This window comes from Bacillus sp. C28GYM-DRY-1 (genome assembly GCF_030519405.1).
Lineage (GTDB): Bacteria > Bacillota > Bacilli > Bacillales > Bacillaceae > Bacillus > Bacillus spizizenii_A.
Map to the genome: position 1 here is coordinate 114,531 of NZ_JAUMKF010000005.1, position 57,671 is coordinate 172,201.

The 57,671-nt window shown below is 44.7% G+C and carries 51 protein-coding genes and 5 pseudogenes (2 of these 56 cut by a window edge); 42 read left to right on the plus strand and 14 right to left on the minus strand.

Features of this window, described 5'->3' with window-relative positions; genetic code table 11:
* From Q3W56_RS07205 to Q3W56_RS07225, 5 genes and pseudogenes are all read left to right on the plus strand, one after another.
* Nucleotides 1-633, plus strand: the 3' portion of a protein-coding gene (locus tag Q3W56_RS07205) for a NupC/NupG family nucleoside CNT transporter (RefSeq protein WP_268398347.1). 582 nt of this gene lie to the left of the window's left edge; the window shows 633 of its 1,215 coding nt (coding positions 583-1,215); the start codon falls outside the window, past its left edge; it ends in the stop codon at nt 631-633.
* A gap of 122 nt (nt 634-755) precedes the next feature.
* On the plus strand, nt 756-1,610 hold the full coding sequence (gene dapF / locus Q3W56_RS07210; RefSeq protein ID WP_302894999.1) for a diaminopimelate epimerase: 855 nt from the start codon (nt 756-758) through the stop codon (nt 1,608-1,610).
* A 78-nt stretch (nt 1,611-1,688) separates the two neighbouring features.
* A complete protein-coding gene (locus Q3W56_RS07215) occupies nt 1,689-2,051 on the plus strand; it encodes a HesB/IscA family protein (protein ID WP_019715595.1) in 363 nt (120 codons plus the stop codon).
* A 497-nt stretch (nt 2,052-2,548) separates the two neighbouring features.
* A pseudogene (paiA, locus tag Q3W56_RS07220) lies at nt 2,549-3,067 on the plus strand (spermidine/spermine N(1)-acetyltransferase).
* Nucleotides 3,068-3,087: 20 nt separating this feature from the next.
* Nucleotides 3,088-3,710 (plus strand): annotated as a pseudogene (locus tag Q3W56_RS07225) (FMN-binding negative transcriptional regulator).
* Between the two features lie 99 nt (nt 3,711-3,809).
* On the opposite strand, the gene guaC reads toward Q3W56_RS07225, so the two are convergent.
* Nucleotides 3,810-4,790, minus strand: coding sequence for a GMP reductase (gene guaC / locus Q3W56_RS07230; protein WP_302895000.1), 981 nt, complete (start codon nt 4,788-4,790; stop codon nt 3,810-3,812).
* A gap of 278 nt (nt 4,791-5,068) precedes the next feature.
* Between guaC and Q3W56_RS07235 the strand changes: the two genes are divergently transcribed.
* The gene (locus tag Q3W56_RS07235; RefSeq protein ID WP_302895001.1) at nt 5,069-5,209 is read left to right on the plus strand and encodes a hypothetical protein; all 141 of its coding nucleotides are present in this window, start codon (nt 5,069-5,071) and stop codon (nt 5,207-5,209) included.
* Nucleotides 5,210-5,246: 37 nt separating this feature from the next.
* Here the strand turns inward: Q3W56_RS07235 and yumC are convergent, their stop codons facing one another.
* A complete protein-coding gene (gene yumC, locus Q3W56_RS07240) occupies nt 5,247-6,245 on the minus strand; it encodes a ferredoxin--NADP reductase 2 (protein WP_010329948.1) in 999 nt (332 codons plus the stop codon).
* 331 nt (nt 6,246-6,576) lie between these two features.
* On the opposite strand from yumC, the gene Q3W56_RS07245 reads away from it, so the two are divergent.
* The 4 genes from Q3W56_RS07245 (at nt 6,577) to spsC (ending at nt 9,219) form a co-directional block, all read left to right on the plus strand.
* Nucleotides 6,577-7,797: an NAD(P)/FAD-dependent oxidoreductase gene (locus Q3W56_RS07245; protein ID WP_302895002.1), complete on the plus strand. Its 1,221-nt coding sequence runs from the start codon at nt 6,577-6,579 to the stop codon at nt 7,795-7,797.
* 173 nt (nt 7,798-7,970) lie between these two features.
* Nucleotides 7,971-8,114: a YuiA family protein gene (locus Q3W56_RS07250; RefSeq protein WP_302895003.1), complete on the plus strand. Its 144-nt coding sequence runs from the start codon at nt 7,971-7,973 to the stop codon at nt 8,112-8,114.
* Nucleotides 8,115-8,166: 52 nt separating this feature from the next.
* Nucleotides 8,167-8,487 carry a YuiB family protein gene (locus tag Q3W56_RS07255; RefSeq protein WP_003220624.1) on the plus strand — a complete coding sequence of 107 codons (321 nt, stop codon included), beginning with the start codon at nt 8,167-8,169 and terminating at the stop codon, nt 8,485-8,487.
* Between the two features lie 75 nt (nt 8,488-8,562).
* Nucleotides 8,563-9,219: a stationary phase survival protein SpsC gene (gene spsC / locus Q3W56_RS07260; protein WP_302895004.1), complete on the plus strand. Its 657-nt coding sequence runs from the start codon at nt 8,563-8,565 to the stop codon at nt 9,217-9,219.
* A 28-nt stretch (nt 9,220-9,247) separates the two neighbouring features.
* On the opposite strand, the gene Q3W56_RS07265 is transcribed toward spsC, so the two are convergent.
* Nucleotides 9,248-9,724: a divergent PAP2 family protein gene (locus Q3W56_RS07265; RefSeq protein WP_268398296.1), complete on the minus strand. Its 477-nt coding sequence runs from the start codon at nt 9,722-9,724 to the stop codon at nt 9,248-9,250.
* Nucleotides 9,725-9,882: 158 nt separating this feature from the next.
* On the opposite strand from Q3W56_RS07265, the gene Q3W56_RS07270 reads away from it, so the two are divergent.
* Both Q3W56_RS07270 and Q3W56_RS07275 read left to right on the plus strand, forming a co-directional pair.
* Nucleotides 9,883-11,385, plus strand: coding sequence for a leucyl aminopeptidase (locus tag Q3W56_RS07270; protein WP_302895005.1), 1,503 nt, complete (start codon nt 9,883-9,885; stop codon nt 11,383-11,385).
* 144 nt (nt 11,386-11,529) lie between these two features.
* Nucleotides 11,530-12,858 carry a Na+/H+ antiporter family protein gene (locus Q3W56_RS07275; RefSeq protein ID WP_302895006.1) on the plus strand — a complete coding sequence of 443 codons (1,329 nt, stop codon included), beginning with the start codon at nt 11,530-11,532 and terminating at the stop codon, nt 12,856-12,858.
* A gap of 69 nt (nt 12,859-12,927) precedes the next feature.
* Here the strand turns inward: Q3W56_RS07275 and Q3W56_RS07280 are convergent, their stop codons facing one another.
* Complete coding sequence (locus tag Q3W56_RS07280; protein WP_302895007.1) at nt 12,928-13,530, minus strand: biotin transporter BioY; 603 nt, start codon at nt 13,528-13,530, stop codon at nt 12,928-12,930.
* Between the two features lie 102 nt (nt 13,531-13,632).
* Between Q3W56_RS07280 and Q3W56_RS07285 the strand changes: the two genes are divergently transcribed.
* From Q3W56_RS07285 to Q3W56_RS07320, 8 genes are all read left to right on the plus strand, one after another.
* Nucleotides 13,633-14,229, plus strand: a complete 597-nt coding sequence (locus Q3W56_RS07285) for a sulfite oxidase-like oxidoreductase (RefSeq protein ID WP_302895008.1) — start codon at nt 13,633-13,635, stop codon at nt 14,227-14,229.
* 212 nt (nt 14,230-14,441) lie between these two features.
* Entirely contained in the window at nt 14,442-15,305 is an 864-nt protein-coding gene (gene besA / locus Q3W56_RS07290; protein WP_302895009.1) for a ferri-bacillibactin esterase BesA, read from the plus strand.
* A gap of 201 nt (nt 15,306-15,506) precedes the next feature.
* Complete coding sequence (locus tag Q3W56_RS07295) at nt 15,507-16,292, plus strand: 2,3-dihydro-2,3-dihydroxybenzoate dehydrogenase (RefSeq protein WP_302895010.1); 786 nt, start codon at nt 15,507-15,509, stop codon at nt 16,290-16,292.
* Between the two features lie 23 nt (nt 16,293-16,315).
* Nucleotides 16,316-17,515, plus strand: coding sequence for an isochorismate synthase DhbC (gene dhbC / locus Q3W56_RS07300; RefSeq protein ID WP_302895011.1), 1,200 nt, complete (start codon nt 16,316-16,318; stop codon nt 17,513-17,515).
* 28 nt (nt 17,516-17,543) lie between these two features.
* Nucleotides 17,544-19,163: a (2,3-dihydroxybenzoyl)adenylate synthase gene (locus Q3W56_RS07305; protein ID WP_302895012.1), complete on the plus strand. Its 1,620-nt coding sequence runs from the start codon at nt 17,544-17,546 to the stop codon at nt 19,161-19,163.
* Between the two features lie 30 nt (nt 19,164-19,193).
* On the plus strand, nt 19,194-20,129 hold the full coding sequence (locus Q3W56_RS07310) for an isochorismatase (RefSeq protein ID WP_302895013.1): 936 nt from the start codon (nt 19,194-19,196) through the stop codon (nt 20,127-20,129).
* 19 nt (nt 20,130-20,148) lie between these two features.
* Nucleotides 20,149-27,288, plus strand: coding sequence for an amino acid adenylation domain-containing protein (locus tag Q3W56_RS07315; protein ID WP_302895014.1), 7,140 nt, complete (start codon nt 20,149-20,151; stop codon nt 27,286-27,288).
* Between the two features lie 12 nt (nt 27,289-27,300).
* A complete protein-coding gene (locus Q3W56_RS07320; protein ID WP_019715576.1) occupies nt 27,301-27,510 on the plus strand; it encodes an MbtH family protein in 210 nt (69 codons plus the stop codon).
* 42 nt (nt 27,511-27,552) lie between these two features.
* Here Q3W56_RS07320 and Q3W56_RS07325 read toward each other — a convergent pair whose 3' ends face one another.
* From Q3W56_RS07325 to adeR, 3 genes and pseudogenes are all read right to left on the minus strand, one after another.
* Nucleotides 27,553-28,230: a YukJ family protein gene (locus Q3W56_RS07325; protein ID WP_302895015.1), complete on the minus strand. Its 678-nt coding sequence runs from the start codon at nt 28,228-28,230 to the stop codon at nt 27,553-27,555.
* Nucleotides 28,231-28,342: 112 nt separating this feature from the next.
* On the minus strand, nt 28,343-29,479 hold the full coding sequence (gene ald, locus Q3W56_RS07330) for an alanine dehydrogenase (protein ID WP_302895016.1): 1,137 nt from the start codon (nt 29,477-29,479) through the stop codon (nt 28,343-28,345).
* 101 nt (nt 29,480-29,580) lie between these two features.
* A pseudogene (gene adeR / locus Q3W56_RS07335) lies at nt 29,581-30,847 on the minus strand (sporulation transcriptional activator AdeR).
* A 443-nt stretch (nt 30,848-31,290) separates the two neighbouring features.
* Between adeR and Q3W56_RS07340 the strand changes: the two are divergent.
* From Q3W56_RS07340 to Q3W56_RS07380, 9 genes are all read left to right on the plus strand, one after another.
* The gene (locus Q3W56_RS07340) at nt 31,291-31,584 is read left to right on the plus strand and encodes a WXG100 family type VII secretion target (protein WP_003220661.1); all 294 of its coding nucleotides are present in this window, start codon (nt 31,291-31,293) and stop codon (nt 31,582-31,584) included.
* A 70-nt stretch (nt 31,585-31,654) separates the two neighbouring features.
* Nucleotides 31,655-31,894: an ESX secretion system protein YukD gene (yukD, locus tag Q3W56_RS07345; protein ID WP_019715572.1), complete on the plus strand. Its 240-nt coding sequence runs from the start codon at nt 31,655-31,657 to the stop codon at nt 31,892-31,894.
* Nucleotides 31,895-31,908: 14 nt separating this feature from the next.
* Nucleotides 31,909-33,249 (plus strand): type VII secretion protein EssB, encoded by a 1,341-nt coding sequence (gene essB / locus Q3W56_RS07350; protein WP_302895018.1) that lies wholly within the window; start codon nt 31,909-31,911, stop codon nt 33,247-33,249.
* 60 nt (nt 33,250-33,309) lie between these two features.
* On the plus strand, nt 33,310-37,797 hold the full coding sequence (gene essC, locus Q3W56_RS07355; protein ID WP_302895019.1) for a type VII secretion protein EssC: 4,488 nt from the start codon (nt 33,310-33,312) through the stop codon (nt 37,795-37,797).
* Complete coding sequence (gene esaA, locus Q3W56_RS07360; RefSeq protein WP_302895020.1) at nt 37,794-41,027, plus strand: type VII secretion protein EsaA; 3,234 nt, start codon at nt 37,794-37,796, stop codon at nt 41,025-41,027. The genes essC and esaA overlap by 4 nt, the downstream gene beginning before the upstream one ends.
* Nucleotides 41,028-41,058: 31 nt before the next feature.
* Nucleotides 41,059-41,514, plus strand: coding sequence for a type VII secretion protein EssA (gene essA / locus Q3W56_RS07365; protein WP_302895048.1), 456 nt, complete (start codon nt 41,059-41,061; stop codon nt 41,512-41,514).
* A 66-nt stretch (nt 41,515-41,580) separates the two neighbouring features.
* Nucleotides 41,581-42,312, plus strand: a complete 732-nt coding sequence (locus Q3W56_RS07370; RefSeq protein ID WP_268398272.1) for a (S)-benzoin forming benzil reductase — start codon at nt 41,581-41,583, stop codon at nt 42,310-42,312.
* Nucleotides 42,313-42,508: 196 nt separating this feature from the next.
* Entirely contained in the window at nt 42,509-43,039 is a 531-nt protein-coding gene (locus Q3W56_RS07375; RefSeq protein WP_302895021.1) for an HD domain-containing protein, read from the plus strand.
* Between the two features lie 187 nt (nt 43,040-43,226).
* Nucleotides 43,227-43,463, plus strand: coding sequence for a YuzF family protein (locus Q3W56_RS07380; protein WP_302895022.1), 237 nt, complete (start codon nt 43,227-43,229; stop codon nt 43,461-43,463).
* A gap of 40 nt (nt 43,464-43,503) precedes the next feature.
* Here Q3W56_RS07380 and Q3W56_RS07385 read toward each other — a convergent pair.
* Nucleotides 43,504-43,892, minus strand: a pseudogene (locus Q3W56_RS07385) (DUF2283 domain-containing protein).
* A 114-nt stretch (nt 43,893-44,006) separates the two neighbouring features.
* On the opposite strand from Q3W56_RS07385, the gene Q3W56_RS07390 reads away from it, so the two are divergent.
* The 7 genes from Q3W56_RS07390 (at nt 44,007) to pdeH (ending at nt 49,688) form a co-directional block, all read left to right on the plus strand.
* Nucleotides 44,007-45,116: an AI-2E family transporter gene (locus Q3W56_RS07390; RefSeq protein ID WP_302895023.1), complete on the plus strand. Its 1,110-nt coding sequence runs from the start codon at nt 44,007-44,009 to the stop codon at nt 45,114-45,116.
* Between the two features lie 59 nt (nt 45,117-45,175).
* Entirely contained in the window at nt 45,176-45,397 is a 222-nt protein-coding gene (locus tag Q3W56_RS07395) for a spore germination protein (protein ID WP_268398269.1), read from the plus strand.
* Nucleotides 45,398-45,469: 72 nt separating this feature from the next.
* Nucleotides 45,470-45,718, plus strand: coding sequence for a YueH family protein (locus Q3W56_RS07400; protein WP_014114991.1), 249 nt, complete (start codon nt 45,470-45,472; stop codon nt 45,716-45,718).
* Between the two features lie 71 nt (nt 45,719-45,789).
* Nucleotides 45,790-46,188 (plus strand): YueI family protein, encoded by a 399-nt coding sequence (locus Q3W56_RS07405; protein ID WP_019715561.1) that lies wholly within the window; start codon nt 45,790-45,792, stop codon nt 46,186-46,188.
* A 96-nt stretch (nt 46,189-46,284) separates the two neighbouring features.
* On the plus strand, nt 46,285-46,836 hold the full coding sequence (locus Q3W56_RS07410; protein WP_019715560.1) for a cysteine hydrolase family protein: 552 nt from the start codon (nt 46,285-46,287) through the stop codon (nt 46,834-46,836).
* Between the two features lie 16 nt (nt 46,837-46,852).
* Nucleotides 46,853-48,325 carry a nicotinate phosphoribosyltransferase gene (locus Q3W56_RS07415; protein ID WP_019715559.1) on the plus strand — a complete coding sequence of 491 codons (1,473 nt, stop codon included), beginning with the start codon at nt 46,853-46,855 and terminating at the stop codon, nt 48,323-48,325.
* Nucleotides 48,326-48,458: 133 nt separating this feature from the next.
* Nucleotides 48,459-49,688, plus strand: coding sequence for a cyclic di-GMP phosphodiesterase (gene pdeH / locus Q3W56_RS07420; RefSeq protein ID WP_302895024.1), 1,230 nt, complete (start codon nt 48,459-48,461; stop codon nt 49,686-49,688).
* On the opposite strand, the gene Q3W56_RS07425 is transcribed toward pdeH, so the two are convergent.
* Both Q3W56_RS07425 and Q3W56_RS21170 read right to left on the minus strand, forming a co-directional pair.
* Nucleotides 49,664-50,029, minus strand: a complete 366-nt coding sequence (locus tag Q3W56_RS07425) for a YuzC family spore coat inner layer protein (RefSeq protein ID WP_019715557.1) — start codon at nt 50,027-50,029, stop codon at nt 49,664-49,666. The two genes, pdeH and Q3W56_RS07425, sit on opposite strands and share 25 nt — an antisense overlap.
* Before the next feature lie 114 nt (nt 50,030-50,143).
* Nucleotides 50,144-50,260: pseudogene (locus Q3W56_RS21170) on the minus strand (hypothetical protein).
* Between the two features lie 230 nt (nt 50,261-50,490).
* Between Q3W56_RS21170 and degQ the strand changes: the two are divergent.
* From degQ to Q3W56_RS07455, 6 genes are all read left to right on the plus strand, one after another.
* Nucleotides 50,491-50,631 carry a degradation enzyme regulation protein DegQ gene (gene degQ, locus Q3W56_RS07430; protein WP_003220708.1) on the plus strand — a complete coding sequence of 47 codons (141 nt, stop codon included), beginning with the start codon at nt 50,491-50,493 and terminating at the stop codon, nt 50,629-50,631.
* A gap of 184 nt (nt 50,632-50,815) precedes the next feature.
* Nucleotides 50,816-51,688, plus strand: a complete 873-nt coding sequence (locus tag Q3W56_RS07435; RefSeq protein ID WP_302895025.1) for a polyprenyl synthetase family protein — start codon at nt 50,816-50,818, stop codon at nt 51,686-51,688.
* A complete protein-coding gene (gene comX / locus Q3W56_RS07440) occupies nt 51,685-51,906 on the plus strand; it encodes a competence pheromone ComX (RefSeq protein ID WP_302895026.1) in 222 nt (73 codons plus the stop codon). The genes Q3W56_RS07435 and comX overlap by 4 nt, the downstream gene beginning before the upstream one ends.
* 15 nt (nt 51,907-51,921) lie before the next feature.
* Nucleotides 51,922-54,234, plus strand: a complete 2,313-nt coding sequence (locus tag Q3W56_RS07445; protein WP_302895027.1) for a histidine kinase — start codon at nt 51,922-51,924, stop codon at nt 54,232-54,234.
* 80 nt (nt 54,235-54,314) lie between these two features.
* Entirely contained in the window at nt 54,315-54,959 is a 645-nt protein-coding gene (gene comA / locus Q3W56_RS07450) for a two-component system response regulator ComA (RefSeq protein WP_019715553.1), read from the plus strand.
* Nucleotides 54,960-54,974: 15 nt separating this feature from the next.
* Nucleotides 54,975-55,355, plus strand: a complete 381-nt coding sequence (locus tag Q3W56_RS07455; RefSeq protein ID WP_302895028.1) for a hotdog fold thioesterase — start codon at nt 54,975-54,977, stop codon at nt 55,353-55,355.
* 38 nt (nt 55,356-55,393) lie between these two features.
* Here Q3W56_RS07455 and mnhG read toward each other — a convergent pair whose 3' ends face one another.
* The 4 genes in view from mnhG to Q3W56_RS07475 are tightly spaced (at most 5 nt apart) and all read right to left on the minus strand, a layout consistent with a single transcriptional unit that may run on beyond the window.
* A complete protein-coding gene (gene mnhG, locus Q3W56_RS07460) occupies nt 55,394-55,768 on the minus strand; it encodes a monovalent cation/H(+) antiporter subunit G (protein ID WP_302895029.1) in 375 nt (124 codons plus the stop codon).
* Nucleotides 55,752-56,036 carry a Na(+)/H(+) antiporter subunit F1 gene (locus Q3W56_RS07465; protein ID WP_014114980.1) on the minus strand — a complete coding sequence of 95 codons (285 nt, stop codon included), beginning with the start codon at nt 56,034-56,036 and terminating at the stop codon, nt 55,752-55,754. The genes mnhG and Q3W56_RS07465 overlap by 17 nt, the downstream gene beginning before the upstream one ends.
* Nucleotides 56,036-56,512 carry a Na+/H+ antiporter subunit E gene (locus tag Q3W56_RS07470; RefSeq protein WP_302895030.1) on the minus strand — a complete coding sequence of 159 codons (477 nt, stop codon included), beginning with the start codon at nt 56,510-56,512 and terminating at the stop codon, nt 56,036-56,038. Before Q3W56_RS07470 ends, Q3W56_RS07465 begins: the two co-directional genes overlap by 1 nt.
* Before the next feature lie 5 nt (nt 56,513-56,517).
* Nucleotides 56,518-57,671 carry the 3' portion of a Na+/H+ antiporter subunit D gene (locus tag Q3W56_RS07475; protein WP_302895031.1) on the minus strand. 328 nt of this gene lie beyond the right edge of the window, so the window shows 1,154 of its 1,482 coding nt (coding positions 329-1,482); its start codon lies off the right edge, out of view; its stop codon occupies nt 56,518-56,520.

The window sequence follows — 57,671 nt, forward strand, 5'->3', positions numbered from 1 at the left end:
CTGCTTGCGGCTAGCTTTATGGCTGCTCCGGCGGGTCTTGTCTTTGGTAAATTGATGATTCCCGAAACGGAAAAGCCGCAAACCGTAAAGAGCGATTTTAAAATGGATGAAGGCGAAGGCGCAGCCAATGTCATTGACGCAGCTGCAAAGGGAGCGTCAACAGGTCTGCAAATTGCCTTAAACGTTGGAGCGATGCTGCTTGCGTTCGTTGCATTAATTGCCGTAGTAAACGGTATTCTCGGCGGAGCTTTCGGCTTGTTCGGCTTAAAAGGCGTCACATTAGAATCCATTCTCGGCTATGTATTTTCTCCAATCGCCTTTTTGATTGGCGTGCCATGGCATGAAGCATTGCAGGCGGGAAGCTATATCGGCCAGAAATTGGTGCTGAATGAGTTTGTTGCTTATTCTAACTTCGGTCCGCACATCGGCGAGTTTTCTAAGAAAACCGCTACCATTATCAGCTTTGCGTTATGCGGATTCGCCAATTTTTCATCAATTGCAATTATGCTCGGTACGCTTGGCGGTTTAGCGCCTAGCCGCCGTTCGGATATCGCACGCCTCGGCTTGAAGGCTGTTCTTGCAGGAACATTAGCCAATCTGCTTAGCGCAGCCATTGCTGGCATGTTTATATAAACAATAAAAGCTCCTTGCGAAAGTGCAAGGAGCTTTTATGTATGAAAAACGGGGGATAATTGTATTGTGTCCGTTTATAATAGCTTTTATACTAAGAAAAAGAAAAAAAGTTGGAGGCACCTATGAACTCATTTCGATTTACCAAAATGCACGGCCTGGGAAACAGCTATATCTATGTGAATCAATTTGAAGAACAGCTTCCGGAAGAAAAACTGTCTGAGATTGCGGTTCAGGTTTCTTCTGTTTATACAGGGATTGGTTCCGACGGAATGATCCTGATATGCCCTTCAGATCAAGCGCCTGTCAAAATGCGGATTTTTAATAATGATGGGTCTGAAGGGAAAAACTGCGGCAACGGCCTGCGCTGCGTTGCAAAATATGCGTATGAGCATAAGCTGGTTGAAGAAACATCTTTTCTGATTGAAACTCTCTCCGGGCTTGTGAAAGCGGAGGTTCAAGTTGAAAACGGAAAAGTGAATGTGGTGACTGTCGATATGGGTGAACCGCGCCTGACAAAAGCCGAGCTTCCAATGCTTGGCGGCGGAGAAGAGTACACGATCAATGAAACCATGACATTTGGTGAAGCTGAACTAACAGGCACTGCAGTTTCAATGGGAAATCCCCATATCGTTTTTCCGATCGCTGTCATTGAACAGGCACCCTTGATGACACTGGGGCCGGTGATTGAGAAAGATCCGAGATTTCCGGAAGGCGTCAATGTGGAATTCGTCGAAACCGTGAATGAACATGAACTGCATTTCCGCGTCTGGGAACGGGGATCAGGCATTACTCAGGCATGCGGGACAGGAGCTTGTGCAGCTGCCGTCGCATCTGTGCTAAACGGCGTATCAGAACGAAATCAGGACATCACGGTGCATTTAGCAGGCGGAGATTTGGTGATTAACTGGAAAGACAACGGCCATGTGATGATGACAGGGCCGGCTGAGACCGTTTGCGAGGGTGTCTATTTCTTGTAAAACACCTTGTTTGAGAATTGGACCAATCAGGTTTATAATAAAAGACAACATCCGGTTTTTAAAAGGAGGTTCACAAAGATGAGCAACCCGGTAACTATTACAGAAGCAGCGGCTTTGCATATAAAAGATATGATGAAAGAGCATGAAGAAGAAAACGCGTTTCTGCGTGTCGGCGTCAAAGGCGGCGGCTGCAGCGGCCTTTCTTACGGCATGGGCTTTGAGCATGAAAAGGGCGAATCAGACAGCATGTTTGATCAGCACGGCATTACTGTACTTGTTGACAATGAAAGCCTTGATATCATGAACGGCACCGTGATTGATTATAAGCAATCCATGCTTGGCGGCGGCTTCACCATCGACAACCCAAACGCCATCGCTTCATGCGGCTGCGGTTCTTCTTTTAGAACAGCAACGAATACAGGTACGCCTGAAGAGTGCTAGGCACTACCCGATATTTTTTCGAGATGTGAATTTTCATCATCTCACCTGTCGGACGATTGCGTGATGGCATTCCATGAGTAACCGTAAGATTGTTCATGACGCTTTTCTTAGCGATAAACCATCGTTAAGGGAGGCGTTTTTATTATGACGTAATATCAGAATCTACGAAAAATGAGAAGACAAAATCATTTTATTCGACACCTCCTGCACCTTTAATTATGTTGTAATTGCAACATAATTGCGCTAAATTTAACGTGGAACTATTATTGCATTTACAATAAAATGCGTGTTTGAGGAGTTGAAGGGAGGGAGACTGTAGCAAAGGGAATTATCAAGAAAATTTAGCCAAAATGTATTAGTAGATCGAACAAAATACTTTTCCAACAGAGAAAGGAAAAACGTATTTCTATTTATAAATAGTAAGAGTTTAGAAAAGGACTGGAAATGTAGAAAAACACGAAAAAATTATTGAGGATATAAAGGAGCGACATTTTTAAATGACGATAAATATAAGAAAGTGCAGCCGTGAAGATTTAAAAATACTCCAAGAGCTTAGTATTGTAACATTCAACGATACATTTAAAGATCAGAATTCACCTGAAAATATGAAAGCCTATCTGGAAAGTGCATTTAACGCTAAACAGTTGGAACAGGAATTATCCAATACGTCTTCACAGTTCTTTTTTGTTTATTTTCATCATGAAGTCGCTGGATATTTAAAGGTCAACATCGATGATGCTCAGTCTGAAGAAATGGGTGATGACTCACTTGAAATCGAGAGGATTTATATAAAGAGCAATTTTCAATGACATGGGCTTGGCAAACAACTGCTGTGTAAAGCTATAGAAATTGCGCTTGAATGTAATAAGAAGAAAATTCGGCTAGGCATATGGAAAAAAATGAAAAGGCTATTGCGTTTTATAAGAAAATGGGGGTTTGTTCAGACCGGCGCCCACTCTTTTTATATGGGTGATGAAGAACAAACGGACTTTATCATGGCCAAAACACTCATATAACTTTTTTCGAAGGGTGGATGATGATATTCCAAAATATTTTTAAGGTCAATAATACTGAAGACATTTGGAATTTTGTACAGGAAAACCCTTTGGTACGGTTGTCACAACAGAACAAGGAAAACCAATTGCCACTCATTTGCCGCTAGGATTCATTAAAAAAGGCGAACATTATTATATTACTGGACATTTTGCTTATGGAAATTCTCAGTGGCGAACGTTTGAAGCCTGTGAAGATGTGCTTGTCATGTTTCAGGGGCCGCATGCTTATATTTCTTCTTCCTGGTATTCGCGCGAAAATGTTCCGACGTGGAATTACCAAGCTGTCCACATGTATGGAAAAGCAAGTATTCTAGAGAAAGATGAATTAGTACAAGAATTAACAATCATGCTGGAGAAATACGAAAAACATCGCGAAAATCCAGTTTTATGGGACAAACTGTCTCCAAAACTCTTAGAAAGTGATTTGAAAGGTATCGTTGGATTTAAGATTAAGGTGGAAGACATTCAAGCGGCATATAAATGAAGCCAAAACCGAAATGAAACGGATTATATGAACATCATTGATCAGTTGCAAAATGAAGAAAATGTAAATACAAAACATATGGCAGACTTGATGGGAAATAAATTCAAAAAGGAAATATAGAGAATACTTTAAAGGATTCCTCCTTATGCTGGTACGCCTGAATAAGTAGCAGAAAACGCCAAATCAAGCGGCGAACCGCTGACTTGGCGTTTTTTATTTTTAATGCTTATCCCCATTAAAAATCGAATTCTTCACAATCACATAATCCACATTCCGGATCGCGTCAAGTTTTGTTCCGCCTGCATAAGAAATAGAAGATTGGAGATCCTGTTCCATTTCAATCAGCGTATCCTTGATTGAGCCTTTATGTGCCACGTGCATTTTCTTGCCTTCTACATTTTTCTTTTCGCCTTTTTGGAATTCAGAGGCTGAGCCGAAGTACTCTTTGTAGAGCTTTCCGTCTTTTTCGATCGTTTGGCCTGGTGATTCTTCGTGCCCGGCAAATAATGAACCAATCATGACCATCGTTGCGCCGAATCTGATTGATTTTGCGATGTCACCATGTGTACGGATGCCGCCATCCGCAATAATCGGTTTGCTCGCTGCTTTGGCACACCAGCGCAGCGCCGCTAATTGCCAGCCCCCTGTGCCGAAGCCGGTTTTGATTTTCGTAATGCATACTTTTCCGGGCCCAATGCCGACCTTAGTGGCATCCGCTCCCGCATTTTCAAGTTCTCTGACCGCTTCCGGCGTTCCGACATTGCCGGCAATGACAAAGCTGTCCGGCAAATGTTTTTTGAGGTGCTGGATCATTTCAATGACAGCATTTGAGTGCCCGTGAGCAATGTCAATTGTCACGTATTCAGGAGTCAGGTTTTCTTCTGCCAGCCGGCGGACAAATTCGTACTCCTCATCTTTGACGCCCACGCTGATAGAAGAGAGTAATCCGCGTGCGTTCATGTCTTTAATAAAATCAATTCGTGTTTCAGGTTCAAATCGATGCATGACATAAAAGTAACCATTTTCCGCTAATTGAATGGCTAGCTTTTCATCTATAATCGTCTGCATATTGGCAGGAACGACGGGCAATTTAAATGTACGTCCGCCTAAACGTACGGATGTATCACATTCTGAACGGCTATTTACAATGCATTTTGCAGGAATTAGCTGAATATCTTCGTAATCAAATACATTTTCCATCATTTTCACTCCTAAAAAACGAATATTTAAAAGAATACTATGTGAAACGTTCGCCTTCTATAATGTACTCTGTTTTATTTAGGATGTCAAACGTTTTTATTTTCTTACAGGTATGTGCAAGTGCCGAAGCTTGTCATGCTCGGTGAGTTTGGGTATCATAGTCTTAACGAAAGGTCTTAGAGAGCGGATGAAAACGCGAATGATATACATTCAGCAAAGCTTGGTCGTTTAGCACCAGGCTTTCTTTATGAGATGGACATGTGAAAGGAGCGAATGAGATGACACAAAACGAAGGAAAAACACCGAAGTCCCAAAAGATCCAAGACCGCATTATCATGACAATGATCTGGATCGTCGCAGCCCTTGTGATTGCGCTGGTAATTGGAACTGTGATGAACTATCTAAATATCTTCAAATAAAAAAGGAGCTGTGTCGCTGACACAAACTCCTTTTTTATTACTTATTTTCAAAAAGACTTGTTGAGTGAAGAGGCTGTACGCGGGCTTTCGGATCCATGTAAGCCTTGGCGTTGTTCACTGCTGTCGGAGCCTCGCCGAAGCCGCTTGCGATCAGGTTGACTTTTCCTTCGTATGTGCAAATGTCACCTGCTGCAAAGAAGCCTTCGATATTTGTTTCCATTGTTGATTTGACGACAATAGAATTTTTCTCGATGTCCAGACCCCAGTTTTTGATCGGTCCAAGAGATGAAACGAAACCGTAGTTTACGATTAAGTCATCGATTTCTAAAATCTCTTTGCGGTCGCCTTTGACTTCTTCAAGCACAAGCTGTTCAATTTTGTCTTCTCCGATCAGCTCCGCAGGAACGAATGGTGTTAGGACATTAACCTTCGACGCATGAAGGTTTTCCACACTGTGCTCGTGCGCGCGGAACTTATCGCGGCGGTGAATGATGGATACTTCTTTTGCGATCGGCTCAAGCATAAGCGCCCAGTCAACCGCTGAATCTCCGCCACCAAGAATCGCAACGCGTCTGCCGGCGAATTTTTGCAAATCGTCAACGAAGTAGTGAAGGTTTTTGCCTTCATACTGCTCGGCATTTTCAAGTTCCAGCTTTCTCGGTTTGAAAGCGCCGTTTCCTGCAGTGATGATCACTGTTTTGGAGTAGTGGATTTCTTCATTTGTCACAAGCTTAAACACGCCGTCCGCTTGTTTTTCAACAGATTCAACCGCTTGCTCCAGGCAAATGGTTTGGTCGAATTTCGCCATTTGCTCTTTTAGGTTATTGATTAGCTCTTGTGCGCGGATTTTTGGGAAGCCCGCTACATCGTATATATATTTTTCAGGGTATAGGGCGCTAAGTTGTCCGCCGAGCTGAGGCAGGCTTTCGATAATTTTGACGCTTGCCTGTCTCATGCCTCCGTAAAAAGCGGTGAATAAGCCGACCGGTCCCCCGCCTATAATTGTAATATCATAAACCTTTGTATCCTCTCGCATACGAAAATTGCCTCCTAAATGAAAATTGTTATTAATTATACCATATTGCCGTTCAAATTGACGAGTCAGCAGAAAAAATGTAAGTGTATCGCGTGCGCACCCATTCTTGAAAATATTTCCGCAAGCCGATACGATGATAACCAAATGATTTGATCTTTTTCTGAATGTTTCTTGGGCCAGCCGGATAAATATAATAGTAGTGCTATGCGTGAGGACTTCACAAAAAACTTTTCAATATATTTCATAAAATCCCGCCAATAAGCTGAAGCTAACACAAATGATGATTTTATTATGCGTCTAACAAAAGCAAAAAAAAGAGAAGGTGGATGTGATGGCATTGAATAAGCCCAATATCGTGATTTTAGGTGCTGGATATGGCGGATTGATGACGGTAACTAGGCTGACAAAGTTTGTCGGACCGAATGATGCTGATATTACGCTTGTGAATAAACACAATTATCATTATGAAACGACATGGATGCATGAAGCGAGCGCGGGTACGCTCCATCATGACCGCTGCCGTTATCAGATAAAAGATGTAATCAACCAGTCGCGGGTCAATTTTGTACAGGATACCGTAAAGGCAATCAAAATTGATGAGAAAAAAGTTGTGCTTGCGAATGGTGAGCTGCAGTACGATTATTTAGTCATCGGACTCGGCGCGGTGCCCGAAACGTTCGGTATTAAAGGTTTGAAAGAATATGCGTTTCCTATCGCCAACATCAACACGTCGCGTCTGCTGCGGGAACATATTGAGCTGCAGTTTGCGACTTATCATACGGAAGCGGAAAAACGGCCGGACAGGTTAACGATCGTTGTAGGCGGAGCCGGATTTACGGGAATTGAATTTCTCGGCGAGCTGGCAGCGCGCGTGCCTGAGCTCTGCAAGGAGTATGACGTTGATAGGAGTCTCGTCCGCATTATTTGTGTAGAAGCAGCGCCGACCGTTTTGCCTGGCTTTGACCCTGAGCTTGTTGATTACGCCGTTCATTATCTGGAGGAAAATGGAGTTGAGTTTAAGATCGGTACGGCTGTACAAGAATGTACACCGGAAGGAGTCAGAGTCGGGAAAAAAGATGAAGAACCAGAGCAAATCAAATCGCAAACCGTAGTATGGGCGGCTGGTGTCCGAGGCCATCCGATTGTGGAGGAAGCCGGTTTTGAAAATATGCGCGGCCGGGTCAAAGTCAATCCTGACCTTCGCGCACCCGGACATGACAACGTCTTCATTCTCGGTGACAGCTCGCTATTTATGAATGAAGATACAGAGCGCCCGTATCCGCCGACTGCGCAAATTGCAATGCAGCAGGGAATAACGGTTGCCAAGAACCTTGGCAGGCTCATTAAAGGCGGAGAGCTTGAGCAATTCAAGCCGGACATTAAAGGAACGGTGGCTTCTCTTGGCGAGCATAATGCGGTAGGGGTCGTTTATGGCAGGAAGTTGAAAGGTACACCGGCTTCGTTTATGAAAAAAGTCATCGATAACCGTTCGCTGTTTTTGATCGGCGGACTCGGACTGACGCTGAAGAAAGGCAAGTTCAAGTTTTTCTAAAAACCCGCGAAAGCGGGTTTTCTTTATTAAAAAACGCTAAAATAAAAAGATAACGCGAGGAAAATGATTATGTTTCCGCTTACATCAAAAGATTTGTCACATGATCTGACTTTATTGTTGACAGCTTGATATGATATATTATCAGAAAATTAAGAAAAAGGGATGATGATCTGATGAAAACTGCAACGACAACTGCTTCACGTGCATGCCCATTTTGCTCAGGGAAAGGGTACTTTCAATTGATCCTCGGTGGTTCAGAAACTTGTCCGTCTTGCCAGGGGACAGGAAAAGACAATCATTCTTTTTCCAGCCGTTGACTTTATTTCAGCCCCCGCGTTACACTAAAAACATCGCAGGGGGTGGGATAGGTTGATTAGTCTGCCAGTCGTAATCATCTCAATTGTTTTGTTTTTTGTCTTGTTTTTTGGAATCGGTTTCTTATTAAACATGCTGCTGAGAATGTCTTGGATTATGGCTGTGATTTACCCGATTGTATGCCTTTTCATTATTAGCAAGGAAAAGCTGATCAGCTATATTCAGGCGCCGGGAGAATCCTTTGCCGGCCTGTTTCATCGTGTCGTATCATTAGCGGCTGCCGATGTGCTGATTTTAGCCAGTGGTTTGGCTGGCGCCATCGTGTCCGGTATAGCGATCAACATGCTCAGAAAAAGAGGATATCAAATGTTTTAAATGCCGCTTTCTTCTCATTCGCCATTTTGAATATTGCTCACTCCAATTGGGAACAATGATTCGGAGGAGAGGTGAATGATGTTGAATATGATCAGACGTTTGCTGATGACCTGTTTATTTCTGCTTGCATTTGGCACGACATTTTTATCAGTGTCAGGAATCGAAGCGAAGGACTTGTCAAAATGGGTGCAGGAGCATCAAGAAAAGCACTTGAAGCATGCAGGACTGACATTAAAAGCATTGCAGCAGAAAAAAACACAAACCATGTCAGCGGACAAGGAGATAACAAAACCGTTAGAAGAAGCATTTGACTGGGATGAGTATCCGGTCCAAAGAGTAACAGCAACAGGCTATACAGCAGGAGCTGAGTCGACGGGCAAAAATCCCGGTGATCCATTATACGGGCTTACATATTCAGGTGTGAAAGTGAAACGGGATTTATATTCCACGGTTGCTGCTGATCCATCCGTTTTCCCGATCGGAACAATTTTATTTATTCCGAACTACGGTCTCGGAGTTGTGGCCGATACAGGATCAGCCATTAAGGGAAACCGCCTTGATCTGTACTTTGAAACCGTCAAAGATGTGTACAATGAATGGGGCAAAAAAACCCTTGATGTATATGTGATTAAAAAGGGAACAGGAAAGGTGACCGAGGATGAGCTTGAGAAGCTCAATGAAACAAAAGCTTTGCAGGTGTTCAGAAATCAATATAAAACTGTGAAAGAATAAAACGCTCCAGCCATTGCTGGAGCGTTTTTTACATGAAAAAGTAAGCGAGTATCAATGTCAGTAAGATACCTGTTAAGCCTCCGAAAAAAACCTCGATTGGCTGATGGCCGAGAAGCTCCTTCAGCTTTTTTTGCTTTTCTTTATTTTCGGCTTTTGGGAAGTCCTTTGCTTCATTTACGAGGCGGTTAAAATCAATGACAAGCTTATTGAGGACTGTCGCCTGCTCACCGGCATGGCGTCTGACACCAGTAGCGTCAAACATGGTAATAACGGCGAAAATGGCGGAAACCGCAAAGAGAGAGGAGCCTAATCCATGATCCAACGCTACGGCTGTAGAAAGTGCGGTGACCGCCGCGGAGTGTGAGCTTGGCATGCCGCCTGTGCTTGTGACCAGCGACCAGTCCAGTTTTCTGGACACGATAAACTGTATGGGCACTTTGATGACCTGAGCAAAAATAATTGCGGCCAGGCTTGATAATAAAGGGAAATTCGTTAAAAGTTCCATCGGCGACATCCTTTCTATTTAAAAAAATCCTTCGTGTTTCCAAAGAAAAAAGCAAGTCTTAGACTGTTGTTTGATAAAATAAGTGTATAGGAAAGAATGTTTTTCCTATTATACCATTATTCATTACAAATACCCATTACGTTAGGAGTGTAAGCCTTATGTTTTATGCGGTTCAGCAATTAGAGCATACAGAAACCCTTATAGTCGGGCTTTTTCAAAAAAGCCAGTTGACAGGCAAAGCATTGGAAATTGATGAAATGCTGGAAGGCCAACTGACACAGCTTTTAAAAGATGGTGATGTCTCTTCGAAACCGAATCAAGTATCAAAAGTATTCCCTCCATCTTCTGCGGGTATGAAACGGATTTATTTTGTTGGTCTGGGGAGAGAAGCAAATTATTCGTTTGAACAGGCGAAAGAACGTTTTGCCCATGTTTTTCAAGCCATTCACAAAGACCGAAAACAAGAAGCAGCAGTCCTGCTTGACACGTTTTTGTCGGAAGACGTACCTCCAGCCGATGCCGCTCATGCTCTAGCTGAGAGCTGCATGCTTTCGTCCTATGAGGTGCAGGATTATAAGCACAAATCTAATGAGCCTGACAAACAAATTGAAGCTGTGTACGCCGTCACAGATGAAGATACACAAGAAGTGCAGGCGGGTCTTCGTGTCGGCCAGGCATACGGGCAAGGGGCAAATTCGGCTAGAACGCTTGTAAATATGCCCGGAAACATGCTGACAGCAACTGACCTTGCTTCTTATGCAGAAGAGCTTGCGGCGAAATATGATTTTGAGTGTGAGATTTTGGAGAAAGCAGAGATGGAAGAGCTCGGTATGGGCGGAATACTTGCGGTAAACCAAGGCTCGACTGAACCCCCAAAAATGATTGTTTTGAAGTACCAGGGCAAAAAGGATTGGGAAGACGTCCTCGGACTTGTCGGAAAAGGAATTACCTTTGACACAGGCGGCTATTCCATTAAAACGAAATCTGCAATTGTTGGCATGAAATCTGATATGGGAGGAGCAGCTGCGGTTCTCGGTGCTATGGAAACCATCGGAGAGCTTCGTCCCGAGCAAAACGTCCTGGCTGTTATTCCGTCAACCGATAATATGATCTCCGGCGGGGCGATGAAGCCTGATGACGTCATCGTATCATTAAGCGGAAAAACAATTGAAATCCTCAATACGGATGCTGAAGGAAGGCTTGTGCTAGCAGATGGCATTACATACGCAAAACAGCATGGCGCGTCAGTTCTTGTTGATGTGGCTACGCTTACCGGCGGCGTCGTTGTGGCATTAGGAACTGAAACGACTGGCGCTATGACAAATGATCAAAGCTTTTATCAGCAGGTAGCTGATGCGGCACAAGAGTGCGGTGAGGCGATCTGGCAGCTGCCGATAACAGAGAAGGATAAAAAGCGAGTGAAAAGCAGCCAAATGGCGGATCTCAACAATTCGCCGGGACGTGAAGGACATGCGATTATGGCAGGAACGTTTCTTGGTGAATTTGCTGAAACAACGCCTTGGGTTCATCTTGATATTGCGGGCACAGCTACCTCCAATAAAGCAACCTGCTTCGGGCCGTCAGGGGCTACCGGCGTAATGGCCAGAACACTTGCAACACTTGCGGAACGATTTACATTGGAAGAAGATAAAAGCGAATAATGGTAAATCCCTGCTGCGGAATGCAGCGGGGATTTTTTCTTCTAAAATCTTTAGTTGACTAAAGTACATTGATTATGATACGATACGTTCGTACTTTATTTATCTACTACATTAGCAAACTAAAGGATTCTTTGGAGGGTTATCATGAATGCAGTCGTCATCGCAGTGCTGCTTATGCTTGTTTTAAGCCTGCTGCGTGTCAATATCGTTATCGCATTAATCATAGGGGCGCTGGCCGGCGGGTTAACAGGCGGACTCGGGCTTGGAGAAACGGTTAGAGCTTTTACGGACGGGCTCGGCGGAAATGCCACCGTTGCTGTCAGCTACGCCATGCTTGGCGCGTTTGCTGCGGCTTTAACGAAAACGGGCCTTCCGGACGCAATGGTGGAAGCCTCTGTTAAATTAATCGGAAATAAAGAAGACACCCGCAAAAAAGCACTGTCCAAAGTGCTGATCGTGTTTATTATTTTAATCATATCTTGTTTTTCGCAAAACGTGGTTCCGGTTCACATCGCATTTATCCCGGTGCTGATTCCGCCGCTTTTGAAAATCTTTAATGAACTTGAAATGGACCGCCGTCTGATCGCGTGTGTGATTACATTCGGTTTAACGGCACCTTATATTTTAGTGCCGGTTGGTTTCGGCCAAATCTTCCAGGGGATGCTAAAGGACAATATGGCGGATGCCGGATTAAACGTATCTCTCGGTGATATTCCTTATGCCTTAATGATTCCGGTTGCGGGTATGGTTGTAGGTCTGATTTTATCAATTATCGTATTTCGTAAACCGAAGACATACGAAACAAAAGAAATATCTGGTGCGGCCGCTTCTCCATATACGAAAAAAAGCCTGGCGATCGCGGTGCTTGCCATCGCAGTGTCACTCGGCGTCCAGCTCTACTTATCTCAGACTTTGGGAGTAGAAGGGATGATTATGGGAGCGCTGGCAGGTCTGATTATCCTGTTTGTCAGCGGTGTGATGAAGCGTGATGAAGCGGACTCACTGATTACAGACGGAATGGTTTTAATGGCCTTTATCGGTTTTGTTATGCTCGTTGCAGCCGGGTTTTCAAATGTGTTGACGAAAACCGGAGATGTCGAGTCACTGGTTAAAACAGCAGCTGGCATTATGGGGCACAGCCAGTTAGTGGGCGCATTGCTGATGCTGATTGTCGGTTTGTTCATTACGATGGGAATCGGATCTTCTTTTGCGACGATTCCAGTTATCACAACGATCTTTGTGCCTCTTTGCATGCAGCTCGGATTCAGCCCGATGGCAACGGTTGCGATTATCGGAGCGGCTGCTGCGCTTGGCGATGCCGGTTCACCTGCCAGCGACAGCACACTTGGACCGACTTCAGGTTTAAGCGCGGACGGCCAGCATCACCACATTTGGGATACTTGTGTGCCGACATTTTTATTTTATAATATCCCGCTAATCATCTTTGGCTGGATTGCGGCGCTTGTTTTATAGGAAAAAGGCTCCCCTTTACTGGGGAGCCTTTTCTCGCTATGATAAAAAAACCGTCCAATAGAACGGTTTTTACGTGGACGATATGCGATTTCTGTTAAAGCCGGTTGCTTTTTGAATAGAGCGGTAGACCACAGGTGCGATAAACGCCAGTATCACAGCCATCGCTGTGTCTTTTACTATAAACCAAGTCATAAAGCCCCACACTGTGCCGTAGCTCACTGGCGTATGAATCCACAGCTTCAGTGCAAGATACATATAGGTAGTCCCGATGATATACATGATAGCTGTTCCAATAAGAGAAGCAATCAGAAATCGGATTTTACTCGGCTGAATTTTGCGTTCTAAGAACCATCCAGCTGCAAATGCTGCAGGGATGTATGAGATAATAAACCCGCCGCTTTTTCCCGCAAACGGTGCGAAGCCCGCTGAAAATTGGGCAAACACAGGTGCTCCGGCCAATCCGACAAGTGCATATACAATCATGGCAATACCTGCTCGTTTGCTGCCGAGAAGCATGGCTGCCAAGAGACAGAAAAACGGCTGCATCGACAGCGGAATGCCGGCTACTTGCAAAAAGGGTGCCACTGATGTAATGTTGGCGCCGACAGCCATAAGTGCGGCGAACATGCCGATCAACGCCATATCTCCCGCACGAAGTTTCTGTTGTTTCATTGTTGTTCCCCCTTAGGTTTACATACACACTCATAGAGTAATAAAGAACGGGAATATTGTCAACACGAATTGAAATCAGGTTAACAAAAAGGAGGGTTCTGTATGTATTTCGGAAAAACAAAACAATCCGATCAATCTGGGAGAGTCCCGCCGAACCAAAACGTCACAACCTCATTTCCTGTGCTTCATACGGGAAATGTACCGTATTATGAGGATATGGCAAAATGGAACCTTCAAGTATACGGATTGGTTGACCATCCGATGCTGCTAAGCTTTGAAGATGTCAAAGCCTTTCCTCAGTGCGAATCGAAAAATGACATCCATTGCGTTACTGGCTGGTCAAGGCTTGATAATGTGTGGCAAGGGGTGCGGGCTCGTGATCTAGCGGAAAAAGCGGGTGTCAAAGAAGAAGCGGGCTACGTCATTTTACATGCGGAAGAGGGCTGGACGACCAATCTGCCGCTTGAAGATTTTTTGGCTGAAACTTCACTTTTGGCTTATGCGCATAATGGCGTCCCTTTAACGCCTGAACACGGCTTTCCGCTACGGGGCGTGTTTCCGCATCTATATTTTTGGAAAAGCGCCAAGTGGCTGCGCGGCATCCAATTTACGAAAGAGAATCACCCGGGTTTTTGGGAGCAGAACGGGTATCACATGAGAGGCGATCCTTGGCAAAATCAAAGGTTTACATGGGATTAAGGTTCTGTTTTGAGCGGGATCACTGCGTCTTTTGTAGGTTTCTTTTTCCATATTGATAGTCTTCAGGTACCTTATTTGGTGAAGGTGCCTTTTTTATTTAGGAAAAAGTTGACTTTCTCTGGAAGAAAACCTATTATTTGAGTTGTCTAGTTGATATTGAAAATCATTATCATATATTTTGATTTAGTTTTAGGAGAGGAATGTCGTACTGCATGAATGAGAAAACAGGGGCGAAAGGCGGGATACAAAACGCATTTACCATTCCTGGTACGGAAGTGCGTATGATGTCTTCGCGAAATGAAAACCGTGCCTATCACATTTTTATCTCGAAACCGAGTACGCCGCCGCCGCCCGCTGGTTATCCGGTTATTTATCTGCTGGATGCCAATTCTGTCTTCGGAACGATGGCGGAGGCCGTACGAATACAGGGGCGCCGTCCTGAAAAAACTGGGGTGATCCCTGCTGTGATTGTCGGCATTGGCTATGAGACAGCAGAACCGTTCTCCTCAGCGCGTCACCGAGATTTTACAATGCCGACAGCTCAATCGAAGCTGCCGAAAAGGCCCGACGGAAAAGATTGGCCGGAACATGGCGGAGCAGAGAGCTTTTTTAGATTTATTGAGGAGGATCTAAAACCGCAGATAGAACGAGATTACCAGATTGACAGAAAGAGACAAACGATTTTTGGGCACTCACTTGGCGGGCTGTTCGTGCTGCAGGTGCTGTTAACAAAGCCGGATGCGTTTCAAACCTATATCGCGGGAAGTCCGTCCATTCATTGGAATAAACCGTTTATTCTCGAGAAAGCGGACCATTTCGCCTCCCGCTTCAAGAAAAACAATCAGCCTATCAATCTCCTGATTGCGGCAGGAGAATTGGAGCAGCACCATAAAAGCCGGATGAACGATAATGCGAGGGAGCTTCACGAGCGGCTGGCCGTTTTATCTGAACAAGGCTTACGAGCAGAATTTTGTGAGTTTTCAGGAGAAGGACATATTTCGGTTCTTCCTGTTTTGGTCAGCCGGGGGCTGCGTTTTGCGCTTCACCCTGACGGACCGCATATGTCAATGGGCTGAGACATTCTCAGCCTTGCTTCTAAAAATAATATATTTGTCACTGAAATTATATTTGACTGTCACATGACATTTGGATATGATTATTTTTATAATTGATAATGATAATCATTATCAATTAATTGCGTTATTCTTTTCAAGGCGCAGCAGTCTTTTTCGCTGGGTGTCAGTACGGCATCTGTAGCGAAGAAAGGAATTGATGACATGAATGCAATGGGGATAAAGGGCAAAATTGCTTTTATAACAGGGGCTGCCCAAGGGATAGGTGAATCTGTTGCGCGGAAGCTTGCCGATCAAGGCGCGCACATTGCGGCAGTTGATTATCATCCTGAAAAGCTGGAAAAGGTTGTGAGCAGCCTCAAAGCGGAAGGCTTCCATGCGGAAGCTTTTCCGGCAGATGTGAGAGACAGCGCGGCGATTGACGAGATCACGGCGCGTATCGAACGTGAAATGGGGCCGATCGATATTTTGGTGAATGCAGCGGGTGTTCTTCGCCCTGGACTGATCCATTCACTCAGCGATGAGGAATGGGAGGCCACGTTCTCAGTGAATTCGACTGGTGTATTTAACGCCTCGCGTTCAGTCAGCAAATATATGATGGACCGGAGATCGGGTTCGATTGTAACGGTCGGATCGAATGCTGCCGGTGTGCCAAGGACATCTATGGCGGCATATGCCTCTTCAAAGGCTGCGGCAGTGATGTTTACGAAATGCCTTGGCCTTGAGCTGGCAGAATATCATATTCGCTGCAATATTGTGTCACCCGGATCAACAGAAACAGATATGCAGTGGTCATTATGGGCCGATGAAAACGGAGCGGAGCAAGTCATAAAAGGTTCACTTGAGACATTTAAAACAGGGATCCCGCTCAAAAAACTGGCTCAGCCTTCGGATATTGCGAATGCCGTGCTCTTTTTGGTTTCAGGCCAAGCAGGACATATTACGATGCATAATTTATGCGTAGATGGCGGCGCGACCTTAGGCGTGTAACTCATTTTAAGGGAGGTTATAAGATGTTGGAACAAAACGTTACATCACAAACAAAAGCGGAGCATTTGCTTCATAAGTATCAGCCGGGGGCTTTTTTCTTAGCTTCTCCTCATCGTGTACTGTTAGCGAAAGGCATATGTGAAATCGTAACGGAAGCATACGGACAAAACCAAATAGAAACCCTTTCTGGCCGTATTGCAGAGACGCTGAATCAAGCAAAGCAATCAGGGCAAAGCCGTCCGCTTGTTGTTGGAGCCGTTCCTTTTGATCAAGTAAAAGCAGCTCGGCTCGTTGTTCCTGAAGAAGTGCACTGGTCAGGACCGCTTCAATTTGATCATGCGGAGAAGGAACAGCAGCCTGAGCATACATACCACATACAACCTGTTCCTGCACCAGAGGGATATAAAAGTGGTGTCGAACAAGGACTGGCACGCATTGCCGATGGGACTCTCAGCAAGATCGTCCTGTCCAGATCGCTGCATTTGACTTCGTCTGAACCGATTCAGACGGATGAACTGCTTCGCCATCTGGCGCAGCATAACACATATGGCTACACGTTTGCCGCGGACGTGTCGTCTAGCGAAGCGGAAACGACATCCCGCCGAACATTGCTCGGTGCAAGCCCGGAGCTTCTCATTTCAAGAATGGGAACCCAGGTCGTTTCTAATCCATTAGCCGGCTCAAGGCCCCGCAGTGCCGATCCTTGTGAAGACCAGCGCCGGGCTGATGAATTGCTTACTTCCGCAAAGGATCTCCACGAACACGCAGTTGTAGCTGACGCAGTTTCGGCAGCGCTTAGGCCTTTTTGCCGGACGCTGGATGTTCCGGAAAAGCCTTCGCTGATCAAGACGGAGACGATGTGGCATCTGTCCAGCGTGATTAAGGGAGAGCTTTCTGATCCATCTGTAACCTCACTGGAGTTAGCAGCGGCGCTCCACCCGACGCCGGCCGTCTGCGGAACACCGACTGACCTTGCCAGAGAAGCAATTCTCAGTATTGAACCGTTTGACCGCGGTTTTTTTACCGGTATGGTCGGCTGGTGTGACGATGCGGGTGACGGAGAATGGGTCGTGACGATCCGTTGCGCAGAGGCAGAAGAACGTTCACTCCGCCTGTATGCAGGAGCTGGTGTAGTTGCCGGATCAAAACCCGAGGGCGAGCTTCAGGAGACATCCGCGAAGTTTCGGACAATGCTGCGGGCAATGGGCGTGAGTCACATATGATCAGAATGAATTCCTGGAGGGATACAACATGCTGAATGGATTTACGCCTTGGCCTGATGAGGTAGCTGAGACATATCGGAAGAACGGCTGCTGGGCCGGCGAGACGTTTGGAGATTTGTTAAGGGACCGGGCTGTCAAACATGGCGATCGCATCGCTATTACATGCGGAAACACCCATTGGAGCTATCAAGAGCTGGACACAAGAGCTGATCGTCTGGCTGCCGGATTTCAGAAACTCGGCATCAAACAGATGGATCGTGTCGTGGTGCAGCTGCCGAATATCGCAGAGTTTTTTGAAGTCATTTTCGCGCTTTTCCGTCTGGGGGCGCTCCCGGTCTTCGCACTGCCTTCTCATCGAAGCAGTGAAATTACATATTTTTGCGAGTTTGCTGAAGCGGCTGCTTATATTATTCCCGACTCTTATTCCGGTTTTGACTACCGTTCACTTGCCAGACAGGTGCAAAGCAAACTGCCGACTTTGAAGCACGTCATTGTCGCAGGTGAGGCAGAGGAATTTTTGCGGCTGGAGGATTTGCATACGGAACCTGTAAAACTGCCTGAAGTCAACTCTTCGGATGTGGCGTTCCTTCAGCTTTCTGGAGGAAGCACCGGTTTATCAAAACTGATCCCGCGGACTCACGATGACTACATATACAGTTTGCGGCGGAGTGCAGAAGTTTGCTGGCTCGATCACAGAACGGTGTACTTGGCAGCATTGCCGATGGCGCACAATTACCCGTTGAGCTCTCCCGGGATTCTCGGCGTGTTATACGCCGGAGGAAGAGTGGTATTATCTCCTTCTCCAAGTCCTGATGACGCATTTCCTTTGATTGAACGGGAACAAGTCACGATTACCGCTCTTGTTCCGCCCCTTGCAATGGTATGGATGGATGCGGCATCCTCACGCGATGACGACCTTTCCAGTCTTCAAGTGCTGCAGGTCGGAGGCGCCAAATTCAGTGCTGAAGCTGCGCGCAAGGTAAAAGCTGTTTTCGGCTGCACGCTGCAGCAAGTGTTCGGAATGGCAGAGGGTCTCGTCAATTATACAAGGCTGGATGACCCTGAGGAGGTGATTGTCAACACCCAAGGAAAACCGATGTCCCCATATGATGAAGTACGTGTTTGGGATGACCAGGATCGTGATGTAAAACCTGGTGAAACAGGGCATCTGCTGACACGGGGGCCGTACACGATTCGGGGTTACTATAAAGCAGAAGAGCATAATGCTGCTTCATTTACTGAGGACGGTTTTTACCGCACAGGTGATATCGTCAGGCTGACATCAGACGGCTATATTGTCGTTGAAGGCAGGGCGAAGGACCAAATTAACCGCGGGGGAGAAAAAGTGGCGGCTGAAGAGGTAGAAAATCATCTGCTGGCGCATCCGGAAGTCCATGATGCGGCAATGGTCTCCATGCCTGACCCATTTCTTGGCGAAAGATCTTGTGTGTTCATTATTCCCCGGGATGAAGCCCCGAAAGCCGCAGCGCTCAAAGCGTTTTTGAGAGAGCGCGGACTGGCGGCATACAAGATCCCCGATCGCATTGAGTTTGTTAAGTCCTTTCCGCAGACAGGGGTAGGAAAAGTCAGCAAAAAAGCGCTTCGAGAAGCCATTGCCGAGAAGCTTCTTGCAGGATCAAAAAAATAAAACAAACAATGATTGAGAGGGAGTGTTCAAATGGCTATACCTGCCATTCAGCCGTATCAAATGCCCACAGCGTCTGATATGCCGCAAAACAAAGTGTCATGGGTGCCTGATCCAAATCGGGCAGTCCTGTTAATCCACGATATGCAAAACTATTTTGTAGATGCCTTTACAGCGGGAGCGTCTCCGGTCACAGAGCTTTCAGCGAATATACGGAAGCTGAAGGATCAATGTACCAAGCTTGGGATACCCGTCGTCTATACTGCGCAACCGGGAAGTCAAAATCCGGAAGACCGAGCGTTACTGACAGACTTTTGGGGTCCGGGATTAAACAGCGGCCCTTATGAGGAGAAAATTATAACCGAACTGGCACCGGAAGATGATGATCTCGTGCTGACAAAATGGAGATACAGCGCATTTAAGAGAACGAATTTGCTTGAGATTATGCGCAAAGAGGGGCGCGATCAGCTGATCATTTCCGGGATTTACGCCCATATTGGCTGTCTCGTTACAGCATGTGAAGCATTTATGGAGGATATCGAAGCCTTTTTTGTGGGAGATGCAGTTTCTGATTTTTCATTAGAAAAACATCAAATGGCACTGGATTATGCGGCTGGGCGCTGCGCGTTTACCGTGATGACTGACAGTCTTCTCGATCAGCTGAAGAATGCGCCTGCACCTGTTCAGAAAACGTCAGTGAAGACTGGTAAAGCAGTGTTTACATGCGAGAAGATCCGTAAACAAATTGCTGAGCTTCTTCAAGAAACACCTGAAGATATTACAGATCAAGAGGATTTGCTCGACCGGGGGCTTGATTCGGTAAGGATCATGACATTAGTAGAACAATGGCGCCGTGAAGGAGCCGAGGTGACATTCGTGGAACTGGCTGAACGCCCGACGATCGAAGAATGGCAGAAACTGCTCACAACCCGCAGCCTGCAAGTCCTGCCAAACGCGGATTATTTATAAAAGGAGGATAAACAAACGGATGCCTGATACAAAAGACCTTCAATATTCTTTGACCGGCGCGCAAACCGGCATATGGTTTGCTCAGCAGCTAGATCCGGACAATCCAATCTACAATACAGCGGAATATATAGAAATCAATGGACCAATCAATATTGCTCTTTTTGAAGAAGCTTTGCAGCACGTGGTAAAGGAAGCAGATTCGCTGCATGTCCGCTTCAGTGAAAATATGGACGGGCCTTGGCAGATGGTAAACCCGTCTCCAGAAGTACAGCTGCACGTCATTGACGTCAGCTCTGAACCTGATCCGGAAAAAACAGCATTAAACTGGATGAAAGCAGATTTGGCAAAGCCGGTCGATTTAGGACATGATCCTTTGTTCAATGAAGCTCTGTTTATAGCCGGGCCTGATCGTTTCTTTTGGTATCAGCGCATTCACCATATTGCGATTGACGGCTTCGGCTTCTCCCTGATTGCCCAGCGTGTGGCAAATACGTATGCCGCGCTGATGAAAGGACAATCAGCTACAGATCGTTCCTTTGGGTCGCTCCAGGCCATTTTGGAGGAAGATGCAGATTATCGCGCATCAGAGCAGTATGAGAAGGATCGCCAATTCTGGCTGGATCGTTTTGCAGATGGACCTGAGGTTGTGAGTTTGGCTGATCGGGCGCCAAGAACATCTAACCGTTTTCTTCGCCATACGGCGTACCTGCCTCTATCTGATGTGAACGCATTGAAAGAATCGGCGCGCTTTTTCTCAGGAAGCTGGCATGAAGTCGTGATTGCGGTGTCAGCTGTTTATGTGCATCGGATGACCGGTTCTAGGGATGTTGTGCTCGGTCTGCCCATGATGGGACGGATAGGGTCTGCATCATTGAATGTGCCGGCTATGGTGATGAACCTTCTCCCGCTCCGGCTGTCTGTAAGCTCTTCAATGAGCTTTTCTGAACTTATTCAGCAAATTTCCCAGGAAATCCGCAGTATTCGGCGGCATCATAGGTATCGCCATGAAGAGCTTCGGCGTGATCTGAAATTGATAGGAGAAAACCATAGATTATTTGGCCCGCAAATCAACCTCATGCCGTTTGATTACGGTCTTGACTTTGCCGGGGCCCGAGGAACAACGCATAACCTTTCAGCCGGTCCTGTCGATGATCTATCAATCAATGTATATGACAGAACGGACGGAAGCGGTCTGCGGATTGATGTAGATGCGAATCCTGAGGTATACAGTGAGTCTGATAGTAAACTACATCAGCAGCGGATCTTACAGCTGCTGCAAACGGCTTCTGCCGGGGAGGATATGCTGATTGGGCAAATGGAGCTTCTATTGCCAGAGGAGAAAAAACAAGTCATTCATGAATGGAATGAGACGGCCAAATTTGAAAAACTGTTCAGCCTTCAGGACATGTTTGAGAAGCAGGCAATCCTTACACCTGAACGTATCGCTCTCATATGTGATGACGTTCAAGTAAACTATCAAGAGCTGAATGAAAAGGCAAACCGCCTCGCGCATCTGTTGATCGAAAAGGGGCTTGGTCCGGAGCGATTTGTCGCTTTGGCGCTGCCGCGTTCTCCAGAGATGGTGGCTTCAATGCTTGCTGTACTAAAGACTGGTGCGGCGTATCTTCCGCTTGACCCGGAGTTTCCGGCCGACCGAATTTCTTACATGCTCGAGGACGCGAAACCTTCATACATCATAACGACTGAGGAAATAGCAGCCCGTCTGCCTGATGACCTGTCTATTCCGCAGCTTGTGCTTGATCAGACTGTGACGCAGGAGGCTGTAAAACATTATTCGCCTGACAATCCCAATGTATCGGTTTCTCTTGCCCATCCTGCGTATATCATCTATACCTCAGGGTCAACAGGAAGGCCGAAGGGTGTTGTTGTTACGCTGAAAAGCTTGAGCAATTTTCTGCTGTCCATGCAGGAGGCATTTTCTCTAGGAGAAGAAGACAGGCTGTTGGCTGTGACGACTGTCGCTTTTGATATTTCGGCATTGGAGTTATATCTTCCGCTTATCAGCGGGGCGCAAATCGCGATCGCAAAGAAAGAAACGATCCGTGAGCCGCAGGCATTAGCCCAAATGATTGAATATTTCGATATCAATATTATGCAGGCGACACCGACACTATGGCATGCTCTGGTGACGAATGAACCTGAGACACTTCGGGGGCTCAGAGTGCTAGTTGGAGGCGAGGCGCTGCCGAGCGGCCTTTTGCAGGCGCTTCAAAAGCTTCATTGTTCAGTCACGAATTTATATGGGCCTACTGAAACAACGATTTGGTCTGCAGCAGCTTTTCTGGAAGAAGGGCTGAAGGGCGTTCCGCCAATTGGCAAACCGATTTGGAATACGCAGGTATATGTGCTTGATAACGGTTTGCAGCCGGTGCCGCCGGGAGTTGTCGGAGAGCTTTATATTGCAGGAACCGGCTTGGCTAGAGGTTATTTCCGCCGCCCTGATTTAACGGCTGAGCGTTTTGTTGCAGATCCATACGGACCACCGGGGGCTCGGATGTATCGGACTGGAGATCAGGCTCGCTGGCGCGCTGATGGGAATTTGGAGTATATCGGACGGGCGGATCATCAAATTAAAATTCGAGGCTTCCGAATTGAACTTGGAGAAATTGATGCCGTGCTTGCTAAGCATCCGGACATTGAACAGGCTGCGGTTATTGTTCGGGAAGATCAGCCGGGAGACAAACGATTGGTGGCGTATGTAGTCCTTGCTTCAGCTATTGATACTGTCGAGCTTCGCCGTTATGTGGGTGCCAGTCTGCCTGATTATATGGTGCCGGCAGCATTTGTGGAGATGGATGAACTGCCATTAACACCTAATGGCAAACTCGATCGGAAAGCACTGCCGGCGCCTGATTTTGGCATATCTGTCAGCGGTCGGGGGCCGAGGACTCCGCAGGAAGAGATATTGTGTGACTTGTTTGCTGAGGTTCTCGGTTTGGCACGTGTCGGCATCGATGACAGTTTCTTCGAGCTGGGCGGTCACTCGCTTCTTGCATCCCGTTTGATGAGCCGCATTCGCGAGGTAATGGTAGCCGAACTCGGTCTCGCGAATCTATTCGATGAACCGACAGTAGCCGGACTCGCTGCCCACCTTCATCAGGCGCAGAATACACGCCCTGCATTGCAGAGAGCTGAGCGGCCTGAAAGAATTCCGCTTTCTTTTGCCCAACGCCGGCTATGGTTCCTCCATTGTCTTGAAGGGCCTAGTCCTACTTATAATATTCCGGTTGCTGTCCGTCTGTCGGGTGAGCTTGACCAAGGAGTGCTGCAAGCGGCACTTTATGATCTCGTCTGCCGCCATGAAAGCCTTCGGACGATTTTTCCTGAATCACAGGGGACATCGTATCAGCATATTTTAGACGCGGTTCAAGCAAGGCCTGTTTTACATGTTACAGAAATTGCTGAGAAGGAGCTTTCTGAGCGGTTTGCTGAAGCTGTGCGCTACAGTTTTGATCTTGCAGCTGAACCTGCTTTTCGTGCGGAACTTTTTGTCATCGGCCCTGACGAGTACGTGCTGCTTCTCCTCGTGCATCATATTGTCGGGGACGGCTGGTCCTTAACGCCGCTGACCCGCGACCTTGGGGCGGCTTATGCGGCTCGCTGTCACGGAAAAGCTCCCGAATGGGCGCCCCTTACTGTGCAATATGCAGACTATGCGCTTTGGCAGCAAGAACTGCTTGGAAGCGGGGATGATCCAAATCGTTTGATTGCCGGACAGCTTGCTTTTTGGAAAGAAACCTTGGAGAATCTGCCTGATCAGCTTGAACTGCCAACCGATTATTCACGTCCGGCTGAACCGAGTCATGATGGGGATACGATTCATTTCCGCATTGAGCCTGAGATGCACAAGCGATTGCAGGATCTGGCTCGCGCAAATAGAGTGAGCCTGTTTATGGTGCTGCAATCCGGTCTCGCAGCTTTATTGACAAGACTCGGGGCGGGCACTGATATTCCGATCGGCAGCCCGATCGCGGGGCGGAATGATGATGCGATAGGCGATCTTGTGGGCCTGTTTATCAATACATTGGTGCTCAGAACCGATACATCCGGTGACCCAAGCTTCCGTGAGCTTCTTGACAGAGTGCGGGAAGTGAATCTGGCAGCCTATGAAAATCAGGATCTGCCGTTTGAGAGACTCGTAGAGGTGCTCAATCCGGCTCGTTCGCGTGCGACGCATCCTTTATTCCAAATCATGTTTGCATTCCAAAACACACCGGACGCTGAACTGAATTTTCCTGACATGGAAAGCAGCCTGCGGATCCACAGTGTCGGTTCCGCCAAGTTTGATTTGACGCTGGAAATCAGTGAAAATCGTCTTGCTGACGGGACTCCAAACGGATTGGAAGGACTGCTCGAGTACAGCACTGATCTTTTCAAGCAGGCAACTGCTCAGGCTCTTGCTGACCGTCTGATGCGCCTGCTGGAGGCTGCAGAATCTGATCCTGACCAGCGAATTGGAAATCTGGACATCCTTGCACCAGAGGAGCGCAGCAACATGGTGACAGATTGGCAATGTGTTTCTGAAAAGATTCCGCATGCATGTTTGCCGGAGCAGTTTGAGAAGCAGGCTGCTTTAAGTCCTGATGCCATTGCCGTTGTTTGTGAAGATCAGTCACTGAGCTATGCAGAGCTGAATGAAAGAGCAAATCGGCTTGCCCGAATGCTGATCAGTGAAGGAGTCGGACCGGAGCAATTTGTGGCCTTGGCACTGCCTCGATCATTGGAAATGGCTGTCGGGCTATTAGCGGTGCTGAAAGCCGGCGCGGCTTATCTGCCTCTCGATCCTGACTATCCGGCCGACCGCATCGCTTTTATGCTGGAAGATGCGAGACCTGCGTTTATCATGACGAACACAAAAGCTGCAGAGAACATTCCGCCAGCTGAAAACGTGCCGAGAATCGTGTTGAATGATCCCGAAATGGCAGAGAAACTAAACACATACCCAGCTGAGAATCCGAGCAATGCGGATAGAATTCAGCCGCTTTCTCCTTTGAATACAGCGTATGTCATTTATACATCAGGCTCAACGGGCGTTCCAAAAGGTGTGATGATTCCTCACCAAAACGTAACGCGTTTATTTGCAGCGACTGAACACTGGTTCCATTTTAGCTCAGACGATATCTGGACCATGTTCCATTCCTATGCGTTTGACTTTTCGGTGTGGGAGATGTGGGGGCCTCTGCTGCATGGCGGACGTCTTGTGATCGTGCCTTATCACATCAGCAGATCGCCAGAAGCGTTTCTGCGCCTGCTGGTAAAAGAGGGTGTGACCGTTCTGAATCAGACACCATCTGCTTTCTATCAGTTCATGCAGGCGGAACGGGAGCAGCCGGATCTCGGTCAAGCGTTCAGTTTGCGTTATGTCATTTTTGGCGGAGAAGCGCTTGAACTCAGCCGTTTAGAGGATTGGTATAACCGCCACCCTGAACATAGACCGCAGCTTATCAATATGTATGGTATTACAGAAACGACTGTGCATGTAAGCTATATCGAATTAAACCGAAGCATGGCAGCATTACGGGCAAACAGCTTAATCGGCTGCGGCATTCCCGATCTTGGAGTTTATGTGCTGGATGAGCGCTTGCAGCCGGTCCCGCCGGGTGTTGCTGGAGAGCTGTATGTATCAGGAGCGGGGTTGGCACGAGGCTATTTAGGCCGGGCTGAATTAACAGCGGAACGCTTCATAGCTGATCCGTTCGGTCCTCCGGGTACCCGAATGTATCGCACTGGGGATGTGGCCCGCCTCCGTGCTGACGGCTCTCTTGACTATGTTGGCCGTGCCGATCACCAAGTGAAAGTCCGGGGCTTCCGAATTGAACTGGGAGAAATTGAAGCGGCGCTAGTTCAGCATTCGCAGCTTGAAGATGCGGCAGTAATTGTGCGTGAGGATCAGCCGGGAGATAAACGTTTGGCAGCTTATGTCATACCTTCTTCGGAAGACACAATTGATAAGGCGGAACTGCGCAAATATGCTGCAGAGAGACTGCCAGATTACATGGTGCCTTCTGCTTTTGTAACGATGAAAGAATTGCCGTTGACACCGAATGGAAAGCTTGACCGTAAAGCACTGCCCGCACCGGATTTCGCAGCGGCAGTGACAGGACGCGGACCGAGAACGCCACAGGAAGAAATCCTCTGTGACCTGTTTATGGAGGTGCTTCACTTGCCGCGTGTCGGCATTGATGACCGTTTCTTTGATTTAGGCGGACATTCCCTGCTTGCTGTACAGCTGATGAGCCGCATTCGCGAAGCACTAGGCGTAGAACTCAGCATCGGAAACCTACTCGAAGCGCCGACTGTAGCAGGACTTGCAGAAAGACTTGAGATGGGCTCAAGCCAAAGCGCACTCGACGTTCTGCTGCCGCTCCGAACAGGCGGAGACAAGCTTCCTTTGTTCTGTGTTCATCCGGCAGGCGGACTTAGCTGGTGCTATGCCGGTTTGATGACGAACATAGGAACAGATTATCCGATCTATGGCTTGCAGGCACGGGGAATTGGGCAGCGGGAAGAGCTTCCGAAAACACTTGACGACATGGCTGCCGACTACATTGAACAAATCAGAACAATCCAGCCGAGAGGACCGTACCATCTCCTAGGCTGGTCTCTGGGCGGGAATGTCGTTCAAGCGATGGCAACCCAGCTGCAAAATCAAGGAGAAGAAGTATCCCTATTGGTGATGCTGGACGCCTATCCGAACCACTTCCTTCCTATAAAAAAGGCGCCAGATGATGAGGAAGCGCTTATTGCCCTTCTGGCGTTAGGCGGGTACGACCCAGATAGCCTAGGGGACAAACCGCTTGATTTCGAAACAGCAATTGAGATTCTTCGCCGTGACGGCAGCGCGCTTGCAAGCCTGGATGAATCAGTCATTTTCAATTTGAAGAATACGTATGTCAATTCTGTCGGTATTTTAGGCTCATATAAACCGAAAACCTTCCGCGGAAATGTCTTGTTTTTCAGATCAACAATCATACCTGAATGGTTTGATCCGATTGAACCGGATTCGTGGAAGCCTTATATTAGCGGACAAATTGAACAAATCGACATTGACTGCCGCCATAAAGATCTTTGTCAGCCGGAACCGCTCGCTCAAATCGGCAAGGTTCTCGCTATCAAACTGGAAGAGATGAATAAATAAGGGGGACGAAAGATGGCAAATCCTTTTGAAAATGCGGATGGCACATATTTGGTGCTGATCAATGAAGAGGGCCAATATTCCCTGTGGCCCGGTTTTATAGATGTGCCGAGCGGCTGGACAGTCGTTCATGAGCAAAAAGGGCGTGATGCTTGTCTGGACTATATCCAATCGCATTGGAGCGATATGAGGCCCAACAGCCTAAAGCCTGTTGAAAATGTGTAATTGCATAAAAAAGAGACTGCTTGCCGCAGTCTCTTTTTCTATTTACGCAGACGTTTGGGTATGATCACAGTCTCTGACCGGGTTTCCGTTTTCATCCGTACACCAAGATTGGGATAAAAACGCTAAAAACACTGCAGCCCACTGATCGGCGAATTGAATCAGAATGCCTCCGTCATGCCAAGAGCCGTTGTCTTTTTTCCAGCGGCTATCCATTGCATTCCCTTGATTCATATGGATATTGTGCATGCCGTTGGTCGGTGTAAAACCGAATATTTTATCTGCAGCCTGTTCTGGCCCAAATTTTGAACCGAATATATAAACTGGCGCTTTCTCTTCTTGCGCTTTCTTCATATACGTTTCAATAAAGTCATTTAAATCATTATCAGGCCCCGTGATTTCATGCGGCAAGGGCTTCATGTCCCGCGGTTCAAACAAATTGCCCCGCACATAATCCAGCGCCACTTCACGGTTTGCCTCATTGATCTTTGTATATCCATATGGCATGTTCGGAAGGATCGTAATTGAGCTGGAATCAAACCGATCGTCAGCCAAATACAATACTTCAGATTCCTCAGAACTGGACATCACATTGATGGCGCACCTGTAATACGTATTCTCTTCACCGAGCACTTTGACTTGGAAATGAGGACTGTCTTCATCAGTTTCCCGCTTCATATCTAAGACAATGCCTTTTAACACGCCATATTGCTGAACAGCCATATGAATCCTCCTTTATGATCAAGTTTCATCGTTTTAGTTCGTGAAATGGTCTCTTAGTTCCTTCTGAAAAATAAAAAAAGCCTGCAGAAATCTTTCTGCAAGCTCAATGTCATTAAGCACCCGCCACAGATGACTCATCCTCTAAAGCTTTCTCGGCAGGAACATACTCATATCCTAAATCCTTTGCCACAGCTTCATAGGTCACGTGTCCGTTTGCTGTGTTTAAACCAGCTCTCAGTGCCGCATTGTCTGCAAGCGCTTTTGCTGCTCCTTTGTTAGCGATTTGCAGCGCGTATGGAACAGTAACGTTAGTCAGGGCGATTGTTGATGTACGAGGGACAGCGCCCGGCATGTTTGCCACAGCGTAGTGGACAACGCCGTGTTTTTCATATGTCGGCTGATCATGTGTAGTAATATGGTCGACAGTTTCGACGATGCCGCCTTGGTCGATCGCAACATCGACAATCACTGAACCCGGTTTCATTTGTTTGACCATTTCCTCGGTCACAAGAGTCGGAGCTTTAGCCCCCGGAATTAAGACCGCGCAAATGAGAAGATCCGCTTCTGCCACAGCATCTGCAATATTGACCGGATTAGAAATTAACGTTTCAATCTGATGGCCGAAGATGTCATCAAGCTGGCGCAGACGGTCTGCGTTTAAGTCGATGACGGTCACGTCTGCCCCGAGGCCGACAGCCATTTTCGCCGCGTTTGTGCCGACTACGCCTCCTCCGATAATCGTTACTTTTCCGCGGGAAACGCCTGGCACTCCGGCAAGCAGAATGCCTTTTCCGCCTTTAGGTTTCTCTAAAAACTGCGCTCCGATTTGCGCTGCCATTCTGCCTGCAACCTCTGACATCGGCGTCAGAAGCGGCAATGTCCGGCCGTCACTAACCGTTTCATATGCGATCGCCGCAACTCCTTTATCTTTCAAGGCCTGTGTCAGCTTAGGCTCAGCTGCTAAATGAAGGTACGTAAACAGCACAAGCCCTTCGCGGAAGTAGACATATTCTTCCGGCAGCGGTTCTTTGACCTTCATGACCATTTCGGCGTCCCATACCTGTTTCGGGTCAGCAATAATCTCCGCTCCTGCTGACTCATAGGCTTCATTTTCAAATCCGCTTCCAAGGCCCGCGCCTGTTTCAACCAGCACCCGATGGCCGTTTGAAATGAGCTGAGAAACGCCTCCGGGTGTTAATGCAACGCGGTTTTCATTGTTTTTTATCTCTTTAGGAACCCCTATGATCATATTTGTCTCCTCCTGTATCTGTGATGTATTTAGTGTAGCTTGATTCTTATGAAAATTCTTTGTTTGAAAAAGAAAATAAAAAAACCTGGATTTGTGAAATTTCACAAATTCAGGTGCCGAAGCTTGATATCTAAATAGATGGTGAACTTTTGATTCACATTTTTTAAATCGATTTCAGCAATCTGGCTGATGCGCTTGAGACGGTAATTCAACGTATTAACGTGTATATTTAACATCTTGGAGGCTGTATTCACGTTGCTGTCTGCTTCAATAAAACGCTCTAGCGTTTCTACCATATTTGACTGATGATCCCGATCATACTGTTCCAGTTTGGAAAGCGAATAATTAAAATATCCAGTCTGTTTCCGTTTTTCATCCAAGATATCCAGGTATTGATAAATGCCTAACTCAGAAAAACTGAAAAGATGTTTTGTCTCTTCTGCGAAACGTTCCTTTGCTTTTAAGACAGACAGTGCCTCCTGATAGGAGCGGGAGACAAAAGAAATAGAATGGTATATTCCGCCAAAAGCGATAGAAACGTCTTCTATTTTATAACGTTCTTTCAACTGTTTTTGCGTACTTAAAGCAAACTGCTTTAAATCTTGAAAAGGGTGATCTGTTTTAGGGGCGGTTAAAATAATGAGTTCATTTGAATCTACGGTTGTCAGCAGCACGTGAACCTGCTGGGTCGTTTCCTGTAAATATTGCAGCTGCTGTTCGATTTTTTCAGTCAGCTCGCCGTTTATCCGGATGATCATAACGGAAAACTCAGAAGGGGCGGCCATTCCAAGTTTGTGGAAGCCATCCGCCATGTCATGCTCCTGATAAATGTGGCCAGTCAGCATTTTCCAGAAAAACTCTTGGCTGCGTTCTTCATTTTTCGTTTTTCTGATTTGGAGTTTGAGAAGCTTGTTTTTTACTGCTTTTGCCGCCATATGCAATGTCATTAGATCATCGTCAGACAAAGTTTTTTGGATCTCAAGCGCCCATATGAAGCCAAGCACTTGGTTGTTTTTCCATATGGAAATGGCAACGCGGTTGCTTAGTCCAACTTCATCTATTTGCTTTACCCTGATCGGCTGGTCCGTTTTTAAAAGAGCTGGAATTGTCCCGTCTTTCCACAACTTGTTAATGACCTTCTCAGGCACCCTTCTGCCAATGATTGTAGACGTTCGGGCAGGATCTGTGCAGTCGCTGTGAGTGCTGTAGGCAAGCAGCTTGTGGTTAACATCCTCTATGGTGATCGGGCACCGCAGAACATCGCTGATATGATCAGCTACATCTTCAAGTCTGTCAAAACTGTATTTAAACGGATCATTCGGCATAGTCATAAATCTCCCTACTTTTCATGCGATTTTTCTTTGACATCTCATCCACTTCCTTTTATTATGATTGTTGTTGTTTGGGAAAATCAACAACAAAGAGAGGAAGCTAAAAAAACAGATACATAGCATATTGAAAGAACATTTTAATATATGATTTGGGGCAAGACTGATTAAGAAAGAAAAAACTGAACCTTTCAGAAATGGTGCTGTAGCATCAAATTTTCTGAAAGGTTTTTTTTGGAGTTGGCGAATCATTTGGGTCTTTTGGATTATTCGGAGAATGAAGAAGAGATTAAGAAAATAAACCTACTTGTTTAACAATATATGTCATTTTTAAGTGAGTTGGGATAAACCATTGGACTCATTTTGTAAAATTAAAACATATTTGTTTGACTGTGCCGAAAAACTGTTTTTATAATAATGACGTTCTAAAAATAAGTGAATTAGCCCATATTTAGGCTGATGGCACAGGAGGTAATGAGGAATATGGCAGGATTAATTCGTGTCACACCCGAAGAGCTAAGAGCGATGGCGAAGCAATACGGCGTTGAAAGCCAAGAAGTATTAAATCAGGTTGATCGTTTAAATCGCATGATCTCTGATTTGAAAAGCATGTGGGAAGGTGCTTCAAGCGAAGCGTTCGCAGATCAATACGAGCAGCTCAAACCTTCATTTATCAAAATGTCAGATTTGCTTCAAGATGTGAATCAACAGCTTGATCAAACAGCAAATACACTTGAGTCTACTGACCAAGACATCGCAAATCAAATCCGCGGATAACAGTATGAAAGGGAAGGAGCGCCTGATTCACGAGAAGACGGCGCTCTTTCTATGTAAGGGTGATCCTAAAATGTATATTGATATTACAATAGATTTGAAACATTATAACGGCAGTGTCTTTGATCTCAGGCTGTCAGATTACCACCCGGTGAAAAAAGTAATTGATATTGCTTGGCAGGCTCAAAGCGTCGCTATACCTCCGCGCGAAGGGCACTGGATCAGAGTGGTTAATAAGGATAAGGTGTTTTCCGGAGAATGCAAGCTGTCTGATTGCGGCATTACAAACGGAGACCGGCTTGAAATATTATGAAAGGATCTGGTTGAATGTCAGGTAAACAAAAATCATATTTAGAAAACCAATTAGAAGCCGTTGCCGAGAAAACAGATGCCGGCTATACATTTACCTTTCAACGGGAAAAAATAAAGCTTCTGGACGGTCTCGAAGCCAACGTGATCAAAGATGTAAATCCATTTTTTCAAAAAGAGATCGATGTGACGGATGATGAAGTGATCATCACAATCCAACCTCCTCCTTCCTATAGAGCATTCCGCGTAATAAAGGCTAAAGATAAAAAAAGCAAATGGCAGTTTGCCTATCAGCTTGTTCAAGCTGTACAGCAGCACAATCTGTCGAGGCTGAATTTGATTGTCGCTCCTGAAAACATTGTATTTGATAAAGGCCTAACGCCTTATTTTCTCCATTATGGAGTAAAAGAAAGCATTCCTCCTTACGAGCATGATGAGGAAAGAGTGTGGAGGGAGCTGAAAGCGGCAGCGGCTTTGGCAGTTGACGGCGCTTTTGATTTTGAAGACTATCTGAAATTTAATGAAACGCTGACGTTCTCCGCAGAGGCTAAGGAGATATTGGATGCAGCGTCCTATGATGACCTGCTCGAACTGATTCAAACTCATATCGATGAGCTCGAAGCCAAAGCGAAAACATATATACATATCCCGAGAAAGAAATGGAACATCCAGCGATATATCGGCCTGGGGCTCATTGTTTTGCTCGTACCCGCTCTTATTTATTCGATGTATTCATTATTTTTCGCACAGCCAAAGCACCAGGCGATAGTGGACAGCAACCGCGCTTTCCTAAATAAGCAGTACAGTGAGGTTATCAGCAGACTGTCTAAGTACGATGCGGAAAGCCTGCCTGAATCGGTGCAGTATCAGCTTGCTTATTCCTATGTAGAAGTTGAAAAACAACTTTTAGATTACCAACGGGATAATATTGAGAAGCTAGTGACATTGCAATCTGAACCGCAGCATTTCCTTTATTGGATTGATATTGGTAGAGGGGATTATAAAGAAGCGATCAGTATTGGACATAAGCTCGAGTATAACCCATACATTTGGCTTGGCCTTTATAAATACAAGCAGCAGCTCTTAGCTGAGGATAGTAATGATGAAGCAACTCAAAAAGAACTTGATTCTGTTGACAGCGAACTTGATAAAGTGAATAAAGCTAACGCTGAACAGGAAAAAGAATCGAATACTGAGTCTTCAACAACTGATACAACGGAAGAAAAACAACAAGCTGAAGAGACTGAAGAGAAAGCAGCAGAAGAAAAAGCCGCAGCTGAGGAAAAAGCGAAAAAAGAAGAACAAGCGAAGAAAGAAAAAGAAACAGAAAAGAAAGATGAGAAAAAAGATGACAAATAACGTGAGACATGAAGCGCAGGTCATCGCATGCTGCCAGTCGGCTGTTAGGGGGTTCGCCATTTGAGTCTATTATGGGTTTTCTACCAAAATAACGTTCAAAAATTGAAACTGTCTGACCTCCCGTCGTCCCATCCGGTGACCATAGGGCCTGATGTGAAGGATTCCGTTACGATCGGCACCATTCCGTTTGAAAGCGGAGTGATTTCTCTTCAAAGAAAGGAATCCGGCGGCCAATACGAAGTTTTCCAGGGTAATGATTGTCTTGGCACGATTGAGCCGGGTACATCATTTACCCTCCAAACGGATCAGCAGAGTATACACTTGATCTTGATGGGCAATGAGCCTGAGAAATCCGTTTATTTTACGGGGAATCGGGATGAAATCACATGCTCTTCTGAAAAAACAAATGCAGATATGTATTTGAATCCGCAAGAATTTGATTTTGCTGATCAAAGCACGTTTTCTTTGCTTCGTGTCGGCGAAAGGTGGTCGGTTCATCCTGAAAGCGGGACGATTTTCTTGAACGGAGAGAAGATCATCGCCAATACACCGCTCCACCCGGGGGATGAAATTTTCTGGAACTTTACGCAAATGAGAGTGACGGAACAAGACCTTTTAGAAATTGTTCATTTTGCACCGTTTGAAACAGCATTAACAGAAACGGTCAAACCAAGCACAGAGATGCAGAAAAAATATCCGCAGTACAGAAGAACACCGCGGATGGTGTACGATTTGCCGGATGACCGCGTTTCCTTCAGTTTTCCCTCTCAGGAGAGCGATCAAACCAACAGAGGGCTGTGGCTCGTCATTCTGCCGCCGCTCGTCATGCTGATCGTGATGGGCGTGGTCGCCATCATCCAGCCGCGCGGGATATTCATACTCGTTTCTCTGGCGATGTTTATGATGACCCTCATTACCTCGACGGTGCAATATTTCCGGGATAAAAACCAGCGGAAAAAACGCGAGGAAAAACGGGAGCGCGTATATAAGCTTTACCTAGACAATAAGCGGAAAGAGCTTCAGGCGCTAGCTGAAAAGCAAAAGCAGGTACTTGAATTTCACTTCCCTTCGTTCGAACAAATGAAATACCTAACAAGTGAAATCAGTGACCGGATCTGGGAAAAGTCGCTTGAAAGCAAGGATTATCTTCAGCTGCGGCTGGGGACAGGAACAGTCCCTTCAAGCTATGAAATCAATATGAGCGGCGGAGACTTGGCCAATCGTGATATTGATGACCTCATGGAAAAATCCCAGCACATGCAGCGTGTTTATAAGGACATCCGCAATGCGCCGGTTACGGTCGATTTGGCGGAAGGTCCGATGGGGCTTGTCGGTAAAATGCAAATTGTGAAAAATGAGATTCACCAGCTGATCGGACAGCTCGCGTTCTTCAATAGCTATCACGATCTGCGTTTCGTTTTTATTTTTCATGAAGAAGAGTATAGAGACTGGGAGTGGATGAAGTGGCTTCCGCAATTTCAAATGCCCCATATTTATGCGAAAGGTTTTATATATAATGAGCAAACCCGAGATCAGCTCCTGTCTTCACTTTATGAATTAATCAGAGAGCGAGATCTCGAAGATGACAAAGAAAAATTGCAGTTCAAACCGCATTTTGTATTTATCATCACGAATCAGCAGCTGATCTCAGAGCACGTCATTCTCGAATATTTAGAAGGGCAGCATGAGCATCTGGGCATCTCTACAATTGTGGCCGCAGAAACAAAGGAAAGCTTGTCGGAAAATATTACGACCCTTGTCCGCTACATCAATGAGCATGAAGGCGACATTTTAATACAGAAGAAAAAGGCGGTAAGAATTCCGTTCCGCCTTGACCATCATCAACGCGGGGACAATGAACGTTTCTCACGCACACTGCGGACGCTGAATCATCAGGTCGGAATTACGAATTCCATTCCGGAAACGGTATCGTTCTTGGAGCTTTTCCATGCGAAGGAAGTAAAAGAAATCGGCATTCAGCAAAGATGGCTGACGAGTGAATCGTCGAAGTCGCTGTCAGTGCCGATCGGCTATAAGGGAAAAGATGACATTGTGTATCTGAACCTTCATGAAAAAGCTCACGGCCCGCACGGGTTGCTTGCGGGGACAACGGGGTCTGGGAAAAGTGAATTTCTCCAGACTTACATCCTGTCACTTGCGGTGCATTTTCACCCGCATGAAGCGGCTTTCTTATTAATTGACTATAAGGGCGGAGGGATGGCGCAGCCGTTTCGCAACATTCCTCATCTGCTCGGCACAATCACGAATATTGAAGGCAGCAAGAACTTCAGTATGCGTGCGCTTGCTTCCATTAAAAGCGAGCTGAAAAAAAGGCAGCGCCTGTTTGATCAGTATCAAGTCAATCACATCAATGACTATACAAAGCTGTACAAGCAGGGGAAAGCAGAAGTGGCGATGCCTCACTTGTTCTTAATTTCTGATGAATTCGCCGAGCTGAAAAGCGAGGAGCCTGATTTTATCAGGGAGCTTGTCAGTGCAGCGCGTATCGGGCGAAGCCTCGGCGTGCATTTGATTTTGGCGACACAGAAGCCGGGCGGCATCATCGACGACCAGATCTGGAGTAACTCGCGCTTTAAAGTAGCGCTGAAGGTTCAGGATGCTACCGACAGTAAAGAAATTTTGAAAAACAGCGATGCCGCAAACATTACCGTGACAGGACGCGGTTATTTGCAGGTCGGCAACAATGAAGTATATGAGCTGTTCCAATCCGCCTGGAGCGGGGCGCCTTACTTAGAGGAAGTCTACGGAACTGAGGATGAAATCGCGATCGTCACGGATACGGGCCTGATCCCGCTTTCTGAAGTGGATACCGAAGATATTGCGAAAAAAGACGTTCAAACAGAAATAGAAGCTATAGTTGACGAAATTGAACGGATCCAAGATGAAATGAAGATTGAGAAGCTGCCAAGCCCTTGGCTGCCGCCGCTCGCGGAACGTATTCCGCGCACTCTCTTCCCATCGGACGAAAAAGATCATTTCCACTTCGCGTATGTCGATGAACCTGATCTGCAAAGACAGGCGCCAATTGCTTATAAGATGATGGAAGACGGAAATATAGGCATATTCGGCTCTTCCGGCTACGGAAAATCAATTGCAGCCGCAACGTTCCTGATGAGCTTTGCGGATGTATACACACCTGAAGAGCTTCATGTCTATATCTTTGATTTCGGTAACGGAACGCTTCTGCCATTAGCGAAGCTCCCGCATACCGCGGATTACTTCCTGATGGACCAATCAAGAAAAATTGAAAAGTTCATGATTCGAATTAAAGAAGAAATTGACCGCCGTAAACGTCTGTTCAGGGAAAAAGAAATCAGCCACATCAAAATGTATAATGCGCTGAGCGAAGAAGAGCTTCCGTTCATATTCATCACCATTGACAACTTTGATATCGTCAAGGATGAGATGCATGAGCTTGAATCGGAATTTGTCCAGCTTTCAAGAGACGGGCAGAGCTTGGGCATTTACTTCATGCTGACAGCAACGCGTGTGAATGCTGTCCGCCAGTCATTGTTAAATAACCTGAAAACAAAGGTAGTCCATTATCTGATGGATCAATCCGAGGGATATTCCATTTACGGACGGCCGAAGTTCAATCTCGAACCGATTCCGGGTCGCGTCATCATTCAAAAGGAAGAGCTTTATTTTGCGCAAATGTTCCTCCCTGTTGACGCTGATGATGATATCAGCATGTTCAACGGGCTGAAATCTGACGTTCAGCAACTTCAGGAGCGCTTTGCTTCAATGGAGCAGCCGGCACCGATTCCAATGCTGCCTGAGAGCCTGTCGACGAGAGAATTTTCTCTCCGCTTCAAGCTGGAACGCAAGCCTTTATCAGTACCAATCGGGCTTCATGAAGAAACAGTCAGCCCAGTCTATTTTGATTTAGGCAAGCACAAGCACTGCCTAATTTTAGGACAGACCCAGCGCGGGAAAACAAACGTCTTAAAAGTAATGCTTGAACATCTGATAGACGATGAAACCGAAATGGTCGGCCTGTTTGACTCGATTGACCGCGGATTGTCCCAATATGCGAAAGAATCAGATGTCTCATATTTGGAAACGAAAGAAGATATTGAGCAGTGGATCGAAACAGCAGAAGATATTTTCAAAACAAGAGAAGCCATGTATGTAGAAGCCGTCCGCCAGGGAGATGCGCAAAATCTGCGATTCTCACAAGTGGTGCTGATGATTGACGGGATTACGAGATTCCAGCAGACGATTGATACGAGAATACAAGACCGTCTGGCAAACTTCATGAAATCCTATGCGCATCTTGGGTTCAGTTTTATCCCGGGCGGAAATCACAGCGAATTCTCAAAAGGCTATGACTCCTTGACGACAGAGATGAAGCAAATTCGCCATGCGATTGTGCTGATGAAAAAATCTGAGCAAAATGTCATTCCTCTCCCGTACCAAAGACAGGAGCCTGAGATTCAGCCGGGCTTCGGATATGTTGTGGAAAACGGGAAGGAGCAAAAAGTTCAAATTCCTTTATGTTCTGCTGAAAGGGAGAGTGCTAGATGACAGAACAACGAAAAAGCTTGATCAAGTTAATATCCGCCGTCATCATCATTTTGCTGCTGCCGGTTTTGTTTTTCCGCTTTATCGGGGAAGACCCGGCGAAAAAAGTAGCGAATTCAACGCGGCAAATCGCGGTGGTGAATGAAGACACAGGCGTATTGAGCGAAGAAGTGAAGTCTGATGAAGAGGACAAATCCGCCCAGTTCGGCAAGGAAGTAGCGACTGTTCTGGGTGAACGTCCCAATTATTCATGGACAGTCGTAAACCGAAGCGCGGCCGAGACTGGTCTCGCATCAAAGAAATACGATGCGATTGTCTACATTCCCTCAGATTTCTCAAAAAACATTCTGAGCTATGACAAAGACCATCCTCAAAAAGCAACGCTCGAATTCAGCATTCAGGATAACCTGAATGCGGTCAACAAAGAAAAAGTGCAGCGTGAGCTCGAGGATGCGCAAAAGAATATGAACAAAAAAATGTCGGCCTTATATTGGAATTTTGTGTCACAAAAAGTAGACAGCATCAGAGGAGAATTTGACAATATCGTCAATAAAGAATCTGAATTCCAGAATGTCATGTACAACTTTTACAAACCTAGCTCAAATGATTTAGCAGGTGAAATCAAACAGCAAAAAGACTTAATCGATGAGCTGAAGAAATCAATGAATGAAGCGCAAAGCACGACAAAAGAAAAAGCTTCAACAGCGGAAGAAGCCAAAAACACGCTGAAGGATTTCATTGATACCGTTGAAAGGTACAAAAAATATCAAGAAAATCAGAAAAAACTGCTTTTGACAGCCCAAGATGCCACTCAGCAGCAAATCCAGACAGGCCTTGATGCCATTCAAGCACAGCAAAAGGCGAACCAATTCAGTGAACGGATGAGCGGACTGGCAACAGGAATCAGCCAAGTGAAAACACAGCTTGCACAAACAAGTACAGTGTTGGCAAAAGCACAGCAACTGAGAGAGGGCCAAGTGCCTCAGCAGGAACTTGGTATGGCGAAAATTCAAAGTCATTTAATTGAACAATATCAGGCCGCTTCAAGACAAACGGCATTAAATCAGGTTTATGATCTGCTTGTACCAGCGCGTCAGGCGCTGACAGTTGCGAAAGGGGATGACCCAGTCGTAGACGACGGCTCTGACAATGATAATCAAGATAAAGATAAAGAACCGAAGGAAGAGAATCCCGAAGACCTGAAAATCGATCTTGAAAAACAGCGGGAAGAACTGAAAAGCATCGCCGCTGACATTCAGGACATTTCAGACAATCTGAAGGAGGCTGAAAAAGAGAAGCCGGCACCAGAGGACCCGGTAACAGATGAACCGTCTACTGACGCCCCGGCAAACCCTGACGGAACCAACACAAATCCCGATACACCACAGGGAGACACCGGAAACGGTGACAACAGCAGTGATACTGGAACAGACGGACAAACGGACGGCAACACTCAGGATCAGGACCAGCAGCCGGGAACAGACGGCCAGGATCATAACAGCGATGCCACTAACGGTGAGTCAGACAGCGGACAAACCGAAACGGACACATCTGCCGAACAAACTGCATCATCTGACGCAACCCTTCAAATGATCCAGCTGGCAAATGAAGATGGAACCGGAGATACTGGAGATACAGGAAGCGACGGTGGCACGACTCAGCCTGAGGACGAAGAACAAACCGGAAACGATGAGATTTCTGATATCGCAAAAGCAAAAGAACAGCTCAGCAAAGCGTCTGAGCGAATGAAGCAAATTGAAGAAGAACTCAAAGAAAAAGAAACTGCCCATAATGAAGAGCTGAAAAAGAAATTAGAAGAACTTAAAGAGCAAATGGATGGTCTCAATGATGAAATTGATGACTTGAAATTTAAAGTGAAACAGCTCGAAACGAAACTTGGAAACCTTGAAGCGAAACGGAAGCGGGAGTTTGAAGGGATTTACAGCGCGATTCGCGATCTGGAAAATAAAGATCAGCTTCAATTCTCCGAAGAAATCAATACAGAAAATATCAATGCTTTAATGAGATATTACAAATATCTATCTGTATATGACTCTGTATTATCCAGAACCATAGATAGCAAGGCAAAAACCAATGCGATAAATGGTTTGCAAGGCAAAGTCAAATCAATCCTGGCTCTCACACCGGAAGAATCAGCAAGCTGGGAAGAACTCAAAAACAACACGATGCAAACCGATGAAGACATTAACAGCTTTATCGACGGCATGACTAAATTTACAGAGGACTACAGCGGCTTCATCCGTGACTCTCAAGCAGGTGTTCTCGACGAACTGACGAACATCTCTGAAAGTGCCGCAAAAGCGACAGAACAGCTCGTAACGGGCACAACACAAGAAGCAGCGACGTTCAGTAACGACGGGCTGTCTGGCACAATGGCACTGAGTATCCAAGATACAGTCGGCCAGGAAGTGCTGCAAATGTCAGACATGATGGGGTCATTGTCTGATCGCCAATCAGGCATTATTGATTACACGACGAATATGCAGCAAAGCGTCAATGATGTTCAGGCGAAAGCTGACACCTTAAACAACAACTGGGGGAAAAATGTCGCTTCCACGAAACTCGTACGCAATGACGTATACGGCATACTCGGAAATACATTAGTAGACGGCCAAAACAACGGCTATGTATATGATTACTTGGCAAATCCGCTTAAAATCAGCGGAGAGGTTCCTGAAGAAAAAATTCAGATGGTACCGCCGGTTGTCATCCTTGTCATTGTGTTGATCAGCAGCCTGTTAATTGGCTATTTCAGCTCGTATTATCAAAATGCGCCGCTTCTCGTAAAAGGAGCGCTATTCGGAATTCTGAATATCCTTGTCGGACTCATGATCAGCTTGTTCGGTTTGAATATTTATTCACTGCCGGACGATCAGACGATTAAGTGGTCGGTGTTTACGATTCTATTGCTGGTTGCAAGCTCTGCCTTCATCCGGACAGCATTCAGATTCGGTTCAATCCCTGGGTGGGTCGCTTCAGCGGCAATGATTCTATTCTATGTCGCACCGCTTATTGATTTGATCATGCCGAACTTTACATTTGAAGATCCGGTTTCGAAAGTATATATCGACATCCAGTACGGTACAGGACACTTGTTTACAATGGGAATAACGGTTCTGCTGATCATTGCGGTAATTGCCGCGGCTTTGCCGCTGATTATCCGAATGATGGCCGAACACAAAGCAGAAAGCGATGAAACGTATGAAGCGTAATCGCAGCATGGAAAAGGGGATCATGATGTGTATGCTCTCCTTTTCCCTTTTCATACCCTCTGCCGCCGCTGCCGAAACCGAGGAAAATACAGATGTCGCGCCAAACCAATATGAAAAAAAAGACATTGAAATCGATACGAATTATTTGCATGAAGATGCCTACTATGAAGAGAAAGTAGAACTGCCTGAGGAACAGAAGAATTTCACTTTTGATCAGCCCGAGGACAAGGACGCCGAGCTGATAAAAAATTTGTTTACATCAACAAATCCCGAGGAATCCAACACGATTGCGGCCCAGTCGAAACAGCTCGGGATTACGTTTGCTGAAAAACCAATGAAAAAGACGTCATCCCCAGAAACAGAAGAAGGACATGGTACATCTTCGTTACTGCTTCCGATTATCTATGTTGTGCTGATCCTGCTCGGAATTGCAGGCATTGTGTTCCTCATCCCAAAAGTCACAGCGCAGGAGAACAAAAAGGCATAGGCCCTGTGCTTGTGTTGTGCTAAAGCGGTACCGTACAATAGGAATGGAAGGAGGAGGTTGTTTCTAATGGAACTTTATATCATCACCGGAGCGTCAAAAGGACTGGGAGAAGCCATTGCATTACAGGCTTTAGAGAAGGGCCATGAAGTCCATGCCTTATCCAGAACAAAAGCGGATGTCTCTCACGAAAAACTGACGCAGCATCAAATAGACCTCATTAATCTCACAGAAGCTGAACAGCAATTTGAAACATTGCTTTCATCCATTAATCCAGATCGTTATTCAGGTATTACCCTGATCAATAACGCCGGAATGGTAACGCCGATCAAACGCGCCGGCGAAGCGTCTCTTGACGAGCTTCAGCGCCATTATCAACTGAACTTGACAGCACCCGTCCTTTTGAGTCAGCTGTTTACAAAAAGGTTAGCATTATACAGCGGCCAAAAGACGGTTGTCAACATTACGTCAGGCGCCGCCAAAAATCCATATAAGGGATGGAGCGCGTATTGCAGCTCAAAAGCCGGTCTCGACATGTTTACGAGGACATTTGGATTTGAACAAGAGGACGAAGAACTGCCAGTGAACATGATTTCCTTCTCACCAGGTGTGATGGACACTGAGATGCAAGCTGTCATCCGTTCTTCATCGAAAAAGGATTTCCACGACATTGAACGTTTCCGGAAATTAAATGAAACAGGAAGCCTTCGCAGTCCGTCCTTTATTGCCGGCACACTGCTTTCTTTATTAGAAAAAGGGACAGAAAACGGACGCATTTACGATATTAAAGAGTTTTTGTAGAGCAGATATTTTCTGCTCTTTTTTTTATAAAAAAATCTATCGCCCTCGCATTCTGATGAGCAGCCGCATATACTGACTGAAACTCTGCTTTTAGGGTATAACAATGATGATTAAAAGACAAAATGATGTGACATAAGAATTGAGTTTCTCTGCAAATTATGTTAGGATTCTAAAAATATCTAAAGGAGGGGTTTCCATGAGAAAGGTTACATTAATGGATGTTTTCACCCATCCAATTGCACAAAAATATTTACAGCGTTCCGGCGTGGCACATGCGATTGCCTGCGCTTACCATGCGTACAGGCTGTCTATAAAGAATGACATCAACCCTGATTTAGCTGCAAAAGCGGCACTGTTGCATGATATCGGCCATTATGAATGGTATACAGACGGAAAGTGGGATTATGAGAAATACAAAAGAAATGACATTCATGCCATTAAAGGGGCGGAACGGGCTCATAAGCTTCTGATTCGGCTTGGCGAGGAACCGAAAGCGGCAAAAGAGATTGCCCTTGCCATTTTGCTTCATACCGATTCCTATTTACCTGAAGGCGAATTAGATAAAAACACACTGCAGCAGATTGTCAAAAAAGCGGACGAACTTGATGAAGAGCCGGGAGGCCACCATCATTATCGCCGAATTGATCCTTCAACTGCACGTAAAAAAATAGAAAAGCTGGACCGATTAATCGACCAAGCCCAGGCATCCATGACAAAGCCTGTATAAGTCCCGCTTTTTTCACGGAACAGCGCCAGCTTTCTTCGCTGTCTCCGCTTCATCACCATTTCCTTTACAACCGCTTCCCAACATAGTCTCCTAAAATCCCCGCGTTCCTCGTTTTATCAGGTAAGCCTGTGTCATTATCCATAATTACGGCATAAACTGAGATAAAACATCAAAAGGGGATTGAAGTATGGTCAACCAAGGTAGTCCGCAACTGGTCTCTTTAGTCGATCCTTATGTCTATCAGACCATTAAAAAGCTCATCGGCTCAAGGTTCGTGATACAAACAGTACGAGATACGGTCAGAGGCAGACTGATCGATGTAAAACCTGACCATATCACCATTGAAGCAGCCCAAGATTCTGTTTGTTTGATCAGAATTCAGCATATGATTTCCATCACGCCAGATTACAGTGAGCGGGTTTAACAGTGCTTGCGCATGAAAAATAGGCGTACACCGAGACGTCCTATTTTTCTGTTAAGCGCTGTAAAAAAGCACTATGATACATTATATCGTCAAGGACAAACCCGGCAAATCCTTGGTAATCACCATCTGAAAAACAAAAAGTGACGCCGTACACTGTATAGCTGGAACGGACTGAAGCATATTGGCGGACACGAAAATGATAACCATCTGAATCTTTTACATATAGCCGGGATTTCCCGGCAAATGGGGCACAGAGCAGTGCTGCCTCACAAAAACATTCGAATCCGGCGATTTTGCCGTTTGGCTGGTATTCAGCAGGATACAATCATTGACTCTAAGCTCCTCAGACTGTACATTCCTGCTCTTTTTTGGAGGAAGAACATAGATATAAGCCAGCTCTGAATCTTTATCATATGTCACTGCTTTCATCATCAACACTCCTTTCATTATATTAAGAGTTCTGATATGAGTTCATTTTTGTTACAATGATGGGGTATAAGCCCTTTTATCTGACAGACAAAGAAAAACTAGGAGGAACAAAGCTTGTTGAAATCAAAAGTCCACTTTTGGACATTGCAGATTTTATTTGTTTTGCTGATTATTTACGTAACAACAAAGGTTTCATTTGTATTTCAGCCGTTTATTGTTTTTATCTCAACATTGTTTTTCCCGATGCTGATTGCGGGAATTTTGTATTTCATTTTTAATCCGGTCGTCCGCCTGCTTGAGAAAAAAATTCCGCGGACATTATCCATTCTATTGATCTATTTACTATTTATCGGTTTGCTGGCCTTCGTTTCAGCGTCAGTCGGGCCTATCATAACATCGCAAGTGACCGGGCTGTTTAACAATCTTCCTGATTATATAAAACAGATTCAGTCGCTGACAAAAGATTTGTCCCATTCCCAATGGTTTACCTGGATGATGAATCAGGATTATGTATCGATATCAAAAATTGAACAGTCGTTGACAAGCTTTCTCCAAAATTTGCCGCAAAATATCACGTCCAGTTTATCTGCGGTGTTTGGTGTCGTGACAAACATCACACTTGTTATTATCACTGTTCCATTTATCCTTTTTTATATGCTGAAAGACGGACATCGCTTTCCGCATCTAGCGGTAAAAATTCTTCCGGCTTCTTATCGGACAGAAGGCTTAAAGATTTTTAAAGATTTATCCGATACGCTGGCGGCTTATTTTCAGGGACAGCTGTTGATCTGTCTTTTTGTCGGAACAGCATGTTTTATCGGCTACTTAATTGCCGGGCTGCCGTATGCCTTGATTCTTGGGATTGTCATGGCGATTACCAATATCATTCCTTATGTCGGGCCTTTCCTCGGTGCTGCGCCGGCTGTCATTGTTGGTTTTATGGACTCTCCGGCCAAAGCGCTGTTTGCGATTATTGTTATTGTCATCGTTCAGCAGCTCGACGGGAACCTGCTGTCTCCTCTTGTAATCGGAAAGCGGCTGAATACGCATCCGCTTACGATTATTTTGCTGTTGATCGGAGCGGGAAGCTTTGGCGGCATTCTCGGCATGATTTTAGCTGTGCCGGTCTACGCGGTAGTGAAGGCATTCTTCCTGAATATTGTCCGCTTGTTCAAGCTGCGCCAGCGGTCACGCCTTGAAGAAAACGCCAAGTCCGCTGAATAGGCGGGCACCATTTGCGCCTCTTTGCATATGATGCTGTAAATCAATGCGGAGGTGGGGAAATGCCTGCGATTGTAGGTCCGATTTATATTATGTCAATATCAGGTGATGCAGCGGCCAGCTTTGGGGATGTGTTTGCGATTTCGCCAAAGAGCGTTGATCACACAGGCGCAGGATCGGGTGCGTTTCAATTAGGTGATTATATGAAGGTCAATAATGAACATAGCAAAACGAATTTCAATGATTCCGATATTATTGATGAAACCGTTTCGTTTAACGAGTAACAGCCTTTTCAGGAGAGGCTGTTGCTTTTTTATTGTATAATATGGGTAGTCTTTGAATAGAGAGGTCATGTTATGAAAATCAGAAAAGCGAATATCAATACGCAAACCGGAATGATCACGGACGTGTATCTGCATGAAAACAGAAAAGAACTGCGCACGCTGGTAGCGGTTCCGCAGCTGGAGTGGAGTACGATCATTTCTTATGAAGAAGATAAAGCATCTCTGCCTGAACGGCTGGAAGCTTCTTTGCGCCGGCATACAGAGGAAGAACCGGCTGGTGAGCTGGCCAAAAAAATTATTCATTGGGTAACAGAAATGTAAACCGCCCTTGAGAGTTTAGCTCCTGCCTGATCAGGTGATAATGAAGACAAACAAGACGGGAGGACAAGCTTTTGAGTGATGAAAAAATAGATCTCTATTTGCAGCAAGGAATGTACGGGCCCTTGGAGACAAAGCCAGATGAGCGCCATTTGTTTTTAGGCTCATTAAGGGAAAGAGTGCTTTTGGCATTGACAAAAGGGCAGGTGCTCAGAAGCAAACCCTATAAAGAAGCGGAGCAGGCGCTGAAAAACAGCAAAAACATAACCCTTTTGATTAATGGAGAGCTTCAGTATCAATCGTACTCTCCCTATATCCAAATGGCGAACCGGAACGGAGTGCACTTCAAGATCGTATCTGATCTACAGTTTCATACGCCTTTAGGCCTTGTCATTGCGGCTGACATCGCTGTGAATCGTGAATTGATATATATTCAGGACGACATTTTTAACCGGTCAGTGCTGAAACCTTAAGAGACAAACGGACCGTTTGTCTTTTTATTCATGGCAATTCACTTGCAACTGGAGATAAGATATAATGTTCTCATACTGATGGCGGGGAGGCAGGCTATGAAAAAAGCACTTATTTGTATTGATTATACGAATGATTTTGTGGCGAGTGACGGAAAATTGACCTGCGGGGAGCCCGGCAGAATGATTGAAGAGGCGATCGTCAATTTGACTGAAGAATTCATCACAAATGGTGATTACGTCGTATTAGCAGTAGATTCTCATGATGAAGGGGATCAATATCACCCTGAAACCCGTCTTTTCCCTCCGCATAATATCAAAGGCACGGATGGAAAAGATCTGTACGGAAAGCTTTTGCCTCTATATCAGAAACATGAACATCAACCAAATGTTTACTACATGGAAAAAACGAGATATTCTGCTTTTGCGGGAACTGATTTAGAGCTCAAACTCAGAGAGCGGCAGATTGACGAATTGCATCTTGCCGGTGTCTGCACAGATATTTGTGTGTTGCATACAGCGGTTGACGCTTACAACAAAGGTTTTCGGATTGTTGTGCACAAACAGGCTGTTGCCAGCTTTAATCAGGAGGGGCACACGTGGGCTCTTACCCATTTTGCAAACAGCATCGGAGCGCAAGTGGCAGAGTAAGGAAGGGGAAAAAACAGTGTTAGAGTATGGTTTTAAAGATGACAGCCTGTCATTACATACAGACCTTTATCAAATCAATATGGCAGAAACTTACTGGAGAGACGGCATTCATGAAAAGAAAGCCATTTTTGAGCTTTTTTTCAGAAGGCTTCCGTTTGAAAATGGTTATGCAGTATTTGCAGGCTTGGAAAAAGCCATCGAATATCTGGAAAACTTCAAGTTTACGGATAGTGACCTGAATTATTTACAGGAAGAACTCGGGTATCATGAAGATTTTATTGAATATTTGCGTGGTTTGACTTTTACAGGCTCACTTTACTCCATGAAAGAAGGAGAGCTCGTATTTAACAATGAGCCGATTATGAGGGTGGAAGCCCCCCTTGTAGAAGCGCAGCTGATTGAAACGGCTTTGCTCAACATTGTGAACTACCAAACATTAATTGCAACAAAGGCTGCCCGGATTAAAGGCGTCATCGGCGATGAAGTCGCGCTTGAATTCGGAACAAGACGGGCGCATGAAATGGATGCAGCCATGTGGGGAGCGAGAGCAGCCTTAATCGGCGGATTCAGCGCGACAAGCAATGTAAGAGCTGGAAAGCGCTTTAATATTCCAGTATCCGGCACGCATGCGCATGCGCTTGTGCAGGCTTACCGCGATGAATATACCGCTTTCAAAAAATACGCGGAAACGCATAAGGATTGCGTCTTCTTAGTTGACACGTATGACACACTTCGTTCAGGCATGCCGAATGCGATTAAAGTGGCCAAGGAATTCGGAGACCGCATCAACTTCATCGGCATTCGCCTGGACAGCGGCGATTTGGCGTACCTGTCAAAAAAAGCCCGGAAAATGCTTGATGAAGCAGGATTTACAGATGCGAAAGTCATTGCTTCAAGTGATTTGGATGAGCATACCATTATGAATTTAAAGGCTCAAGGGGCGCGCATTGATGTTTGGGGTGTCGGTACGAAGCTGATCACGGCCTATGACCAGCCGGCTCTCGGCGCGGTTTACAAACTCGTTGCCATTGAAGAAGACGGGAAATTGGTCGATACGATCAAAATTTCCTCCAATCCTGAAAAAGTGACAACACCGGGCAGAAAAAAAGTGTACCGCATTATCAATCAGTCCAATCATCATTCTGAAGGTGACTATATTGCGCTTTATGATGAACAGGTAAATGATCAGAAGCGGCTCAGAATGTTCCACCCGGTTCATACATTTATCAGCAAATTTGTCACAAATTTTTATGCGAAGGATCTTCATGAGCTGATTTTTGAAAAGGGCATTCTTTGCTACCAAAATCCTGAGATCTCAGACATACAGCAGTATGTGCAGGATAACCTCAGCCAGCTGTGGGAGGAATATAAGAGAATCAGCAAGCCGGAAGAATATCCGGTTGATTTAAGCGAGGACTGCTGGAGCAATAAAATGCAGCGGATTCATGAAGTAAAAAGCAGGCTTGATGAAGAGCTTGAGGAAGAATAAAGAAACTGGCCTTTCGTTTTCGAAGGGCCAGTTTCTTTTTGAATATATTAATTTTCATGATTAGACAATTTTCGTCAAATTATTTGATATACTTAAGGGGTGAAAGCTGCGCGTATTGTAAGGGGGAAAATCAATGAGGGTGTTTGTTGCAAGACAGCCTATTTTTAATAGAAAAGAACAGGTTGTTGCTTATGAGCTGCTGTATAGAGAAAGCGAAGAAAATGTATATAGCGCGAAAGACGGCGATCAGGCAACAACAGATTTAGTAATCAACAGCTTTTTAAACATCGGAATTGAGAAGCTGACGGAAGGGAAACGCTGTTTTGTTAATTTTACGGAAAGCTTGATGTTATCGAACCTTCCCACCTCCTTCAACCCGAAACAGCTTGTCATTGAAATCCTTGAAGATATACCAATCACGCCGGCCCTCGTCTCCAGATGCAAAGAATTGAAAAAAATGGGGTATATGCTGGCACTTGATGATTTTTATGCGATAAACCCGCAAAATGAAGGCTTACTGGAAGAGCTCATGAGCTATATTGATATATTGAAAATTGATTTTCTCAAAACAACACGAATGGAACGCAGAAAAATTTTGCAAACCTACGGCTGCAGAGGCTTGATTTTTTTAGCGGAAAAAGTAGAGACCCGAAAAGAATATAAACAAGCGGCACAAGACGGCTTTCAATTATTCCAGGGCTACTTTTTCAGCGAACCGCGCATCATCAGCGGGCATGATCTGTCGACTCACTTCTATTCTTACTATGAACTGCTTAACGAATTGAGCAAAGAACAGCCTAACATAAAGCATGTGACCGAATACATAGAGCGGGATTTATCACTGTCCTATCAAGTCTTAAAATTTTTAAACTCATCCCACAGCCGTTTGAGCCAGAAAATTGAAAGTATTCAACAGGCCATTATGCTGCTTGGGTTTAATGAAATCAAACGGTGGATATACATTCTTTCCTTTAAGGATTTAAGCAGTAAAGGGCATTCCAGCAAGCACGAAATCATTAAGATTTCTTTGATGAGAGCAAAGCTTTGTGAGCTGCTGGCAAGAAAAACAGTCAGGCCGCAGCCTGCTTCTTATATGCTGATTGGAATGTTTTCTCTCATAGACACCCTGCTGCACCGAGAAATAGAGGAGATTATTCAAGAATTGCCTTTAAAAGATGAAGTCGGGCAAGCGTTATTAGGCCATCAAAACGACTACTACCAAATGCTTGAGCTTGTGAAATGTATTGAAAGCAACAACTGGGACACTTGCACAGAATTAGGCAAAGAACTGGACAAAGAAGAAGCGTATGAATGTTATCTTGAAGCTCTGGAGTGGTGTCATAATCTAATGGACGCAAAATGATTGCGGGCATCTGACCACCGCAAAGCAAGAATCATTCGGCTTTGCGTCCCGATGAGGCTGATGTAGATGCCGTCGGGATTAAAGACCGTATCCACTTCATGCCGTACGCCCATTTGTTTGATCAGGCGCTTTACAGATTGTTTGTCTGATTGCTCGGCTGCGGTCAGAATGCGGTGCGAGAGCTCCCGCGAGCCCGCAATGCGGTTGAGAACAAGCTGGGCATCGGCGAACAGCCCTGAGGCCTCCCTTGCTGAACGGATAAAGAAATCTGTATTGGCAGAAGCCTGAGGGCGGCGAATCTCATACGGATAGGCGTAAAACCAAGGATAACAATAACTCATGGGAGCACCTCACACAAAAGGGATGTTTCTATATGTATAGAGCCCTAATTGCTGAATATGACAAAGCGAAAAGGCCACAACTTTAGCGTTGCGGTCTTTTTCGGTGTTTGTCGGTCAGGATACGCCAAGAATCGCATATTCCTTTTTGAAAATACAGTAATTAGGACTATAGTCTCACTTGATAAGAATGCGAAACCCGTTAACATCAAGGAGATTAAGAATCTTTCTCAATTTCGGGACATATAAACACTCTTGCTCATAGAAAGATAGTCCCGTTCTTATTGTGATTCCTTTAGGTATTTTGATCTAATTAGATTTGCGGTGTCACGCAGGACTTTTTTGTATACTTTTCGGTGAAAAATAAGCCAAAAGCAGATACACTATTAGTAACAGATCAAATACCTAGGACTCGTTCACCATACACAATTCATTGATCTTTCAAAAAAAGGAGTGTGGAAACGATGGAAAAGAAACTTGAAGAAGTAAAACAATTGTTATTCCGACTCGAACTTGATATTAAAGAAACGACAGATTCATTACGAAACATTAACAAAAGCATTGATCAGCTCGATAAATACAATTATGCAATGAAAATTTCGTGAAAAAGACTTGGAAACAAGTCTTTTTTTTCGTTTTTCCCATACAATAAAAGGATAAAGTATTATATGATTGTAAAAAAACGAAAAACCTGCTGTCTTTTGGATAGCCCATTTAGTAAAATGGAAGGGGAGGGAGGAAGGCGTTATTGAGCAGATATGTTTAGATTCTGTGGGGATCAAGGAGAAAATGAAGGAGATTGTAGATGAAAATATTTTAAATGAGGACTTGAAAGAGAAACTCAAATCTTTTGTTGAAGTAAAAAAACAATTTTCATTTGCAGAATTAGCTTATAACCATTACATAGCATTTGACGGAAAAAATGATACAGCTATTGAGTTATTGGCTTCAGGTATTGAACTTTTAATTTTATCTGCGGACATTTTTGACGATATTGAGGATAAAGATAATACTCAGGCTGTCTGGATGAAATTAGATCCTTCTATAGCAACAAACGCAGCTACTACACTTTATACATTAAGTTTGCAAGTGATAAATTCTGTTTCTAATAATCCAGAACTTTTAAGGCTCACTTTACAATATTCACTTCAATCTTTACAAGGGCAACATGTTGATTTGAATTTTAAAAAAATTTCATCAGAATCAGAGTATATTGAAATGATTAAACAAAAGTCAGGTTCGCTGGTGACATTGCCAAGTGTCCTTGGTGTTTACTTGGCAACTGGAGAATTTAATGAAACAGTCGATGAATATTCACGTTATTTGGGCATAGTCGAGCAGATTGCCAATGATCACTATGGGCTTTATTATCCAGACAATAATGACTTGAAAACAAGACACACTCTTGCCTTCTACTATCTAAAAAATAAATATAACCAATCATCCATTGACTTATTAAATTTTTATGCGCTAGAAGAAAAAATGATAAATAATTTGGATGAATTGAAAAGGAAATTACGTGATTCAGGAGTAATATTATATTTAAACGTTATTAAAAATTTAGCATTGGAAAATTTCAAGGAATCATTTGGAAAACTAAGCTTAGATGAACAAAGAAAGAATAAACTATTTGTTCAATTATTAAGGGGGAATAGAAATTGAGACATATTGATAAAATTATAAGCCATCTAGTAAATAATCCTGAAGCGATGGATCAATTTAAGAATGGGAACTTAACCTTGCTAAATATAAATGAAAAAGAAAAAAAAGCTATATTATATGCGTTTGAACAAGGAGAAGTGCCAAGAAGAAGCAATTGGCCTCCAATAGAAGCTATCAGTAATTTTTTTGAGGATGATAAAAGAAAAAGTTTTATTTAATTACGGGATGATGTGATGCAAAGAAATATTAACGTATTTAAGTATTTGTCTTTAGCCCTTATCATTTTAAGTTTTATTTATGTCATCTACCTCTCTTATATTTCTGTTTTTAACATCTTCGTAGGTGCTGATGTGAAGATTAATGAACAGGGTAAGTTAGAGGTCACCAACGTTGTAAATTATACAGATGAATATTATTCAGGTGTGAAAAAGGGTGACATCATTTTAGAAGTGAATGGGGAAAAAGGCAGCGAAGTCCAGTTAGAAAGCGGAAGATTGGTCAATGTAGAAAGTTTAATTGTTGAGAGAGATAATAAATCATTTCATTTACAAAATGTAAGCTTAATAAGTGAAGAGAATTTATTTATGTATCTCATTCCAATCATCTCTTATTCAATTTGTTTATTTTGTATATTTTTTGTTTACAGAATAAATAAAGTTAGAAAATCATCTTCTGCTTTTGTTTTAATTTTATTTTTGTTATTTGTATCAGTAGCGTATGTGAGTGCCTGCGGTGCAAGAAGAGGAGAAGAGGTTAGTACCTACCTTCTTCTTCTTACTTTAGTAAGTTGTCCAATTTTATATATTCACTTTATATATAAATACTTTGTGGAATTAGGCACCAAGTTATTCAAAAAGAGGATTTTAATCATTATGTATATGCTTCCAATAATAAACCTGTTATTGGAAGCTGTTATGGGTAATAGATTAAATTCTTCTACTTTTTTGTCTAACTTGAACTTGATTTCCTTTTTTGTCTTAGTTCTTACTGTATCTATTCTTATCCATCAAGGGGTAAGAAAAATTAAACATAATGAGCAAAAGTCAATTTTGAAGGTCCTTTCTTATACAAGTATTCTGGCTTTCAGTCCTTTTATTATCTTTTTTGCTATCCCATATGTGTTGTTTAATACGTATCTTTCACCCTTTAGTTTGGCAGCTTTTACACTTGTTATACCTTTTTCTTTAGTATATCAGTTTATGACCAATAGACTTTACAATATTGACTTTGTTGTAGGACGGCTTAAGTACTATGGATTCTTAGCAATTACTCCTACTGTGATTGTAGTCACCATATTTAATTTTGTCCAGAAACCAAAAGATAACTTCTATTCTGTTAAGCTAACAATTGTAATATATCTGCTTATGTTTGCTGTTTTTTACTTTAAAGAGATCATTGACTTTCGTTTCAAGTTGAAAAGGTTCACAGAGAAATTTAATTATCAAGATGGAATTTTTAAATTTACTCAGTTAATAAAACAAGCATCATCGGTAGATCAAGTGCTTATTTACTTTAAAAATGCAATCTTAGAAGTACTGAACATTGATAATGCTTGCGTGTTTGATAATTCTAAGGGGGAGATTACCCTTCTTAGCAAGAACAACTACAAAGATATAACTTATAAAAAGTTCGAGAAATATGCTCAACATTTTTCAGGTGATATTGGAAAAATTGTAGAGTTTAAACAAGGTTTTATTATTAAAATAGGTGAACGAGGAGACAGATCATTTCTAGTACTATGTTTCTCAAGCTATAATACCTTTAAATTAACAAGAGATGAAATTGCATGGCTTCAAACATTAGCGTTTTATACAAATGTTTCATTGGAAAACGTGATGAAAATCGAAGAATTGATGGTGCATCTTGAAGATTCAAAACAACAGGAATCAAACCCCGTTTGGCTCAAAAAACTCATGTACACCATTGAAGAAAAACAACGTTCAGAACTCGCCCGCGATCTCCACGATTCCGTCCTCCAGGATTTGATTTCATTAAAGCGCCAGTGCGAGCTGTTTTTGGCTGGTTTTAAGAAGGATGATAACCCTTGCCAGGAAGAGGTGAAGGACAAGCTTGTGCAGATGAATGAGCAAATGTCTGACGTGATTTCGATGACAAGAGAGACGTGTCATGAATTGCGGCCGCAGCTTCTGTATGATCTTGGGCTGGTGAAGGCGCTGTCCAAGCTGGTGGCGCAGCAGCAGGAGCGGGTTCCGTTCCATATCCGTTTAAATACCGACAGATTTACGGCTTCGCTTGATCTTGATTCACAGCTAAATTTGTACCGAATCATACAAGAGTTCCTGTCTAATGCGGTCAAGCACTCTCAGGCGACGGATGTGCTGATTATGCTCATCAGTATTCAAAACAAAATCGTTCTTCATTATGAGGACGATGGTGTAGGGTTTGATCAAGAAAAAACTACTGAGCATTCCATGAGCATGGGGCTTTCTGGCATTAAGGAGAGAGTCAGGGCTTTAGATGGGCGCCTTCGGATTGAAACAAGTGAAGGAAAGGGCTTTAAGGCTGATATTGAAATCGAATTGTAATGGTTTTATAACGGAAACGACTTGGCACAAGCCAAGTCTTTTTTATAAAATGGAAATGAGTGAGTAAAAGGGAGGAAAACATGAAAAAGATACTAGTGATTGATGACCATCCGGCTGTCATGGAAGGCACCAAGACAATTTTGGAAACGGATTCTAACCTATCTGTTGATTGTCTCAGTCCTGAACCGAGCGAACAGTTTATCAAGCAGCATGATTTCTCGTCATATGATCTCATTTTAATGGATCTGAATTTAGGCGGCGAGGTCAATGGGATGGAGCTTTCTAAACAGATATTACAAGAGTATCCTCATTGTAAAATTATCGTGTATACCGGTTATGAGGTTGAGGATTATTTTGAGGAAGCGATTCGTGCGGGACTGCACGGTGCCATCAGCAAAACGGAATCTAAAGAAAAGATCACCCAATACATATACCACGTACTCAACGGAGAAATTTTAGTTGATTTTGCTTACTTTAAACAGCTGATGACTCAGCAAAAAACAAAGCCGGCTCCTTCCTCTCAAAAAGAACAAGATGTGCTCACACCTAGAGAATGCCTGATTCTTCAAGAAGTTGAAAAGGGTTTTACAAACCAAGAAATCGCAGATGCACTTCATTTAAGCAAACGGTCCATTGAATACAGCCTGACATCAATTTTCAATAAGCTGAATGTCGGTTCCCGGACGGAAGCAGTTTTAATTGCGAAATCAGATGGTGTACTTTAAATAAGGGGGGATATGATGGATACGAAATACACATTGCTTGAAGCGCTTGGAATTGAGATTGTTGAAAACACAGCGGAACGATGCGTTGCGGTCATGCCGGTGGATCATCGGACAGTGCAGCCGTTCGGATATTTGCATGGAGGCGCTTCAGTGGCTCTGGCAGAAACCGCGGCGAGCGCAGGGGCGCAGAACCTGATTGATCACACGACTCAAGCTTGTGTCGGTTTGGAGATTAACGCCAACCATTTAAAATCCGTAAAGGAAGGAACGGTAAAGGCAGTAGCCGAACCCGTTCATATAGGCAGAACGACTATTGTCTATCAAATTCATATTTATGACGAGCAAGAAAGGCTGATCTGTATCTCCAGATGCACGCTGGCTGTCATCAAGAAATAAAAAAACAGCCGGAACTCTGCCTGTCCGGCTGCTTATTCTTATAAGTAAGAATCCTCTTTTCGTTTAATCACAAAGTTTCTGATTCCGTTATAGTCATCCTGTACACTTCTCTTATCAAGTTTGACGCCGGAGTTGTACGCAGCACGGCAGATCAAGTGTCCCCCGACAGGCGACGTAATAAAGATAAAGAGTATCCCGAGCAAAATTTTTGCGGAAATGTTCCCCGTTACAAACCACAAATAGAAGAAGACACCAAGCAGAATCATATTGACGCCTAACGTTGAGCCTTTAGAGGCAGCATGAGAACGTGTATACACATCAGGAAGGCGAATTACTCCTAATGAAGCAACGAGGCACACAAGTGCGCCTACCAAAATGAATGCAGCCACAACGACCTTAGCGATTTCGATCATTTTCGATAATCTCTCCTTTCTCCAGGAACTTGGAAAATGCGATCGTTCCGATAAATGATAAAATCCCCAACAGCAAAATTATATCCAGAAACGCACTTGTTTTCAGCAAAATGGAGACAAGCGCTGTGATCGCGATCAAGTTGATGCCGATTGCATCCAGAGCCACGACTCGGTCAGGCACAGTCGGCCCTTTAATAACACGAATGACATACAAAAAGGTAGACACTGCCATAATGCCAAGCGCGAGTTGCAGAATCAGCGTAAACATCAGCGGCTCACCTCCTGTATGGCTTTTTCAAATGACTCCCGAATATCAAAAATGGCTTTTTCCGCATCCTCAATATCCATCGCGTGAATATAAAGTATCGTCCTGTCATCTGAGATGTCCATCACCAAGGTTCCCGGCGTTAACGTAATGAGCAGTGACAGCAGGGTGATTTCCCAATCTGTCGTAAGCTCGGTTTTAAAAGCGAAAATGCCCGGTCTGATATTCAGTTTCGGCGATAGGACTGATTTCAGCACACTGACATTGGCAAGGTACAGTTCCCTTAAAAAAATCAAAAAGAGTTTGATGATAGAAAACATTTTCCATAGATAAAACTGGCGAGTAAAAAAGCGCCGGAAGAAAAAGAGAGAGAGTATTCCCAGAATATAACCTGTGAAGAATCCTGCGGCGCTTGGACTATTGCTCAAGAACATCCAGCAAAAAGCGAGAAACACATTTAATAAAATTTGAAATGCCATGCGATCTACTCCTTCAAAACAGCTTCAATATATTTTTCCGGATTCAGCAACGTCTCGGCCGCTTGATCAACGTAAGGAGACACCCATTCTGTACCCAATCCGAAGAGAAGAGACAGTAAGAGAAAAATAGCTGCCGGATAAAGAAGTCCTTTAGCGGTTCTATGATTTGGTTTTGGTGTTTCTTTTTCTTCGCCCCAAAACGCATGGATAAAGATCCTCAGCACAGAGTAAAGTACGAGCAGACTCGAGAGCAGAATCAGCATGGAAATCGTAAATTCACCTTCTGCGAAGCCGCCCTCCGCAATTTTAAGTTTGCCGACAAATCCGCTGAGAGGCGGGATGCCCGCAAGAGATACAGCTGAGATGAAAAACATCCACCCTAGAACAGGGTAGCGTTTGATCAGCCCGCCCATTTTGTGCAGGCTCGCTGTTCCTGCCAATGCGATCAGCGTCCCTGCCAGCATAAATAAAGCACCTTTAATCAGCATATCGTGAATCAGATAGTAAATCGCGCCTTGGATTGATGCAGGGGTATGAACTGCCACACCGAACAAAATCACACCCACAGCAGTAATAATGTTGTAGATCACAATTTTCATGACATTCGAATAAGCAAGTGAACCGATAACACCGAAAATTACAGTCAGTGCTGCGAGCCAAATCATCAGCTGATGGGTAAAGGCTGTATCGTGAATAAAAATCAATGTGAAGACTCTAGTGATCGCGTATAAACCGACTTTGGTGAGCAATGCGCCGAACAACGCGGAGATTGCCGCCGGAGGTGCGTAATAAGAGCCTGGAAGCCAAAAGTAAAGGGGGAAGATTCCGCCCTTCATGCCAAATACCAAAAGCAGCAGGACACCAATCACAGTGATCAGCCCGGTTTGCCCTGATTCGCTGATTTTCACACTAAGATCGGCCATGTTTAACGTACCGGTTACAGCGTATAAAAAGCCGACGCCGATGACAAATAAGGCAGACGATACGATATTAAACACAATATATTTAAGGGACTCCCGCAGCTGAATTTTTGTGCCGCCTAATACAATCAGCATATAGGAAGCAATAAGCAGGAGCTCAAAAAATACGTACATATTAAATAAATCGCCTGTTAAAAACGCTCCGCTGACACCGGCAAGCAAAAACTGAACGGCAGAGT

Excerpts from the sequence above, each read along its gene's own strand:
- dapF (WP_302894999.1), top strand. The coding sequence starts at position 756 with ATGAACTCATTTCGATTTACCAAAATGCACGGCCTGGGAAACAGCTAT.
- Q3W56_RS07215 (WP_019715595.1), top strand. The coding sequence starts at position 1,689 with ATGAGCAACCCGGTAACTATTACAGAAGCAGCGGCTTTGCATATAAAA.
- guaC (WP_302895000.1), bottom strand. The coding sequence starts at position 4,790 with ATGGAAAATGTATTTGATTACGAAGATATTCAGCTAATTCCTGCAAAA.
- Q3W56_RS07235 (WP_302895001.1), top strand. The coding sequence starts at position 5,069 with ATGACACAAAACGAAGGAAAAACACCGAAGTCCCAAAAGATCCAAGAC.
- yumC (WP_010329948.1), bottom strand. The coding sequence starts at position 6,245 with ATGCGAGAGGATACAAAGGTTTATGATATTACAATTATAGGCGGGGGA.
- Q3W56_RS07245 (WP_302895002.1), top strand. The coding sequence starts at position 6,577 with ATGGCATTGAATAAGCCCAATATCGTGATTTTAGGTGCTGGATATGGC.
- Q3W56_RS07250 (WP_302895003.1), top strand. The coding sequence starts at position 7,971 with ATGAAAACTGCAACGACAACTGCTTCACGTGCATGCCCATTTTGCTCA.
- spsC (WP_302895004.1), top strand. The coding sequence starts at position 8,563 with ATGATGTTGAATATGATCAGACGTTTGCTGATGACCTGTTTATTTCTG.
- Q3W56_RS07265 (WP_268398296.1), bottom strand. The coding sequence starts at position 9,724 with ATGGAACTTTTAACGAATTTCCCTTTATTATCAAGCCTGGCCGCAATT.
- Q3W56_RS07270 (WP_302895005.1), top strand. The coding sequence starts at position 9,883 with ATGTTTTATGCGGTTCAGCAATTAGAGCATACAGAAACCCTTATAGTC.
- Q3W56_RS07275 (WP_302895006.1), top strand. The coding sequence starts at position 11,530 with ATGAATGCAGTCGTCATCGCAGTGCTGCTTATGCTTGTTTTAAGCCTG.
- Q3W56_RS07280 (WP_302895007.1), bottom strand. The coding sequence starts at position 13,530 with ATGAAACAACAGAAACTTCGTGCGGGAGATATGGCGTTGATCGGCATG.
- Q3W56_RS07285 (WP_302895008.1), top strand. The coding sequence starts at position 13,633 with ATGTATTTCGGAAAAACAAAACAATCCGATCAATCTGGGAGAGTCCCG.
- besA (WP_302895009.1), top strand. The coding sequence starts at position 14,442 with ATGAATGAGAAAACAGGGGCGAAAGGCGGGATACAAAACGCATTTACC.
- Q3W56_RS07295 (WP_302895010.1), top strand. The coding sequence starts at position 15,507 with ATGAATGCAATGGGGATAAAGGGCAAAATTGCTTTTATAACAGGGGCT.
- dhbC (WP_302895011.1), top strand. The coding sequence starts at position 16,316 with ATGTTGGAACAAAACGTTACATCACAAACAAAAGCGGAGCATTTGCTT.
- Q3W56_RS07305 (WP_302895012.1), top strand. The coding sequence starts at position 17,544 with ATGCTGAATGGATTTACGCCTTGGCCTGATGAGGTAGCTGAGACATAT.
- Q3W56_RS07310 (WP_302895013.1), top strand. The coding sequence starts at position 19,194 with ATGGCTATACCTGCCATTCAGCCGTATCAAATGCCCACAGCGTCTGAT.
- Q3W56_RS07315 (WP_302895014.1), top strand. The coding sequence starts at position 20,149 with ATGCCTGATACAAAAGACCTTCAATATTCTTTGACCGGCGCGCAAACC.
- Q3W56_RS07320 (WP_019715576.1), top strand. The coding sequence starts at position 27,301 with ATGGCAAATCCTTTTGAAAATGCGGATGGCACATATTTGGTGCTGATC.
- Q3W56_RS07325 (WP_302895015.1), bottom strand. The coding sequence starts at position 28,230 with ATGGCTGTTCAGCAATATGGCGTGTTAAAAGGCATTGTCTTAGATATG.
- ald (WP_302895016.1), bottom strand. The coding sequence starts at position 29,479 with ATGATCATAGGGGTTCCTAAAGAGATAAAAAACAATGAAAACCGCGTT.
- Q3W56_RS07340 (WP_003220661.1), top strand. The coding sequence starts at position 31,291 with ATGGCAGGATTAATTCGTGTCACACCCGAAGAGCTAAGAGCGATGGCG.
- yukD (WP_019715572.1), top strand. The coding sequence starts at position 31,655 with ATGTATATTGATATTACAATAGATTTGAAACATTATAACGGCAGTGTC.
- essB (WP_302895018.1), top strand. The coding sequence starts at position 31,909 with ATGTCAGGTAAACAAAAATCATATTTAGAAAACCAATTAGAAGCCGTT.
- esaA (WP_302895020.1), top strand. The coding sequence starts at position 37,794 with ATGACAGAACAACGAAAAAGCTTGATCAAGTTAATATCCGCCGTCATC.
- essA (WP_302895048.1), top strand. The coding sequence starts at position 41,059 with ATGCTCTCCTTTTCCCTTTTCATACCCTCTGCCGCCGCTGCCGAAACC.
- Q3W56_RS07370 (WP_268398272.1), top strand. The coding sequence starts at position 41,581 with ATGGAACTTTATATCATCACCGGAGCGTCAAAAGGACTGGGAGAAGCC.
- Q3W56_RS07375 (WP_302895021.1), top strand. The coding sequence starts at position 42,509 with ATGAGAAAGGTTACATTAATGGATGTTTTCACCCATCCAATTGCACAA.
- Q3W56_RS07380 (WP_302895022.1), top strand. The coding sequence starts at position 43,227 with ATGGTCAACCAAGGTAGTCCGCAACTGGTCTCTTTAGTCGATCCTTAT.
- Q3W56_RS07395 (WP_268398269.1), top strand. The coding sequence starts at position 45,176 with ATGCCTGCGATTGTAGGTCCGATTTATATTATGTCAATATCAGGTGAT.
- Q3W56_RS07400 (WP_014114991.1), top strand. The coding sequence starts at position 45,470 with ATGAAAATCAGAAAAGCGAATATCAATACGCAAACCGGAATGATCACG.
- Q3W56_RS07410 (WP_019715560.1), top strand. The coding sequence starts at position 46,285 with ATGAAAAAAGCACTTATTTGTATTGATTATACGAATGATTTTGTGGCG.
- pdeH (WP_302895024.1), top strand. The coding sequence starts at position 48,459 with ATGAGGGTGTTTGTTGCAAGACAGCCTATTTTTAATAGAAAAGAACAG.
- Q3W56_RS07425 (WP_019715557.1), bottom strand. The coding sequence starts at position 50,029 with ATGAGTTATTGTTATCCTTGGTTTTACGCCTATCCGTATGAGATTCGC.
- degQ (WP_003220708.1), top strand. The coding sequence starts at position 50,491 with ATGGAAAAGAAACTTGAAGAAGTAAAACAATTGTTATTCCGACTCGAA.
- Q3W56_RS07435 (WP_302895025.1), top strand. The coding sequence starts at position 50,816 with ATGAAGGAGATTGTAGATGAAAATATTTTAAATGAGGACTTGAAAGAG.
- Q3W56_RS07445 (WP_302895027.1), top strand. The coding sequence starts at position 51,922 with ATGCAAAGAAATATTAACGTATTTAAGTATTTGTCTTTAGCCCTTATC.
- comA (WP_019715553.1), top strand. The coding sequence starts at position 54,315 with ATGAAAAAGATACTAGTGATTGATGACCATCCGGCTGTCATGGAAGGC.
- Q3W56_RS07455 (WP_302895028.1), top strand. The coding sequence starts at position 54,975 with ATGGATACGAAATACACATTGCTTGAAGCGCTTGGAATTGAGATTGTT.
- mnhG (WP_302895029.1), bottom strand. The coding sequence starts at position 55,768 with ATGATCGAAATCGCTAAGGTCGTTGTGGCTGCATTCATTTTGGTAGGC.
- Q3W56_RS07465 (WP_014114980.1), bottom strand. The coding sequence starts at position 56,036 with ATGTTTACGCTGATTCTGCAACTCGCGCTTGGCATTATGGCAGTGTCT.
- Q3W56_RS07470 (WP_302895030.1), bottom strand. The coding sequence starts at position 56,512 with ATGGCATTTCAAATTTTATTAAATGTGTTTCTCGCTTTTTGCTGGATG.